Annotated in this window: 36 protein-coding genes, 1 pseudogene and 1 other annotated feature; of the genes and pseudogenes, 24 read left to right on the forward strand and 13 right to left on the reverse strand. The window is 43.8% G+C overall.

Annotated elements, in window-relative coordinates; all coding sequences use genetic code 11:
- Positions 1 to 278 precede the first annotated feature (278 nt).
- The 7 genes from B3R91_RS06795 to B3R91_RS06825 all read left to right on the forward strand — a co-directional run bounded on the left by B3R91_RS06795 (position 279) and on the right by B3R91_RS06825 (position 7,458).
- Positions 279 to 2,882 carry a membrane-bound PQQ-dependent dehydrogenase, glucose/quinate/shikimate family gene (locus tag B3R91_RS06795; RefSeq protein ID WP_192992256.1) on the forward strand — a complete coding sequence of 868 codons (2,604 nt, stop codon included), beginning with the start codon at positions 279 to 281 and terminating at the stop codon, positions 2,880 to 2,882.
- 257 nt (positions 2,883 to 3,139) lie between these two features.
- The gene (gene pqqA / locus B3R91_RS06800) at positions 3,140 to 3,214 is read left to right on the forward strand and encodes a pyrroloquinoline quinone precursor peptide PqqA (RefSeq protein WP_082894360.1); all 75 of its coding nucleotides are present in this window, start codon (positions 3,140 to 3,142) and stop codon (positions 3,212 to 3,214) included.
- A 71-nt stretch (positions 3,215 to 3,285) separates the two neighbouring features.
- Positions 3,286 to 4,197, forward strand: coding sequence for a pyrroloquinoline quinone biosynthesis protein PqqB (pqqB, locus tag B3R91_RS06805; RefSeq protein WP_068407044.1), 912 nt, complete (start codon positions 3,286 to 3,288; stop codon positions 4,195 to 4,197).
- A 21-nt stretch (positions 4,198 to 4,218) separates the two neighbouring features.
- On the forward strand, positions 4,219 to 4,977 hold the full coding sequence (gene pqqC / locus B3R91_RS06810; protein WP_102076859.1) for a pyrroloquinoline-quinone synthase PqqC: 759 nt from the start codon (positions 4,219 to 4,221) through the stop codon (positions 4,975 to 4,977).
- Positions 4,974 to 5,258: a pyrroloquinoline quinone biosynthesis peptide chaperone PqqD gene (gene pqqD / locus B3R91_RS06815; RefSeq protein ID WP_068407047.1), complete on the forward strand. Its 285-nt coding sequence runs from the start codon at positions 4,974 to 4,976 to the stop codon at positions 5,256 to 5,258. The genes pqqC and pqqD overlap by 4 nt, the downstream gene beginning before the upstream one ends.
- The gene (gene pqqE, locus B3R91_RS06820; protein WP_068407050.1) at positions 5,255 to 6,409 is read left to right on the forward strand and encodes a pyrroloquinoline quinone biosynthesis protein PqqE; all 1,155 of its coding nucleotides are present in this window, start codon (positions 5,255 to 5,257) and stop codon (positions 6,407 to 6,409) included. The genes pqqD and pqqE overlap by 4 nt, the downstream gene beginning before the upstream one ends.
- Positions 6,409 to 7,458: a dipeptidase gene (locus B3R91_RS06825; RefSeq protein WP_180952532.1), complete on the forward strand. Its 1,050-nt coding sequence runs from the start codon at positions 6,409 to 6,411 to the stop codon at positions 7,456 to 7,458. Before pqqE ends, B3R91_RS06825 begins: the two co-directional genes overlap by 1 nt.
- Before the next feature lie 321 nt (positions 7,459 to 7,779).
- On the opposite strand, the gene ppc is transcribed toward B3R91_RS06825, so the two are convergent.
- The 4 genes from ppc to B3R91_RS06845 form a co-directional block, all read right to left on the reverse strand.
- Positions 7,780 to 10,554, reverse strand: coding sequence for a phosphoenolpyruvate carboxylase (gene ppc / locus B3R91_RS06830; protein ID WP_286796942.1), 2,775 nt, complete (start codon positions 10,552 to 10,554; stop codon positions 7,780 to 7,782).
- 270 nt (positions 10,555 to 10,824) lie between these two features.
- Positions 10,825 to 11,967, reverse strand: a complete 1,143-nt coding sequence (gene lldD / locus B3R91_RS06835) for an FMN-dependent L-lactate dehydrogenase LldD (RefSeq protein WP_068408375.1) — start codon at positions 11,965 to 11,967, stop codon at positions 10,825 to 10,827.
- Positions 11,968 to 12,094: 127 nt separating this feature from the next.
- Positions 12,095 to 13,801, reverse strand: a complete 1,707-nt coding sequence (gene dld / locus B3R91_RS06840) for a D-lactate dehydrogenase (RefSeq protein ID WP_068408377.1) — start codon at positions 13,799 to 13,801, stop codon at positions 12,095 to 12,097.
- A gap of 65 nt (positions 13,802 to 13,866) precedes the next feature.
- A complete protein-coding gene (locus B3R91_RS06845) occupies positions 13,867 to 15,570 on the reverse strand; it encodes an L-lactate permease (protein ID WP_286796943.1) in 1,704 nt (567 codons plus the stop codon).
- A 294-nt stretch (positions 15,571 to 15,864) separates the two neighbouring features.
- Here B3R91_RS06845 and B3R91_RS06850 point away from each other — a divergent pair, with 294 nt between their 5' ends.
- The 3 genes and pseudogenes from B3R91_RS06850 to B3R91_RS06865 all read left to right on the forward strand — a co-directional run bounded on the left by B3R91_RS06850 (position 15,865) and on the right by B3R91_RS06865 (position 18,708).
- The gene (locus B3R91_RS06850; protein ID WP_286796944.1) at positions 15,865 to 16,770 is read left to right on the forward strand and encodes a LysR family transcriptional regulator; all 906 of its coding nucleotides are present in this window, start codon (positions 15,865 to 15,867) and stop codon (positions 16,768 to 16,770) included.
- A gap of 111 nt (positions 16,771 to 16,881) precedes the next feature.
- Positions 16,882 to 17,440: pseudogene (locus tag B3R91_RS06855) on the forward strand (transposase); the annotation flags it as partial.
- A gap of 48 nt (positions 17,441 to 17,488) precedes the next feature.
- Positions 17,489 to 18,708 (forward strand): IS3 family transposase gene (locus B3R91_RS06865; RefSeq protein ID WP_414707527.1). Its coding sequence is split into 2 segments (ribosomal slippage): positions 17,489 to 17,765 and positions 17,765 to 18,708, totalling 1,221 coding nucleotides; the frame shifts between segments, so codons are not numbered across the junction.
- Positions 17,764 to 17,880: a sequence feature (AL1L pseudoknot), on the forward strand. Its footprint overlaps the gene before it by 117 nt.
- A 435-nt stretch (positions 18,709 to 19,143) precedes the next feature.
- Here B3R91_RS06865 and B3R91_RS06870 read toward each other — a convergent pair.
- Entirely contained in the window at positions 19,144 to 20,868 is a 1,725-nt protein-coding gene (locus B3R91_RS06870; RefSeq protein WP_286796948.1) for an isovaleryl-CoA dehydrogenase, read from the reverse strand.
- A gap of 90 nt (positions 20,869 to 20,958) precedes the next feature.
- Between B3R91_RS06870 and B3R91_RS06875 the strand changes: the two genes are divergently transcribed.
- Positions 20,959 to 21,762 (forward strand): PaaX family transcriptional regulator C-terminal domain-containing protein, encoded by an 804-nt coding sequence (locus B3R91_RS06875; protein ID WP_286796949.1) that lies wholly within the window; start codon positions 20,959 to 20,961, stop codon positions 21,760 to 21,762.
- Between the two features lie 80 nt (positions 21,763 to 21,842).
- Here the strand turns inward: B3R91_RS06875 and B3R91_RS06880 are convergent, their stop codons facing one another.
- Positions 21,843 to 22,844 carry a hypothetical protein gene (locus B3R91_RS06880; protein ID WP_286796950.1) on the reverse strand — a complete coding sequence of 334 codons (1,002 nt, stop codon included), beginning with the start codon at positions 22,842 to 22,844 and terminating at the stop codon, positions 21,843 to 21,845.
- A gap of 254 nt (positions 22,845 to 23,098) precedes the next feature.
- Here B3R91_RS06880 and B3R91_RS06885 point away from each other — a divergent pair, with 254 nt between their 5' ends.
- From B3R91_RS06885 to acnD, 5 genes are all read left to right on the forward strand, one after another.
- Positions 23,099 to 24,076, forward strand: coding sequence for a LysR family transcriptional regulator (locus B3R91_RS06885; protein ID WP_286796951.1), 978 nt, complete (start codon positions 23,099 to 23,101; stop codon positions 24,074 to 24,076).
- 339 nt (positions 24,077 to 24,415) lie between these two features.
- Positions 24,416 to 25,714, forward strand: a complete 1,299-nt coding sequence (locus B3R91_RS06890) for an NRAMP family divalent metal transporter (protein WP_286796952.1) — start codon at positions 24,416 to 24,418, stop codon at positions 25,712 to 25,714.
- Between the two features lie 388 nt (positions 25,715 to 26,102).
- The gene (gene prpB, locus B3R91_RS06895; protein ID WP_201590738.1) at positions 26,103 to 26,993 is read left to right on the forward strand and encodes a methylisocitrate lyase; all 891 of its coding nucleotides are present in this window, start codon (positions 26,103 to 26,105) and stop codon (positions 26,991 to 26,993) included.
- Between the two features lie 109 nt (positions 26,994 to 27,102).
- Positions 27,103 to 28,230: a bifunctional 2-methylcitrate synthase/citrate synthase gene (prpC, locus tag B3R91_RS06900; protein ID WP_286796953.1), complete on the forward strand. Its 1,128-nt coding sequence runs from the start codon at positions 27,103 to 27,105 to the stop codon at positions 28,228 to 28,230.
- A gap of 255 nt (positions 28,231 to 28,485) precedes the next feature.
- A complete protein-coding gene (acnD, locus tag B3R91_RS06905; protein ID WP_286796963.1) occupies positions 28,486 to 31,119 on the forward strand; it encodes a Fe/S-dependent 2-methylisocitrate dehydratase AcnD in 2,634 nt (877 codons plus the stop codon).
- Between the two features lie 110 nt (positions 31,120 to 31,229).
- On the opposite strand, the gene B3R91_RS06910 is transcribed toward acnD, so the two are convergent.
- Positions 31,230 to 31,520 carry a type II toxin-antitoxin system RelE/ParE family toxin gene (locus B3R91_RS06910; protein ID WP_102076566.1) on the reverse strand — a complete coding sequence of 97 codons (291 nt, stop codon included), beginning with the start codon at positions 31,518 to 31,520 and terminating at the stop codon, positions 31,230 to 31,232.
- Positions 31,521 to 31,537: 17 nt separating this feature from the next.
- On the reverse strand, positions 31,538 to 31,759 hold the full coding sequence (locus B3R91_RS06915) for a TA system antitoxin ParD family protein (RefSeq protein WP_068404729.1): 222 nt from the start codon (positions 31,757 to 31,759) through the stop codon (positions 31,538 to 31,540).
- 106 nt (positions 31,760 to 31,865) lie between these two features.
- On the opposite strand from B3R91_RS06915, the gene prpF reads away from it, so the two are divergent.
- The 4 genes from prpF (at position 31,866) to B3R91_RS06935 (ending at position 37,445) form a co-directional block, all read left to right on the forward strand.
- On the forward strand, positions 31,866 to 33,119 hold the full coding sequence (prpF, locus tag B3R91_RS06920; protein ID WP_286796954.1) for a 2-methylaconitate cis-trans isomerase PrpF: 1,254 nt from the start codon (positions 31,866 to 31,868) through the stop codon (positions 33,117 to 33,119).
- Between the two features lie 153 nt (positions 33,120 to 33,272).
- The gene (locus tag B3R91_RS06925) at positions 33,273 to 35,120 is read left to right on the forward strand and encodes an ABC transporter ATP-binding protein (RefSeq protein WP_193031169.1); all 1,848 of its coding nucleotides are present in this window, start codon (positions 33,273 to 33,275) and stop codon (positions 35,118 to 35,120) included.
- Between the two features lie 77 nt (positions 35,121 to 35,197).
- Entirely contained in the window at positions 35,198 to 35,788 is a 591-nt protein-coding gene (locus tag B3R91_RS06930; protein ID WP_068404734.1) for a GNAT family N-acetyltransferase, read from the forward strand.
- Positions 35,789 to 35,927: 139 nt separating this feature from the next.
- The gene (locus B3R91_RS06935; RefSeq protein ID WP_286796955.1) at positions 35,928 to 37,445 is read left to right on the forward strand and encodes a bifunctional 2-methylcitrate dehydratase/aconitate hydratase; all 1,518 of its coding nucleotides are present in this window, start codon (positions 35,928 to 35,930) and stop codon (positions 37,443 to 37,445) included.
- Positions 37,446 to 37,513: 68 nt separating this feature from the next.
- Here B3R91_RS06935 and B3R91_RS06940 read toward each other — a convergent pair whose 3' ends face one another.
- The gene (locus B3R91_RS06940; RefSeq protein WP_286796956.1) at positions 37,514 to 38,269 is read right to left on the reverse strand and encodes an SDR family oxidoreductase; all 756 of its coding nucleotides are present in this window, start codon (positions 38,267 to 38,269) and stop codon (positions 37,514 to 37,516) included.
- A gap of 236 nt (positions 38,270 to 38,505) precedes the next feature.
- On the opposite strand from B3R91_RS06940, the gene B3R91_RS06945 reads away from it, so the two are divergent.
- Both B3R91_RS06945 and B3R91_RS06950 read left to right on the forward strand, forming a co-directional pair.
- On the forward strand, positions 38,506 to 39,903 hold the full coding sequence (locus tag B3R91_RS06945) for a DUF2868 domain-containing protein (protein WP_286796957.1): 1,398 nt from the start codon (positions 38,506 to 38,508) through the stop codon (positions 39,901 to 39,903).
- Between the two features lie 55 nt (positions 39,904 to 39,958).
- Positions 39,959 to 41,644, forward strand: coding sequence for a DUF3482 domain-containing protein (locus B3R91_RS06950; RefSeq protein ID WP_286796958.1), 1,686 nt, complete (start codon positions 39,959 to 39,961; stop codon positions 41,642 to 41,644).
- A 53-nt stretch (positions 41,645 to 41,697) separates the two neighbouring features.
- On the opposite strand, the gene B3R91_RS06955 is transcribed toward B3R91_RS06950, so the two are convergent.
- From B3R91_RS06955 to B3R91_RS06965, 3 genes are all read right to left on the reverse strand, one after another.
- Positions 41,698 to 42,741: an ArsA family ATPase gene (locus B3R91_RS06955; RefSeq protein WP_286796959.1), complete on the reverse strand. Its 1,044-nt coding sequence runs from the start codon at positions 42,739 to 42,741 to the stop codon at positions 41,698 to 41,700.
- A 68-nt stretch (positions 42,742 to 42,809) separates the two neighbouring features.
- On the reverse strand, positions 42,810 to 43,124 hold the full coding sequence (locus tag B3R91_RS06960) for a cory-CC-star protein (protein ID WP_068404746.1): 315 nt from the start codon (positions 43,122 to 43,124) through the stop codon (positions 42,810 to 42,812).
- 140 nt (positions 43,125 to 43,264) lie between these two features.
- Positions 43,265 to 44,944, reverse strand: a complete 1,680-nt coding sequence (locus B3R91_RS06965) for a carbon starvation CstA family protein (protein ID WP_068404748.1) — start codon at positions 44,942 to 44,944, stop codon at positions 43,265 to 43,267.
- A gap of 346 nt (positions 44,945 to 45,290) precedes the next feature.
- Here B3R91_RS06965 and B3R91_RS06970 point away from each other — a divergent pair, with 346 nt between their 5' ends.
- Together B3R91_RS06970 and B3R91_RS06975 are read left to right on the forward strand one after the other, a co-directional pair.
- Positions 45,291 to 45,959, forward strand: a complete 669-nt coding sequence (locus B3R91_RS06970) for a hypothetical protein (RefSeq protein ID WP_286796960.1) — start codon at positions 45,291 to 45,293, stop codon at positions 45,957 to 45,959.
- Positions 45,960 to 46,061: 102 nt separating this feature from the next.
- Entirely contained in the window at positions 46,062 to 46,625 is a 564-nt protein-coding gene (locus B3R91_RS06975) for a hypoxanthine-guanine phosphoribosyltransferase (protein WP_068404752.1), read from the forward strand.
- 99 nt (positions 46,626 to 46,724) lie between these two features.
- Here the strand turns inward: B3R91_RS06975 and recD are convergent, their stop codons facing one another.
- On the reverse strand, positions 46,725 to 48,932 hold the full coding sequence (recD, locus tag B3R91_RS06980; protein ID WP_286796961.1) for an exodeoxyribonuclease V subunit alpha: 2,208 nt from the start codon (positions 48,930 to 48,932) through the stop codon (positions 46,725 to 46,727).
- Between the last annotated feature and the right edge of the window lie 151 nt (positions 48,933 to 49,083).

Here is a 49,083-nt window from a genome sequence, read left to right on the forward strand (position 1 = left end):
GCGCTATTTTCCTTGTTTGACTACAATTTATCTAATTTTTATCACCATTTTTAAAATGAAGACACGCCCTAGTATCTAAAACACTTACCAAACAGTTTTTCCTATCTTACCTCACCTTTACTGATCTTGTGTATAAGTGATAAAATAAAGTCCAAAACGTTATTCGACGTTTGATTTATTTGTTAAGTACATAGGTATGTAATGATGGACGCCTAGTTTTAACTGGTCGTCCATCATTGCATGCCAATCTGCTTTTATATAAACAGGTGGTTCCGCTCATGGAAAAATTCATAGCTATTATTATGGCGGTTTTTGCCGCACCTTTGCTTATTGGAGGTACCTACTTACTCTCGTTAGGCGGTAGCGCTTACTATGTTATTGCTGGCATTACGATGCTTGTCACAGCATTCTTGCTATTTAAAAGACATTGGAGCGCCTATGGGCTCTATACTATTTTTATTATAGCGACCCTGGCTTGGGCGCTTTGGGAATCTGGGTTTTATTGGTGGGCACTGGCAACTCGCTTGGGCTTTCCGCTGATATTTGGTTTATTAATGTTATTGCCATGGGTATCTAACAAGATGCAGGGTAATAAAACTCGAGTATCAAAGAGCTCTGATAAAAATTTAGTTGCTAATGGTACATCGAGCTTACATTCCGAAAATCTTATTACAACTCCCTTCAAAGACGCCAAAAATAACTCAAAAAACCCTATTTATTATTGGGGATTGCTGGCTAGTGTGGTTGTGGGCGCACTGATCTCTTTTGGTAGTATGGCTAATAATGCCACCGATAAGTTAGGTGAACTCAATTTAACTGCCAAAGATGGTGCTGATCAAAATTCAACACCTACAAATCTTGGTGTTCCGTTATCAAATGGCGAGCAAACGCCAGAGGGTGAGTGGAGCGCGTATGGTGGTACTGACTATGGGCAGCGCTACTCGCCTCTGACTCAAATCACCACTGATAATGTCAAAGACTTAGAGCTTGCTTGGCAAATTCAAACAGGTGATGTCAAAGGTCCTAATGATATCGGTGAGACCACCTATCAGGCAACTCCTTTAAAGATTGGCAATGCCCTATATATGTGCACTCCACACAACTGGGTATTAGCTTTGGACGCAGACTCTGGTCAAACATTATGGAAGTTTGACCCCAAAGTAGGAAAAAATCTACAACGCCAACATCAAACGTGTCGAGGCGTGTCCTATTATGCAGGTCAAGCTGGTACTGATAGTATTTCTCCAGTTATTAATGATGAGACAAATAGTAATAATGCAGCTGTGACTAACACAACTGTCAAGACCGGCCATACACCAGTTCAGAAAGTAGCTGGTAATACCTTTGAAAACGCGTCTAAGCAATGCGATGCAAAAATATTTATTCCAACTTCCGATGCTAAGTTATATGCACTTGACCCAAATACTGGGCAACGTTGTCAAGATTTTGGTAAAGATGGTGCTTTAGATTTAATGCACAATATGCCATTTAAACAAGCGGGTTATTATTATTCAACGTCGCCTCCGATAGTGGTAGGCAATACGATTGTGGTGGCAGGTGCCGTTAATGATAACTACGACGTCAATTCACCTTCTGGTGTTATTCGTGCGTATGATGTCAATACTGGCGAGCTACTATGGAACTGGGATTCAGGAGATCCTGATAACACAGCGCCTTTCGATGTCAATGATCCAACTCAGATGTACAAAACCAGTTCACCAAACTCATGGGCGATCGCCAGCGCTGATGAAGAACTTGGTTTGGTCTATTTCCCTATGGGCAATCGTGTACCGGATCAATTAGGCAGCTATCGAACCGCAGATGAAGAAAAATATGCGACGTCTGTTGTCGCTTTAGACATTAAAACAGGTAAAGCGCGCTGGGTTCAACAATTTGTTCACCATGATCTTTGGGATATGGACACGCCAGCTCAGCCAAGCTTACTTGACTTAAAAACCAAAGAAGGTGTTCAGCCTGCACTGGTTGTTCCCACCAAACAAGGCGATGTGTATGTATTGAATCGCGCAACAGGCGAGCCAATCGTACCGATCAAAGAACGCGCCGCGCCGCAAGGTTACTTGGTTGCAGGTGAACATGCCGCTCCAACGCAACCTTACTCTGGTTTGAGTTTTGAGCCGCCGATGTTGAAAGAAAAAGACATGTGGGGCGCTAGCCTCATTGATCAGATGATGTGCCGTATTGAGTTTAACCAACTCAATTATGATGGTCGTTATACACCACCATCGACGAATGGCAGTTTGGTCTATCCTGGTAACTTCGGTACCTTTAACTGGGGCGGCCTCGCCGTTGATCCTGAAAATGGCGTAATGTTTGGTATGCCAACTTATTTGGCATTTACATCAAAACTCATTCCTAGAGACAATCTTGGTGAGGGAGAAACCAATACAGGAGAGCAAGGAGTTAATGAAAATAAAGGTGCAGATTACGCGGTAGAGCTGGGACCATTTTTATCACCGTTAGGCATTCCTTGTCAGCAACCACCATGGGGCACAGTAGCGGGTGCTGACCTAGCAACCGGTGAGATTGCCTATCAACGTAGAAACGGTACCGTGCAAGATTTGTCCCCTATTCCATTGAAGTTTGAGCTGGGTGTTCCTGGTATTGGCGGACCCATCATCACAAAAGGAGGCGTAGCATTTTTGTCAGCGGCTACTGAAAACAACTTCCGCGCCTATGATTTAAAAAATGGCGATGTATTGTGGAATGTTCGTATTCCAGCAGGTGGCCAAGCGACGCCTATGACTTATCTAAATTCTAAAGGTGAGCAGATGGTCGTATTGGTAGCTGGTGGACATGGTTCAGTTGGTACTACTATTGGGGATTATGTTATGGCTTATAAACTTGCTGACAAAGCCAAGTAACATCATACCTGTTTAATGAAGCGGTAATGATTTGATTCATTGCCGTTTTATTACTAAGGCATATATCCAATTTACCTTACAATGAACAGTGGTATATGCCAAGATAAGTATAGTTTGATTACTACTGTTAGACTGCGTAACTAAAATGTTTCCCGTCTTTTTACAGATTTGACAGCAGGGGCTAGATTAGAATACCATTAAAGATTCTTTTTACTAATCTTACTTATTAGCTAGTGAGATCTTTCCGGAGTAATCCTATGCAATGGACTAAACCAGCTTTTCAAGATATCCGTATCGGTTTCGAAGTCACTATGTATTTTGAAGCGCGTTAAAATTTACTAGACTTAAATACATTAAAAGCCCTAGATGATTAGGGCTTTTATTTTTTTGGAAATATTGATTTATGTATATTCACGTTTTAGGCTCAGCGGCTGGTGGTGGTTTTCCACAGTGGAATTGCAATTGCTATAATTGTCATGGTGTTCGTCAAGGCACAATTGAAGCAAAGACCCGCACCCAGTCTTCGATAGCCATATCAGAGAATGGCATAGATTGGATTTTATTCAACGCGTCACCTGATATTCGTCAGCAATTATTTGAATTTAAGGCGGCACAGCCAGCACGTAACCTGAGAGATACAGGCATCACGAATGTGGTTTTGATGGACAGTCAGCTTGACCATACGACTGGGCTATTGACCCTGCGAGAAGGGTGTCCGATTCCTGTTTGGTGTACTGAGATGGTCTACCAAGATCTCACGACAGGGTTTCCTATTTTCAATATGTTGAAACACTGGAATGGTGGCCTGCAATATCACCAAATTGATCCGAAACAGACCTTTAATATTGAAGGTTTTAGCAATTTAGAATTGACGCCTTTGGTGATTAGAAGCTCGGCACCACCCTACTCGCCACATCGTAATAACCCCCATGATGGCGATAATATTGCGCTGATTGTAAAAGACTTAAAAACGCAAAAACAACTCTTTTACGCGCCAGGTTTGGGCAAAATTGACGATGATATTATGCAGATTATGGAAGCCTCTGATTGTGTGATGATTGATGGCACTTTATGGACTGACAGTGAGATGCAAGAATGCGGTGTCGGTACAAAAACAGGCCAAGACATGGGGCATTTACACATTAGTGGTGAAGATGGATCACTGCACTATTTAGATCAGCTCAAAAACATTCGTAAGGTATTGATCCACATTAATAACACCAACCCAATATTGAATGAACAATCTGAACAGGCTGCAACATTGAAACAACACGGTGTTGAAGTGGCGTTTGATGGTATGCAGATTGAATTGTAAGGCGACAGCAAAATGAAGATAATGCAAGAAGAAAAAATAGCCCTAAGCGTAGAGGCCTTTGAACAAGCGATTATGGCTAAAGGTCAGTATTACCATATTTACCACCCTTTTCATATCATGATGCATGAAGGACAAGCGACTCAACAGCAGATTCAAGCGTGGGTCGCCAACAGATTCTATTATCAAATCAATATTCCCTTGAAAGATGCGGCAATCATGGCGAATTGCCCCGATCAGCGGGTGCGTCAAGAGTGGATTCAGCGCATGATTGATCAAGATGGCGTGTATCCTGATGGTGGCGGTCGTGAAGCATGGTTGAGTCTGGCAGAAGCGGTTGGTCTTAGCCGCGAACAAGTGATTTCTGAAGAATTGGTGTTGCCGGGTGTACGTTTTGCAGTCGATGCTTATGTAAATTTTGCGCGTCGTACCTCATGGCGAGAAGCAGCCAGCAGCTCACTGACAGAGCTTTTTGCCCCGCAGATTCATCAATCGCGCTTAGAGTCTTGGCCAAAACATTATCCTTGGATTAAAGAGCAAGGTTATACCTATTTTCGCTCGCGCTTAAGTCAGGCCCGCCGCGATGTTGAGCATGGCCTAACCATTACGCTCGACTCATTCAAAACAGTTGAACAACAAGAGCGTATGCTAGAGATTCTACAATTTAAACTGGATATTTTGTGGACCATTTTGGATTCTTTGAGCTTGGCCTATGTCCATAATCAAGCCCCTTACCAAAGCGTCACTGATGATAATGTCTGGCATAAAGGATTGTTCAAATGAGTTTACCTGAACTAGATCACTCTATCGTCCCAGTATGGCGTCATGGTTATCGCTTTCAGTTTGAGCCTGCACAGAACGCTTATGTGTTGCTGTACCCTGAAGGGATGATCAAATTAAATGAGAGTGCCAGCATCATCGGTCAACACATTGATGGTCAAGCGTCCATTGCTGATATTATTAAAAAGGTGAAGGCTATGTTTGGTGATATACCTGAAATCGAGCAAGACATTATCGAATATATGTTGGTGGCTCAACGTGAACATTGGATTGATTTAGTATGACTGCGCCAGTAGGACTGCCATTATGGCTATTGGCTGAGCTTACCTATCGCTGCCCATTACAATGCCCTTATTGCTCTAATCCTGTTGATTATGCTCAGTATAAGCAGGAACTGACAACGCAAGAATGGTTCGATGTTCTTGATCAGGCGCGGCAAATGGGCACGGTGCAGCTCGGCTTTTCTGGCGGTGAACCACTCGTTCGTCAAGATTTAGAACAATTGGTCGCTTATGCTCATAACAAAGGTTTTTACACCAATTTAATCACATCAGGCATGGGATTGAACGAATCTCGGATTGCTCGATTAAAAGAGGCTGGCCTTGACCACATTCAGATCAGTTTCCAAGCCAGTGATCCAACGGTTAACAATGCATTGGCTGGCTCAAAACATGCCTTTGAACAAAAGTATGAGATGTCACGTCTGGTCAAGCAGTACAACTATCCTATGGTGCTCAACTTTGTCATTCATCGGCAGAATATTGATCAGATTGATCAGATTATTGAGCTGTGCTTAGAGCTGGAAGCCGATACCGTTGAACTGGCCATTTGTCAGTTTTATGGTTGGGCATTTGAGAATATCGAAGGCTTACTACCAACCAAAGCGCAAGTGGTTCGAGCCGAGCGTATTACCAATGAGCACCGCAAGAAAATTGAAAAACGTGGCATCAAATGTAAACTCATTTTTGTCGTTCCTGATTATTACGAAGAACGTCCTAAACCCTGTATGGATGGTTGGGGTAAGATTTTCTTGACTGTGGCACCGGACGGCACAGCCCTACCTTGCCATGCCGCCAGACAATTACCAATACAGTTCCCTAACGTACGCAACACCCAACTTGCAGATATTTGGTATGAGTCTGCGAGCTTTAATCAGTTTCGCGGTGACGATTGGATGCCTGACATGTGCCAAAGCTGCCCAGATAAAGAGCGGGATTACAGCGGCTGTCGTTGCCAAGCGTTTATGCTGACTGGGGATGCCAAAAATGCCGATCCTGTGTGTGGCAAATCACCTTATCATTATCTGATCGAGGAAGCGCGTATAAACAGTGAAACGCCAGTTTCCTTTGAAGAGTTACGCTTTAGGAACCCTAAAAACTCAAAGCTATTGAGTCAAGAGCAATTAATTCCTACTCGTACGGTAATGGATGAATAATGAATGCTCAGCCTGTGATATTTGATGGACATAACGACCTATTGACCCGACTGTGGCTGAGTGCAGCCGCAGATCCTGTGCATGATTTCATTTATGGTACGCTACCAGGACATTTGGATTTACAACGTTGTCAGAAAGCGGGATGGATGGGCGGCTTATTTTCTATTTTCCTGCCGCCCTACGCTTATGTTAAAAAAAACCATCCTGACAAGTTATCAAATCTCTCAGGCTTAGATTTTGAGCCGCAAAAAATCGTGGATATTTGCTGTGCACAGTTGGCACTTGTGCAACAATTACAGGCGCGATCAGACGGTCAGATTCAGATTTGTAAGTCTTTAGCGCAAATTCAAGCCTGTCAGCAGAATCAGCAATTAGCCATCATCCTTCATTTGGAAGGTGCTGAGTTTTTAGCCATTAAACCTGAGTTATTGGATGTTTTTTATGATGCAGGTCTTAGAAGTATAGGGCCACTCTGGAATAGAAAAAGCCTCTTTGGTGATGGCTTAAATGCCTCCTTTCCTCATTCTCCCGATACAGGATCTGGTCTCACGGATCAAGGTAAAGACCTCATTCTAAAGTGTCGTGAAAAACATATGCTAATCGATGTGTCGCATATGAATGAGCGTGCTTTTTGGGATACGTTAGAGATTATTGATCAGCCCATTGTCGCGACACACTCTAATGCACACGCGTTATGTCAGCAAGCAAGGAATTTGACTGACCAGCAACTGGCTGCCATTAAACAAAGCGGTGGTATGGTTGGGGTGAACTTTGATGTTGCATTTCTTCGTGCTGACGGTCAACGCAACACGCAAACTTCAGTTGATGTGATTGTCGATCATCTTGATTATCTAGTTGACCATTTAGGCGAAGATCACGTCGGTTTTGGCTCTGATTTTGATGGTTGTCTATTGCCAGATGAGTTATCTGATATCAGTCAAATCTCTATGCTGATTGAGCACATGCAACAACGACATTTCTCCGATCCACTCATTGAAAAGATTACGTCAAAGAATTGGTTCACTGTGCTGGATAGGATATGGCAGTGATAATCGAGCTTTTTGAGAGGCAATATTTTTTTCTAACATCTTGTCTCAATTGCTGCCTAATTAATAGACTGTAGTGGCATAATCAAGCATCTGTTTCACCAAGTTACATACGGGTCGTCTCGATAGCTGGTAGCTGACTGACCCCTACCGTCAAATCCGTATAAAAAAATTCGGGAGATTTTAGTTAGGGAGCCTGACGATAGAAACCCACCCACATCTAAATTAGTTGACCCTTACACCTTTTCAACCTTCTTAATTTAATTAAAGGAAGTCAATGTATTTAGGTCATAAGTTAGATATCTGAACGTAATTCTCTATTAATTAACCCGTATTGCGTAGACCCGCTGCCAAAGCATTGATACTACGGATTAATGGATCTTCAACACTAAAGTCACCGTCATCATATATAGTGTCTTTTTGTCTGGCACGTTTCAACAACTCGATTTGTATGTAGTTAATCGGATCTAAATAAGCATTTCGCCACTGCAGTGACGCGGCAAGGTTTTGCTGATGTGCCAATAATGATGTCTGGTTAAGCAAAGAATTTAAACCTGAAAATGTCAGCTCGTGCTCATCGATTACCGCTTGCATAATCTTTTCACGTAATCCCTCATCTTCACATAACTGACTATAAGCCTGAGCAATGCTCATCTCAGACTTGGTAAACGCCATTTCAATATTACTAATAAATACGTTAAAAAATGGCCAGCAACTGTTCATCTCCCTCATTAAAGCTTCGTCTTGTTTAACACTATGAAGAGCACTACCTACGCCATACCAAGCTGGTAGGGTAAAGCGCGCTAAAGACCAACCAAATACCCAGGGAATCGCCCGCAAGGTTGTCTTACTAGGCAGACCTTTGTTACGGTGCGCTGGGCGTGAGCCGATATTTAATAAAGAGATTTCCTGCACTGGCGTCACTTGTGAGTAGAACTGATAAAACCCTTCGGTATGGTCAGTAAGCGTACGATAACTTTGTTCACCCGCATCGGCTAGACGCGCAAAGAGTGCTTCATAATTTGGTAGTTCAGGCGGTTGCACCACAAATCTTGTTGAGCACGCTTTGAGGGTACCAGTGATGCCCATGGTTAGCTCAAACACAGCGGTATCGGTGTTGGCATATTTGGCATAAAGGACTTCGCCCTGCTCGGTGACTTTAATTTCTCCATGCAGTGTCCCTGCGGGCTGAGCGGCAATTGCATTATGTGTTGAGCCGCCACCACGACTGACAGAGCCACCACGGCCATGAAACAAGCGGGTTTTGATACCATATTCCTCAGCGATACGGTTAATGGTTTGCTGCGCGCTATACAGCTGCCATGCAGAGGTGATAATACCGCCATCTTTTGATGAATCTGAATAACCCAGCATGATTTCTTGCGTGTTATCTAAGTGTTGCAGCAACCCTCGATAAAGCGGATTATCCAAGACGGCAGGTAAAATCTTATCGATATTTTTAAGGTCTTCGATGGTTTCAAACAAGGGTGCGACGGGTAAGTCAGCGGACAGTTGCCCTTCGTCATTCACTGTACATAAGCCTGCAAAGCGCATGAGTAGTAACACTTCTAATAATTGACTGGCGTTATTGGTCATTGATATGACGTAACTGCCGAAAGTATCTTGCCCGACCAGTTTACGTAAGGTTGCCACAGAGTTCATCAAAGCCAATTGTTCGCGTGTTTTATCACTCAAGTTATCGGTATAAATGAGCGGTGTACCGGGCTTTTCAAGTAAGCGCGTGAGCCATTCTTGGCGCTCAGTTTCAGTGAGCATTTGATAATCTGGCAGATTAGAGGCATTGGCAAAAATATCAGCTATCACCTCGCTATGATAAGAGGACTCTTGACGAATATCGAGCGCTGCCAAATGAAAACCACAGGTTTTGACCAAACGAATCATATCAAGTAATAAGCCTTCGCCATGTGCCGTATCGTGAGTATTGACACTTTTTCGGATGATGCGTAAATCTTCTAATAACTCTTGTGGGCTGGCGTAAGCATCTTGTGCGGCGTCAAGGTCTATACCTTTACTTTGAATGTAGCGATTGGTCACTTTTATTTTGGCAAGGATAATCGATAACAACCTGCGGTACGGCTCATTGTTGTAATCATTAAGATTGTAATCAAATACTTTTTGATCGAGAGTGGCGTACGCTTTTATACGAGCATACACATTAGGCTCAATGACAACAATCGTATCGCTGTGAATCAGTTCACGACGCAATTTTTTGATCAACACTTGATAGTGACGCAAGACGGTATTGGCATGCATCAATACGGCCATTTCTGTGGTGTCATGAGTGACAAAGGGATTGCCATCTCTGTCACCACCGATCCAAGAACCAAAGCTCATGAACGCCGGTAAGGGATAGTCTGTTAGCTCAGGATAGATATCAACAATGGCGTCTTTAATATTACGGTAAACTTTGGGAATGGCGCTGAATAAACTGGCATTGAAATAATGCAGGCCATTATTGATCTCGTCATAGACTAAAGGTTTACGCGTCCGTACTTCATCAGATGACCATAATAAATCAATGGTTTGCGCCGTTTGTTCTTTCGCTTGCTCATAGGCGAAACTGTTTTCAGGAAGATTATTCAAAGCATCGCTATGCTTGAATAAACTCTGCAATAGATTCATCGTCGTACGGCGACGCGCTTCAGTCGGATGGGCGGTGAATACTGGGATAAATTTTAGTTGCTCAATCAGCTCTTGCATTTGGGCGGGTTCAATATTGCGCTCACGACATTCAAGCAGCGTACGCCGAAACGAGCCTTCCCAGCTATGTTCCGATTGCATACGCAAGGCTTGACGTTGTTCTCGTAAGTAATTTTCTTCACTGAGATTGGCTAAGAAGAAATAGATAGAAAAGCTGCGGATGACATTTTTTAAGGTTTGGTTGTCTAACGAGGCAATAAAGTCGATGAGTTGTTGCTGGTTCGCTGCGTTAGGCGCCCGGCGTTGCTGGATAAAACCTTGGCGTAGGGTTTCAATCGTGTTGAGTGTTTGTTCGCCCGTTTGCCGAGAAATCGCCTCTCCTAGAAATGAGCCTAATAAGCTGATGCGTTCACGTAGTACGTCGTTATCAATAGTCATCCTTGATCTCCTGATCAAATTCATTCAAATATAGTCGTGCGGTCTTAAATGTAGGTTTTCTATGGTGTAAGCCATTTAACCTGTTTATGTGGATCTCGAAGCTCTCGCTTCTCATCAGCCAAGACGTTGTCAGCTTTATGTATTAATCATTTATTTTTTGGTGATACTGGGTCAGCCATTCCTGTAATGGTATATCTGTCTATCCCTAGTCAGCCAACAATATTATGAGTTTCATTATTACGATTGATGACTAAACTAACGGCTTCAAGTTTAATTCTCCAGCTTTACTAAACAGTCAGAATTAATATCAGCAATCGTTTTGGCACCAGTCAAGGTCATTGCGACGCGTATTTCTTTATCTAGCAGTTCTAACAAATTGCTTACCCCTGCACCGCCATCCGCTGCTAAAGCATAAATAAAAGCGCGCCCTAGCATGCAAATATCAGCGCCCAAAGCCAACATACGCACAATATCTAAGCCATTACGTATACCAGAGTCGGCTAAAATTTTAATCTCTCCTTTAACTGCATCGGCAATAGGAGGCAGAGCACGTGCACTGGATAAAACACCGTCCAGCTGTCGCCCACCATGATTCGATACGACTATGCCGTCGGCTCCAAAACGCACCGCATCTTTGGCATCTTCTGGGTCCAAAATACCTTTGATGACCATAGGCCCATCCCAGTACTCGCGAATCCAATCTAAATCTTTCCAAGAAATAGAGGGGTCAAAGTTATTACCTAGCCAGCCTATATAGTCTTCCAATCCTGTTGGCTTACCTAAATAAGTAGAGATATTGCCCAGATCGTGCGGACGGCCATTTAGCCCTACATCCCATGCCCATTGCGGATGCGTCATAGACTGTAAGTAACGGCGCATAGCAGCATTTTTACCGCTCATACCAGAGTGCATATCTCGGTAGCGTGCCCCTGGTACTGGCATATCTACCGTAAAAACCAAGGTCGAACACCCCGCCGCTTTGGCACGCTCCAAGGCATTTTTCATAAAACCTCGGTCCTTTAATACATAAAGCTGAAACCACATCGGACGGTTAATTTTAGGCGCTACTTCTTCAATCGGACAAACCGAAACTGTCGACATGGTAAACGGAATGCCTTTTTGATCGGCTGCCATAGCGGCCTGCACTTCTCCGCGGCGGGCATACATACCTGTCAGACCCACGGGTGACAACGCGACAGGCATAGACAGAGTTTCATTAAATAACTGCGTCTCGAGACTAAGCAGTGACATATCATTTAGTACACGTTGTCTAAGGGCAATTTTCGATAAATCTTCAACATTATGTTTTAAGGTATATTCCTCATAAGCACCGCCATCTATATAATGAAATAGAAATGGTGGCAGTCGGCGCTTGGCAGCAGCCCTGTAGTCGTTTGGAGATGAAATAATCATACGCTTGCCCTTATTCTGTTAAATATCTATGTAATATTTTTGAATCTCTAATTATTTATTGATTAGTGCTAAACGATGGATGCAATTGGCTTATTTTTGAAGCGGCAAGCTCAACCCACACTCACTATTACACACAGCACGAGCAGTTACGTTTGGTTTTCGACATTTTACCGATGCCGGGATTAAAGCTATTGGTTGGGTCTAGGCTTTTATAGAAATTCTGCAAATCAGGCTCTGCTTCGTATAGATGCCCTACATTATGCTCAGCAGGATATTTGGCTCCGCGTGCGCTCAATAGCTCTAACATCATCTTTTTAACAAGGTGTGCATCACTGCCCTTCTTCAAAATATAATCTTGATGAAACACATAGCAAAAGAAGTGTCCGTAATACAGCTTCATCTCTAAGTGTTTTTCAATTTCTTCAGGTAGGGTTTCAAGCCATTCTAATTCATTACGCGGTATGGCAATATCTAATGCCAATATCTCACCAACTTCTTTTTCATGTATGATTTCATAGCGTAATGCGGCACCGGCTGCCGCAAAACGATTTAAAAGCGCGCTTTCTGACTCTTCCTGGCTACATTCAAAATAGTTACCCGTGTCTGAAGCAGCAAAGAAGGTCTTCAGAAAATCCTGTGCCTCTGCTATCCCTTCATCACTCATTTTTAAGATTAGGTGATGCTCATATTGTTCACGATACTCAATCATGCGCTTCGGTAAATGCTTTGGAAATAGAGTAGCGATGAACTGCATGACTTTGTCAGTAAAATGCTTTGGCATCCATGACCACTTATGAAATTTAGCGTCAATAGCGCCTTTGATAGAAAACAATCTAGGTAAGGCATCTGTGCCGAGATGCTTAATACTTAGGAACGTGTCTTTACCGTATTTAGCGGAGACATCAAATATATCACGATGCATATACTCGCCCACTTCAGGGATATTGTCGAAGCTTGATAGTATCTGCCTTCTGAGCTGTGCAAGCTCACTCACACTGTTAGTGCCTATGTAAAAGGTTTTCTCTTTTGCTGCTATTGGATAAGTGTCAAGACGTACTGCAAACACCGCAAGCTTGCCAGCGCAGCCACTGGCTTCATACAGTCTGCGCTTGTCCGCATTAAAGCGACTGGGCGTGCTTGCATCAACGTCTTTTACTCTGGCGATGTACTCTTTGTCAGATGCGAGCTTGCCACTATCAGGTAATTCTCTTTTATCAAAATTACCATTTTGCAAATTAGTCAGTATTTCTTCTGGCGTATCACCTAGCTCTACGTCTAGATGATTAACCAATACCAGTTGTCCTTGTTCGTTTATTTGGGCAAACAACGCAAGCTCGGTATAGGCAGGCCCTCTTTTGACCAAAGCCCCACCAGAGTTATTAGATATACCGCCAATAATAGACGCGCCTAACGTCGAGGAACCGATGACGGAATGAGGCGCTCTATTGACAGCATTAAGCTGACTTTGTAGCTGATGCAATGTCGCACCAGGCAAGCTGATCACTTGCTCGTTGTCATTCACCAAATACAACTGGTTCATTGCAAGCGTATTAATCACCACAACTGGTCTATCGTAGTCATTACCGCTCGGTGTTGAGCCTTCAGTCAGACCTGTCTTAGCCGCTTGCATGATAATGATGCAGTCGCCTTCAACGCATACTTCTAGGCTACGCCAAATCTCCAGCAGTGTTTGCGGAAATAAAACGGCTAAGGCACTGCCACCACCAGAGCGCCACCCCATTCTATAGTGCTCATTTTTCTCTGGATCAGCCTGTACATTACTAGCACCCAGTAATTGTGTTAGCTTGTCTAGTACTTGATCAGGACTAAGCATGCCTTGAGAATCGCGATTTGACGAAGATATATGATGCTCCTTATCTTGTGATTGTGTGTCATTCATCATGCTAAGGGCCCTTGAAAACCAAAAATGTAAATGGCGGCCATGACGATGATGCCACAGAACAACACATAATATAGGGTAGGTAAAATAGTACGACGAAGCGTCGAGCCCTCCATACCAAGTAAACCCACCGTAGCTGATGCCGCCACTACATTGTGTATGGCAATCATATTACCGGCTGCCGCACCAACAGCCTGAGCCGCTATGATTAAAGAGGGTGAAATATTTAAGCTCATCGCCGCTTCATACTGAAATTGACTGAACATCATGTTAGATACGGTATTAGAACCCGCGATAAAGGCTCCTAACGCTCCAATGGTTGGACCAATCAATGGAAAAACATTGCCAAAAGTACCTGAAAACAACTCTGCACTGGCGACTGGCATACTCGCCACATCTGATAAGTTTATGCCGGAATTGATAAAAATTCTAACCATTGGAATCGTAAAGATAAGTACAAAACCTGCCCCTAGTACAGTTTTGCCTGATTCTTTAAAGGCACTGTTTAGTGCGCTGACGGACTTTCTAGTTTGAAAAGCGGCGGCAACCAAAGCACTAATTAGTAACAAGCCGCCTGGTAAGTATAAAGGACTAAAACTGGCACTGATATCTGTCTCACCTAAAATCGAGGTTAGGTCTACTGCCACACTGTTAAGTAAAGATTGAAAGCCTGTAAATACTCTTGAAAACACCAGTAAAAGGGCAACCAGTAAATAAGGGAACCACGCCATAAGGGTGGACATCTTCTTATCACTCAAGGTCAGCGTAATATCTTCTTTACTGACCACTAACTTACCAAGCCATTCACTCGGCCAGTTTTTTTGCGGTTCAAAATCCCATATGGTTTTTGGTACCAAAAACCCTCTTTTAGCAGCATTAACAACGATAGTAATACTGACCAAGCCACCGACCAGTGACGGAAACTCTGGCCCTAAAAAAACACCGGTTATCATATAAGGGATTGTAAATGCCAAGCCTGCAAAAATCGCAAACGGCCAAATAGCGAAGCCTTCTTTCCAGCTTTTATTCTCACCAAAAAAGCGGGTGAGCATCATCACCATAAACAGGGGCATAAACGTACCAATGACACCGTGAATAATGGCGACTTGACTGGTAATCAGTTGTAAAAATTCGCCCCACTGTACTCCTTCTTGTGCCAGTTGAGCGCTAATGGCAGCTTTATCTAACCCATCATTTACCCCTATCACAATAGGCGTACCGACCGCACCAAATGATACAGGTGTACTTTGTATCATCATTCCCATCAACACTGCACCCAGCGCCGGAAATCCTACTGCCACCAGCAAAGGCGCTGCAATAGCGGCAGCTGTACCAAAACCAGAGGCACCCTCAAGAAAGCAGCCAAAGCACCATGCAATAATAATGGCTTGCACACGCCTATCTGGCGATACATTGGTAAACCCAGCACGGATAACGGCGATTGCACCAGTATGTTTTAATGTATTCAACAAAAAAATAGCACCAAAGACTATCCACAATACCGAAACCGTAATGACCAAACCCTGAATAATAGATGATGACACTCGGTTAAGCGTCATATCCCATATAAAAATGGCAAGCGCAGCGGTAACCACTAAAATTATTGGCATTGTTTTTTTAGCTGACCATTGCAAACCTATCAGAAAAATACCACAGAGAACGATTGGCAGTAATGCCAAAAGCCCATATATTGTTTGATTCAAAATTACATCCTTTTGATTGTGTGATCTTCCTTGAACCAAGTCATCGAAGCCTTTATTTTGACGAATTCATGATGACTAAGTTGTATTAAATATTCACAAATAGGGACTGCTTATTTACTAAAGCTGTCTTGTAGACAAAGCCGAGCACGACTTGCGACAGTTTATGTCCCAATGTCAAAAACGCCCTGAAATAGTCTACGCCTTGTTAATTTATTGATATATTGCATCAATGGACAATGTTATTTTCCTTTTTTGATATAATCAGAAACACATTACTGCAATTGGAGAACAAGTGTGACCAAAGCTGACGATATGATTTTATTCGTTCAAGTTGTTGAAGAAGGGTCATTTTCTAGAGTCGCTGAAAAATTATCATTGACGAACTCAGTAGTGAGCAAGCGCATTGCAAGATTAGAAGAGAACTTAAATACTCAACTCATTTATAGAACCACTAGAAAGTTGAGCTTAACCGATGCCGGCAGGACGCTTTACAACAAAGCTAAAATTGCTAAACATGCCTTTCAGGAAGCTGAAGATGCAGTAACGGGTTACAGCGAGGATATGAAAGGCACCATACGAATAACCCTGCCTGTGGTCTCTGCAAATTTGATATTGAGCGAATCTATTGCTGAATTCTGTAAACAACATCCTGAAATATCGGTGGATTTACAAATTACCAATCGCTTGGTTGACTTGATAGAAGAAGGTTTTGATTTGGCAATAAGGACCGCTGAGCTTGAAGACTCATCGCTCATTGCAAGACGTCTTATAGATAGCCGATGGGTGATATGTGCGACGCCAGACTATTTAAAGCGATATGGTACGCCTCAAACCCCTGAAGAATTAGACAATCATGAGTGCATAATCTATAAGTTAGATAATACCTCTAACAACATATGGCCAGTATGTATAGACGGCACAGAGCAATTAATGCCTGTCCATGGTAGGTTTCATAGCAATCATCTTAGTGCGATTAAACAAGCCACGCTCAGCGATTTAGGCATTGCTTTTTTGCCCCAAGCGTTGGTCCATGAGGAGATACAACAACATACACTTACTCAGATTTTGCAACGGTTTACACGAAAGGAACTGGGCATGTATGCAGTATATCCTAAGGCCAGGCAACCAGATCAAAAGTTAAAACTGCTCGTTGCACATTTGCGAGACTCATTACATCGGAAACAGGCTTACTACTGCTAAGTAAAAAGCCTATTTTGATGTCTATAAAAAGATGAATGAAATAAAAAAGCTAATAGAGCCTTTCCTAAAAACTGTGTAACTGCTTATAATCCACTAACCGGAGAATAAGCAATGACTAAGCAAACTGACATCAAGAAACTGGCCGAGCAAATGGCTGGTAGCATGAAAAGCTTCGATGACATCAAAGACTTTCAAAAGCAACTCATGCAGTCCTTCATCGACACTGCCTTAGAAGCAGAAATGGAAGAGCATCTCGGCTACCCCAAGCATGAAAAGGCAGACAGGCCTAATAAGCGCAATGGGCACACTAAAAAGAGAGTCCGTAGCGACACAGGCGAGCTTGAGATCTCCACCCCCAGAGACCGCGGTGGCAGCTTTGAACCTACACTAGTGCGCAAGCATCAAACCCGTATTAGTGGCCTTGATGATAAAATCATATTTCACTACAGGCATAGCCTTACGTCTTGCGCTTCGGGCAAGTGTCTCCCAGACACTTGCTGATCCTCGCTCATACGCCAAAGGTCAAACCACTACTGAGATTGTCGAAACCATCAAGGACATCTACGACGTCGACATCTCAAGCAGCTTGGTTTCCAGAGTCACTGACAACATCTTGGATGACATCACCGCTTGGCAGAACCGGCCACTGAGCAGTGTTTATCCTATCGTGAACCGCCCCGGGATTGTCGGAGACTCAACATTCTGAGAGAATACGACAATGAAAAGACAAACCTACACTCCCGAGATTAAAGAACGCGCCATTCGTATGCTGATCGAAGCAGCAAACGACTATCCCTCCACATGGTCAGCTATCCAAGCCATTGCCCCTAAGATTGGCTGTACGCCTGAAACCCTACGATCATGGCATAAAAAACACATCGATCAAACTATTCCTGCAAATGTTCAGGCTCAAAGTCAAGAGCAGCGTATTAAGGATCTTGAGCGTGAAAACAGAGAGCTCAAGCAAGCCAACGAGATCATACGTAAGGCTGCGGCTTTTTTCGCCCAGGCGGAGCTCGGCCGCCCACACAAGTAATGGTCAACTTCATTGACGACTATAGAGGTAGTTATGGGGTCGAGCTGATCTGTAGAGTCCTACCGATTGCCCCGTCAACTTATTATCGTGCTCAAGACTTAAGCGACAACCCACACAAGCGTTCACTACGCAGACAGCATGACGACTATTATCTCAGCGAGATTAAACGTATTTGGCAGGACAGCAAATGCCGCTATGGTGTGCGTAAAGTCTGGCAGCAGATGAAAGCTGATGGGTTAAAGGTTGCTCGTTGTACCATAGAGCGCTTAATGAGACAGCATGACCTACAAGGCGTCTGGCGCGGTAAAGGTAAGATTACCACCAACAGCCGTGACGACCAGAAGCGTGCTGATGATTTAGTCAATCGTAACTTTAATGCACGTCAACCTAATCAGCTCTGGGTGGCGGACTTTACCTATATCAAGACAACCAGCGGCTGGGTCTATACCGCCTTTATCATTGATGTGTTTGCCCGCGTCATTGTGGGCTGGAAAGTATCTAATCGCATGAACACAGACATGGTGATGGCCGCTTTAAATCAATCGATAACAGATAGGAACAATCCTAAGGATGTCATTCATCATAGCGATAGAGGGGTTCAGTATTTATCTATTCGCTACACGGATAAAATGAAGGACTCTGGAGTTATCGCCTCTGTAGGTACAACAGGCGATTCATACGACAACGCATTGGCTGAAACGGTTAATGGGCTTTATAAGTCTGAAGTGATTCATTATTTAAAGCAGAACTGGACTGGTGTCAACGATGTTGAACTGGCAACCCTTGAGTGGGTAGATTGGTTCAATAAAACTCGACTGCATAGTACGATTGGTTATGTGTCACCTTTTGAGTTTGAAAAGCGGTATTATGATAATTTAACCCTGTCAGGCATCGCTGCCTGACTCAAGTAAATCACTCTCCGATATACTTGGGGCGGTTCATACTGATACCAGATACCATCTCCGCCTTTTCTAGCCATTGCTGCATTGTCAGCTTTACAGTAATCGCATACATTAATAAATGAGGATTATCGTACTCAGTCTAAGTTGAATATTAAGGTTCATGAACCATTTATTTTTATATTGACTATAGGTCATTGTTTTTACTAGATAATTATCTATTTTAACTCGCGAACCCAACTTTAGGTAGCCATAAGTTAAATAAGCATTGTAGGAGTCTTGCTAGCTATGGCTTTTTATTAAGGGGCTTTTTATTAAAGGATAAGAATTTAAAAAGCCGCTGATGCCACACAATGCTATTTGTTGTGCCGCATCATGGCTTTAACTATAAAATCTCTATACTCGAAACCATCTTATCTTTTCCAGTCTTTATTAACGTTAGCCAATCACACTCTCGTTATCAGTCGCTGTTGATACTAATGACTGCTCTAAACTTTGCTGCAAGTTTTGCAACGTTTCGGTTGCGCCAGCAGCGCGCTTTATCAGCAGATCTATTGGTGCATAAGGACTTAATGTGCCAAAGGCAAGCCCATGCTCGCCTGTAAGCCGTGAGCGACAAAATGCTTCTGCAATCTCTGGATGAGCGCTTGATAATAAAATTGACGCCTGCAGCATCAAGGCTAAGCGCTCAATCACGTAGCGACTGCGAAATTCTAAGGTTTCAATATCACCAAAGCGTCCTGCTAATAGGCTAAGCTCGGCATCAAAATGCAGGTTTTTGCCAGCCGATTTTTGTAGCTCGGCGAATAGCGCATCACGGGTTTCAGGTTCTTTGTTTAAGGCGCGCAGCACATCTAGACATTGCACATTGCCACTTCCCTCCCAAATGGAGTTTAAGGGCGCTTGGCGGTAGAGACGTGGCATGATATTTTCTTCAACGTAACCATTACCACCTAGGCACTCTTGCGCTTCATTAATAAGCACGGGCGTGCGTTTGCATATCCAGTATTTGCCAATCGCAGTAGCAATGCGTGCAAGGGCGGCCTCATGCGGGTCGCTTTCTATCATGCCTACCGCGCGCGCGATGCGCATCGTCAGCGCCAATGCCGCCTCCGACTCTAGCGCCAAGTCAGCAATCACATTGCGCATAATCGGCTGGTCAATCAGTAACTTACCAAAGGCTTCACGCTGACTGGTGTGATGAATGGCTTGTACAATCGCTTGACGCATTTGGGCGGCAGAACCAATCATGCAGTCCAAACGAGTCAGCGCCACCATTTCAATAATGGTGGCAATGCCGCGACCTTCGACGCCGACCAATTCACCAAAAGCGCCATGAAATTCGACTTCTGATGAAGCATTTGCCCAGTCGCCAAGCTTATCTTTAAGACGCTGAATACGAACGGCGTTTTTTGTACCATCAGGACGAAAACGTGGCACTAAGAAGCAACTTAGACCGTTTTCAGACTGCGCTAACACCAAATGCGCATCACACATTGGCGCTGAGAAAAACCACTTATGACCGATAATTTCATAAGTACAGTCTTCTTGGCGTGTTGCTCGCGTGGTATTGCGACGTAAATCGGAGCCACCTTGCTTTTCAGTCATGCCCATACCCATGGTACAACCGAGTTTTTGTTCCATCGGCAAGCTACGTGGATCGTATTGTTGCGATAATAGTTTGGGTAGCCATTTCTCTGCAATTTGCGGCGTATGGCGTAAGGCAGGAATGGCAGCATAGCTCATCGACATCGGGCAACCAAAACCTGCCTCGGGCTGCGAGCCTAGATACATTACAGCAGCGCGCGCTACATGGGCGCTTTCGCGGTTTTCATTGCGCCAGGCAAAGTTATTCATCCCGTACCTCACGCCAGCCGTCATAAGCTCATGATAGGCTGGATGAAACTCAACTTCATCTAAGCGGCGACCATAACTATCAAACGCCCTTAATTTAGGTGGGTTTTCATTGGCTAAAAATCCACTAGCCATCATATCACCGCCAGTACGAGCGCCAAACTCGATTAAATGATCTTTCGCCCACCCTGCTCCTTCGCGCGCGACCGCTTCCATCAGAGCTATATCTGTGAGCCAAGCGTTATAGTTCGCAAGCGTAAAAGGTTGATTATTGACTTCATGCGTATTAAATTGATTTGTCGCTGCCATAACTGCTATCTTCCTTGATTTTGGCTTATATATACTATTTTAAAACGCTTAGTATTACATCATACTGTTTATTTCGTCAAGGAATGTAATATGAATAACCCTAGTCCCCGTCTGCTCATTATGCGCTTGTTGACGGTAGCGGATAACCATACTCTTAATATTAGTGAAGCTATTTTGGCAGGCACGGTATTTGGTATCACAGAAAACAGCATTCGTGTCACTATGGCACGCTTAGTCCAATCAGAGCTCGCTGAGGCAATCGCACCTGCGACTTATCGATTAGGCCCTAAAGCACAAAAACTAGGCGATGATGTGGCTTCATGGCATACGTCCAATACAAAAACTATGAAATCAGACGGTTCGTGGATAGCAGTAGCAACAGGTGGTTTGCCGCGCAGCGATCGCAAAATACTCCGCGCTCGTGACCGCGCTTTATCCTTATTAGGATTTCGCCAGCTGGATAAAGGACTATATATACGCCCAAATAATCTACACAGCGGTATAAATGGCGTGCGCAAACGTCTATTAAATTTGGGATTAGACGAAGAAGCCATCATCTTTAAGGCTGGTGATTTTGATGCGTTAAGACAAGAAAAGGCTTTGGCGCTGTGGTCAGATATGCAATTGGTAACACACTATAAAGAGATGTCTGCTCAATTGAATGAATGGTTAGCGAATAAGGATAATTTGAGCGCGGATACGGCTTTGCGCGAGGTATTTATGCTTGGCGATGCCGCTATCCGCAGTGTGATATTTGACCCATTATTACCTGCGCCTTTAGTAGATGAGACGGCACGGCAACAGTGTTTTGATACGGTACGGCGCTTTAATGATGAAGGCCGCCGTCTATGGTTAGCGTTTTTTGCGGCAAATACGGTGAAGATTGTGCAATGATTTTTAGGATGAGCGTAAGAATTAACAGATAAACGGTATCAAAACACAAGCTCGTTGCTCAAAATCATTATTATCACAGCTTAATCGTTGGTCTCACGATACAAGGTACTTTGCGACTCTTCTCTAAAGTCCTCGTATGTAATGGCTGACTCAGATGCCGATTCATTTTCTGAATCATCGATAGCGGCGGCTGGTTTACGATTAGTGTCTTTGTTGTCGGTATTTACTACCTGAGGCTGAGTATCTACAGGCTGTTGATTACCAGCATCATTCGAAGTTTTTACGGTATTATTATCGCTGTTATTACTACTGTTTGGCGTGCCAGCGTTATCAGACGCTGCCACCTTAGATTTAGGTTCAGGTGCTGTGGTTGACGTTGATAAGATACCCGTAAAAATAAGCGCCAATACCACCGCAGCAATTAATAATGAGCCAACTATCATGCCAATAATGAGCGGTTTTTTGCTACTTGCCAGCTTTTTATTTTTTGAGAGGGTAAATGCGGTTGGACTTTGTACTACCAAACCGTCGTTATCTATGTTCTCATTAGTACTTTTAGAATCATGATCTTGAATGTTTTCATCGTTTTTAGAATGGTTTTTAGAAATGTGCTTGGCATCATCTAAAGAGTCTGTACTGGAAAAGGAGGCTTTTTCTTTTACCATAGCATCATGAGGTAAGTCAGCTTCATTGCTTGCTGTACCACTTACCTCTAGACGCTCATCTTCATCAAAGAAATTCAAATGAACGCCGGTACTTTTACTGCTCGTTCGCTGTAGGCTGCTCTCTGGTTGAAAATCCTCTTGCTGGCTGGCGAACAATTCTAGCTCTGCTGCGCTCAAAGGCTCGTATGAGGACAGTTTATCAGCGTTTTTTAGCGGTGCGAGCCTGCCGTTGCCGTTGCCGCTAATACTACTGGCTTGTTCGCCATCTTCATTGTCATTGCTGTCCACATTTTCGACACGCGTGATAAAGCGCTCATAGATATCGTTTTTACGCGAGCGTCTACGCGGCTTAGCATTAGCGATTTTAGCCAAATTTGCCTCTAGATCAGTGCTTTTCTTGCTTTTTTTGTCGCTCATGAAGAGATACCAGAACAGTGAATGCCACAAAAATTAGATGATTGCTAAAATTAAGGTATAAATGATTTTTTACGTTTTATCTATATAACTAATTTACATCAATTGTTTGCTAAATTGTAACACTATCGTTGCCACACAATATAGTGTGTCACTCCCTATCCTTCAAGTATAATTTTAGCTGGGTCGCTGCTATTTACATAAAATAGCTAACATATCTGATTAAATGAGCGTCATAAACAGGTGAGTATCATCATATGGATCTAAAACAGCTCAATGCCTTTATCGCTATCGCTGATCTTAAAAGCTTTAGCGCCGCTACTAGCAAGACGGGGTTGTCACAGCCGACGCTTAGCCGGTTGCTCAAGCAACTTGAAACAGACATGGGGGTAGAGTTAATCGACCGCTATCATAGACCACTGCACTTGACCGAAGCGGGCGCGTTTTTTTACGATAAAATCAGCACCATTCTGACAGAGATTGATACCGTCACCAGTATGACCCAGCGCTTATCGGCGCCAAGTGCGGCTTTAAATATTGGCTTTGTACCATCGGTGCTGTACGGGCTATTACCTGAGGTTATCGCCAAGCTAAAGCAGTCTCATCCTGATATTGAGGTCAATCTCAAGGACATCAGTTCCTATCAGCAAATTCACGCCTTAAAAAGCGGTGATATTGATATTGGCTTTGGGCGTTTTGCGCATCAAGATCCGTGGATTCAGCAAATACTATTGCGGCATGAGCGTTATCTGGTAGCACTGCCTAAAGCACATCCGCTCGCCGATAGCGATGAGCAGCGTCTGATTGACTTGGCAAATAACCGCTTGATTTTATACCATCAAACCCATCTGCCTATTTCGACGACCGCGATACCTATTAAGTCTTCTAAAGATCAGCCTTCTTTTGAGCCGGTGACTGAGCCTTTGCTGCATCTATTTGCCCAATATGGTATCTCGCCATTTATGACCACCACCGTCAGTGATTTACAAGTGGCGCTCGGTTTGGTTGCCGCGGGCGAAGGCATTACTTTAGTCCCTGCCAGCCTAAAAACGGTGCGTACCGAGCAGATCGTCTATCGTCGCCTATTGCATGAAAATGCCACCTCTCCTATCTACCTGCATACCCTTAAAGACTTTATCCATCCAAAAATCCCCGACTTACTTAGCGCGATTTATCAAGTCTATGAGCGCCGCGGTATCACTTATCGCAAGCAAAGTTTTACCTCGCAAGGGTAAAGAGTATTAAAGTACGTCGAAGCGCTTTAAATCGTGCGAAATGGCAGCTATCGGCAGCATATTGTGGTATAAAGAACCGGCAAAAAAATTGGCGCTAACCCTTGATATTCATAAACTATCATGCTAACCATCAAGAATAGGTATGCAAACTATTAGTAATAATAATTAAAATAATCCTTATCTTGCTCAGCAGCAGTATGCTAAAGTCGATACAAGATGAATCGTTTTATATTTATAGTTTAACTGCTATATATATCGTATAAACCATTTCTCTCATGATCACTGGCAAACTGACACAGGTAAGTGATGTTTTGCCGTTTTAACCATTTCGAGGTATTCATGACCACACAACCACTCAACACTCCAAGCGCCACCGACGATGGCGCAACTGGGCACGCTGTTCCCCAGCAAGAAGGATTTAGCTGGCGGATTTTTGGCCCCGGTATCTTAATGGCGACTGCTGCTATCGGTGGCTCGCATCTGATTTCATCGACGCAGGCGGGCGCGCTATATGGCTGGCAGCTGGCGATTATGATTATTTTAGCCAACGTCTTTAAGTATCCGTTTTTTCGCTTCGGCACCGATTATGTTTATGATACGGGCGAGAGTTTAATCGCAGGCTATGCCAAACGCTCAAGGGCCTATCTTTGGATTTACTTTATTCTCTCCATCCTATCAGCGGTGATTAGTACGGGTGCGGTGTCCCTAATTGCAGCGGTTATCTTAGGCTTTATGCTGCCCGCCTCACTGCAGCTCTCAACCATGAGCTTGTCGATGATTATCGTAGCAGTATCATGGTTCTTCTTGATTGCTGGTCACTATAAGCTGCTCGATGGCGTGACCAAGTGGATTATGATTGCCCTGACCACAGCAACGGTCGCCGCGGTGGTCATTGCCGCTGGCAAGCCAACTGTTATGGTGACAGATTTTGTCGCCGCATCTCCTTGGAATCTTGCGACCTTGGGCTTTATTGTCGCGTTGATGGGCTGGATGCCAGCGCCACTTGAGTTTGCAGCGATTACCTCGATGTGGACGTCAGCCAAAAGAAAAACCGACAACACCACTCACCGCCAAGGTTTGTTAGACTTTAACGTTGGTTACGCAGTGTCGGCTATTTTAGCCCTGTTTTTCTTAGCGTTAGGTGTGTTCGTACAATATGGCTCGGGTCAAGAGATTGAACTGGTCGGCGGCGCTTATATCAATCAGCTGATTAACATGTATACCGCCACCATTGGCGAATGGTCACGCCTACTGGTCGCCTTCGTCGCCTTTATGTGCATGTTTGGCACCACGATTACCTGCGCTGATGGTTACGGCCGCGCCAATGCCGAATGCTGGCGTTTGATTAAAGGTCAAAGTGAGATTAATAAAAAACAAATCGCTTTTTGGACCACTTATGCGATTGGTGGCGGATTGGTGATTATCACTTTCTTTACCGGACAATTAGGGGTAATGCTTAAGTTTGCGATGATATCGGCGTTTGTCTCGGCGCCTATTTTTGGTTGGCTTAATTATTCATTGGTTAAAAACCATAAAAAACTATCAATGGGTATGAACGCTTTATCCATTGCAGGACTGATATTCTTGGCAGGTTTTGCGCTCTTGTTCCTTGCTAACCTTGCAGGATTTATTGGTTAAACAATATTTACCATTAAGATTTTATGATAGAAGTAAAAAAAGCCCTTTTAGCCCTGCTATGAGGGCTTTTTATTGTTAAGTGATTATTTTTTTTAAGAGTTGACTGACAAAAAACCCAGCTATTTGTAACTAAATGTAAATTAATTAATATGGTAAAGATGACGACTTTAGTAATATGAATAACTATTATGATAAAGGTTTAAAAAATGGATATTACTATTCTACAATTGAATATATTTAATATAAGTAATCACTGTTTAAAGTAAATTTAATATAAGCTTGAGAAACACCGCTTTGCAGTCATGGATAATTGGGTATAATCAAGCACAACAATCTCATCCTTCTTCATCATATCGATAAGATTATCCCTCCACGTAAGGACTACGACATGACCTCATCAGCTGGCGCTCGCTTTCGCAGTGCAATGAAACAAAAAAACGATAATAACCAACCACTACAGATTGCCGGTGCGATTAATGCTTATACGGCGATGATGGCAACCCAAGTCGGTCATCAAGCGTTATACCTCTCTGGTGCTGGCGTGGCCAATGCCTCATTTGGTCTGCCTGATTTGGGTATGACCAGCCTTGATAACGTCTTAGAAGATGCGCGCCGTATTACCGATGCGGTGGATACGCCGTTATTGGTCGATATCGACACCGGTTTTGGTGGGGCATTTAATATCGCTCAAACGATTAAGAAAATGGAAAAAGCAGGCGTTGCAGCGGTACATATCGAAGACCAAGTTGCGCAAAAACGCTGTGGTCATCGTCCAAATAAAGAAATCGTGAGTATCTCTGAGATGGTTGATCGCCTAAAAGCGGCGCTTGATGCCAAAACGGATAAAGACTTTGTGGTCATGGCTCGTACAGACGCACTATCTGTTGAAGGTCTTGATGCAGCGGTTGAGCGCGCGGTTGCTTTCCAAGAAGCTGGTGCTGACATGATTTTTGCAGAAGCATTGACGGATATCGAGATGTACCGTAAGTTTACCGATGTACTCGATATTCCAGTCCTTGCCAATATGACTGAGTTTGGTCAAACCGACCTTTATACTACCGAACAGTTATATGCGGTTGGGGTTGATATGGTACTTTATCCATTGTCAGCGTTTCGTGCGATGAATAAAGCGGCATTAAACGTTTATCAGCATCTGCTTGATGATGGCACGCAAGAAAAAGTCGTCGATACCATGCAAACGCGTATGGAGCTTTATGACTTCTTAAACTATCATGAGTTTGAGCAAACGCTAGATAAGTTGTTTGCCAATAGTAAATAAGCATTAAGTCAACCATAAGCAAAATCATCTATCTTTGGTTTTGCTTATTCACTTTTAGTCATCTTTATTTTTTAACTCAAAAAGAGCTACCAACAAAAGGAATTTAAGCATGGCAGCACAGAAAGAACTTTCAGGCGCCGGTCTACGTGGTCAGGTCGCTGGCAAGACAGCACTATCGACGGTCGGTAAATCAGGCTCAGGTCTGACTTATCGTGGTTATGATGTGTCAGAATTGGCCGATAAATGCGTCTTTGAAGAAGTGGCTTATTTGCTACTTTATGGCAACTTGCCAACCCAAAGCGAGCTTGATGCTTATCAAGCCAAACTCAAAAAAATGCGTGGTTTACCGCAAGCATTAAAAGACGTCCTTGAGCGTATCCCAGCACAAGCGCATCCGATGGATGTACTGCGTACCGGTTGCTCGATGCTTGGTAACCTTGAGATGGAAACTGACTTCTCACAACAGAACGATAAAACCGACCGCATGCTGGCGGTATTCCCATCAATCATCAATTACTGGTACCGCTTTACCCACGACAATGTGCGTATCGAAACCGAAACCGATGACGATACGATTGGCGGTCATTTCTTACATCTGCTTAAAGGTGACAAACCAAACGAGCTACATACTAAGGTGATGAACGTCTCGCTTATTCTTTATGCTGAGCATGAGTTTAACGCCTCAACCTTTACCGCGCGCGTTTGTGCCTCAACCTTATCAGACATCCATTCTTGTATTACTGGCGCGATTGGCTCACTACGTGGTCACTTGCATGGCGGCGCCAATGAAGCAGCGATGGATATGATTGAAGGCTTTACATCAGCCGACGAAGCTGAAGAAGAGATGATGGCAATGCTGGCGCGTAAAGACAAAATCATGGGCTTTGGTCATGCTATCTATAGCGAATCAGACCCACGTAACGTCGTTATTAAAGGTTGGGCGGAAAAACTGGCCGCTGACGTTGGTGATGAGGTGCTATACCAAGTATCAGTACGCTGCGAAGAAGTGATGTGGCGCGAGAAGAAACTCTTCTGTAACGCCGATTTTTTCCATGCCTCTGCCTATCACTTTATGGGAATTCCAACCAAACTGTTCACGCCAATATTTGTCTGCTCGCGTCTAACCGGCTGGGCGGCTCACGTCTTTGAACAGCGTGCCAATAATCGTATCATTCGCCCAAGTGCGGAATATACTGGTGAAGAATTGCGTCCTGTACCAGAGATGAGTGCGCGTTAATTTGTCTTGAAATAATAATGTTTCTTAAAACAATATGTTTGTAGGGTGTGCTTCACCTTCAGTTTTAGTAAAACAGTTGAAGACACGCCCTACAAATCCCTACCTTCAATGTTTAAAAAATTAATGCTTAAAAGTTTTTTTAGCAAAGTCTGATTTTATTTTGACGCTTTTACTAAAAAAATTTACCCCTTTTTAGCCTCATTGCAACCAGCCAACAGCCAAAGGTGACTTATGGACAACGCCCTCGTACAACCGATGAATGAACAATTTAAAAAGCCATTACCTGGCACAGACTTGTATTACTTTGACGCCCGTGAAGCGATTGAAAATATCGAAGCTGGCGCCTATGACAAACTACCGTTCTGCTCAAAAGTATTGTGTGAAAACTTGGTACGCCGCTGCCCACCAGAAGACTTAACCGCAGCGCTTAAGCAGCATATTGAAGGCAAGCAAGACCTCGATTTTCCGTGGTACCCTGCCCGTGTCGTTTGCCATGATATTTTAGGTCAGACTGCGTTTGTCGACTTGGCAGGTCTACGTGATGCCATCGCTGAGCAAGGCGGTGACCCATCAAAAGTAAACCCTATCGTACCGACTCAGCTTATTGTCGACCATTCACTAGCCGTTGAGCATGCAGGCTTTGAAGAAAACGCTTTTGAGAAAAACCGCGCCATCGAAGAGCGCCGTAACGATGACCGTTTTCACTTTATCAACTGGTGTCAGTATGCCTTTGATAACGTCAACGTCGTACCGCCTGGTAACGGCATCATGCATCAAATCAACCTAGAAAAAATGTCGCCAGTGGTGCAAGTGGTACAAAACAAAGCCGGTGAACAAGTGGCGTTTGCCGATACCTTGGTCGGTACCGATAGCCACACGCCGATGGTTGATGCTTTAGGTGTGATTTCAATCGGTGTTGGCGGGCTTGAAGCCGAAAGCGTCATGCTAGGTAATCCATCTTATATGCGCCTGCCAGATTATGTTGGTGTTAAGTTAACGGGCAAATTGCAAAAAGGCATTACTGGTACGGACTTAGTATTGGCAATGACCGAGTTCTTGCGTGATGCAGGCGTAGTCTCTACTTATATCGAATTCTTCGGTGAAGGGGCACGCCAATTAAGCGTTGGTGATCGTGCGTCTATCTCAAACATGACCCCAGAATATGGCGCAACCGCCGCGATGTTCTATATCGATGAGCAAACCATCGATTATTTGCGTCTAACGGGCCGTAGTGAAGAACAAATCAAACTGGTTGAGCAGTATGCTAAGCAAACCGGTCTGTGGGCTGACGGTATGGAAAATGCCATTTATCCACGCGTTCTTGAGTTTGATTTATCAAAAGTCGTTCGTAACATGGCAGGTCCTTCGCGTCCGCATGCGCGCGTTTCAACCACAGACTTGGTTGCGAAAGGCATTGCTCACGGTGAAGGTGACAAATTACCTGAACCAAAAGATGGCTTAATGCCAGATGGCGCCGTGATTATCGCCGCGATTACCAGCTGTACCAATACGTCTAACCCGCGCAATATGGTTGCTGCTGGTCTGGTTGCGCGTAATGCTAATAAAAAAGGCTTATTGCGTAAGCCTTGGGTGAAATCATCTTTAGCACCCGGCTCAAAAACGGTCAAAATGTACCTAGAAGAAGCTGGCCTGATGCCAGAGCTACAAGAGATTGGCTTTGACGTGGTTGGCTTTGCTTGTACTACCTGTAACGGTATGAGTGGCGCGCTAGATCCTGATATCCAACAAGAAATCATCGACCGTGACCTATTTACCACCGCGGTACTATCTGGCAACCGTAACTTTGATGGTCGTATCCACCCGTATGCTAAGCAAGCGTTTTTAGCGTCACCGCCATTAGTGATTGCCTACGCTATCGCCGGTAACATTCGCTTTGATATCGAAAAAGACTCATTAGGTAAAGACACGGATGGCAATGACGTGTATTTAAAAGACATCTGGTTTGATGACGATGAAGTTGATGCTATCGTCGCGGCAGCCGTGAAGCCTGAGCAATTTAATGCCGTGTATATCCCAATGTTTGATGAAGCCAAAAAAGACACCGGCAAAGCGCTAAGCCCACTTTATGACTGGCGCGAGATGACCACTTATATCCGTCGTCCGCCGTATTGGGAAGGCAAAATGGCGGCAATGAATAAGCTAAAAGGTATGCGTCCACTGGCGGTACTTGGTGACAATATCACTACTGACCATTTATCACCGTCTAACGCGATTTTGGGCGATTCGGCCGCTGGCGAGTACCTTGATACCATGGGTCTGCCTGCGGAAGACTATAACTCTTATGCCACCCATCGCGGCGACCATTTAACCGCCCAGCGTGCGACCTTTGCCAACCCTAAATTGCTCAATGAGATGGTACGTGACGAGAAAGGTGAAGTCATCCAAGGCTCATTAGCCCGAGTCGAGCCAGAAGGTCAGGTCATGCGCATGTGGGAAGCGATTGAAACCTATATGAACCGCGAGCAACCGCTGATCATCATCGCCGGTGACGGCTATGGTCAAGGCTCAAGCCGCGACTGGGCTGCCAAAGGTGTACGTCTGGCAGGGGTTGAAGTCGTGGTTGCAGAAGATTTTGAGCGTATCCATCGTCAAAACTTGGTCGGAATGGGCGCGCTCCCTTTGCAGTTTAAAGAAGGGGTCAATCGCAATACCCTAAATATCGATGGTACTGAAATATTCGATATCGAAGGTGAAGTGTCCGCTCGTGGTGAGATGACGCTCGTGATTCACCGTAAAGACGGTAGCGTCGATAAAGCACCCGTTATCTGCCGTTTAGATACCGCTGATGAGGTGAAAATGTATAATGCTGGCGGTATGCTTCAAAGATTTGCCAAAGAGTTTATCGATGGTACGTTAGATATTGCGTAATCCGCATGAATTTTGAGTAATCAAAGAGCCGATGTTGTATAAATTATACGGCATCGGTTTTTTAATCTTTAGATATGAAAAATAATGAGCCTAGTGCTTTATAACGAGCATTAAAGTATTAATTTAACATTCCGATAAAAGTTTTCATGTGGGCCAAACATTAACAAGGTAAGGACAAGTTGACCATCATCGATTTGATAAGCCAATAATGTTAACTGCTTTAGCATTTTAAACTTATAAATTCGTACGGACGATAAGTCACCTACTTTTTGCACACCTATATCAGGATGGTCAATGATGGCACGTACAGCATCATCTAAATCAGCTTTCTGATTATTGTGCAATTTTTTAACGGCTTTTTTAAAACTATGCGATTGAATAATACTTAAAGACTGAGTCATTGTTTATCCAAAATAAACTATCCAAATTCGTAGGGTTCAACCATACCAGCATCAACTTCTGCTTGCGCAATCAAAAGCTGACGAACAAATTCGTAAGACAGATCAGGGTTGTCTTCCATAATTTGTCCAATGGTAGCCCAATGCTCTATTTGCTTTGGCGGGGTACGATGTTGTGCTTTAGATATCGCATAGGCTTTATCAACCAGCGCCTTGTTAAGACGTATGCTCGCAGTGGACATAACTTTCTCCATATTCAAATTCAAAATATTAATCCTTGTGGCATTTTACCACAAAAATAGCGTATTAACGACTCTCATCCTCATAAACAGATATAAGGAATAAGAAATGACCCAATCAACTTTAGAAAACACACCAAAATTCGCCCCACAAATCTCTGTCTCCGCTACTTATATGCGTGGTGGCACCTCAAAAGGCACTTTCTTTAAACTATCTGATTTACCAGAGCGCTGCCAAGTGGCCGGTAAGTCGCGTGATAACTTTTTATTACGAGTTATTGGCAGCCCCGACCCTTATGGTAAGCAAATTGACGGCTTGGGAAATGGTAGCTCTAGCACTTCAAAGACGGTGATTTTGTCTAAAGCTAAACAAGCAGATCACGATGTGAACTACCTGTTTGGACAAGTCAATATCTCCAAACCTATGATAGATTGGGCAGGTAATTGTGGTAATTTGACCGCGGCTGTTGGTGCTTGTGCGCTTAATATGGGCTTAGTTGATGCTGATAAAGTTACTAATAGTATTGATGACAGTAGTGAGAGTGGCATTTGCGAAGTCCGCATTTGGCAAGAGAATATCGGTAAAACCATTATCGCTCATGTGCCTGTTTACTTAGATGCACAAGGCAAGGTACAAGTCCAAGAAACCGGCGATTTTGAATTAGACGGTGTGACCTTCCCTGCCGCTGAGGTCAAAATTGAATTTATCGACCCGGTAGATTCATCAAGCGATATGTTCCCCACGGGCAACCTAATCGATGATTTTGATGTGTCTGGCTGTGGTTTAAATACCGATAGCGTCAAAGCTACCTTTATCAGTGCCGGTATTCCAACTATCTTTATGAAAAGCGAGGATTTGGGCTTTACCGGTACTGAGCTGCAAGGCGACATCAATAGTAGTAGCGAAACCTTAGCTAAGTTAGAGGCAATCCGCGCGCGTGGCGGTGTGGCGATGGGATTATTCAAAGATGAGTCTGACGCACAAACCAGTCAGCACATGCCAAAACTTGCTTGGGTAGCTGCCGCACAAAGTTACAGCGCATCCAGTGGCAAAGCCGTTGATGCAGCAGATATTGATTTGGTCGTACGCGCGATGAGTATGGGACAATTACATCATGCGATGATGGGTACGGCAGCGGTGGCGATTGCCGCAGCAGCAACGACGCAAGGTACATTGGTCAATGAGGCTGCTGGCGGTAGTGAATTAGGTGAAGTGCGCTTTGGGCATCCATCAGGAACGCTACTCGTCGGTGGTAAAACCGAACGCGTGAACGGACGCTGGCAAGCGAAAAAAGTCTCCATGAGCCGCTCTGCTCGCCGTATTATGGTTGGTGAAGTTTTTGTACCAGCGGATGCTTTTTAATAACGACAATTTTTAGGAAACGAACTTAAAAGAAACTTAAAAGTAACAAGGTTTAAGATGCTGCTTAAAGTCTTTATACTGGTGGTCGCTTATTATTATGAATAATAAGCAGTAAATAAATGCCAATATCAAATTAAATAGCGCCTTAACCCTATGAGTACTCCGCCACGCCGTGTTCCTTTAGACATCAAGCCGCCCACCAAAAAAAAGGAACGGGGGGCTTTGTTGTGGTCGATTCTAAAAAGGCTCGGAGAGTTTGCCAGACCCTATCGCGGGCTTTTCTTATTAACCTTAATATTGACAGTGCTTGGGTCATTTACCGCACAGGTGAACGCCTTTGTCTTGCAATATACCATTGATACCTTAACCAATATTGTCGATTTGCCCGACCCATGGGTAGAAGGCATAAAATTACTGACGCTCATTAGTGTGATTTTATTGGTGAAAGAGATACTAAACGTCATCATCACCTTTGGTCAGCGCTATTTTGGTGAGCGTATTCGTATTAACTTATCGCGTGATTTGTCACAAAAGGTGGTTGACCGTATTTTGTCTTACAAAATGGCGTTTTATACCAGCGACGAGAACGCCAGCGGTAAGCTGCAAACCCGCATTGATTTGGGGGTCAGTAGTCTCACGCAATTGGTACAAAACTTCTTTATTGACATGCTGCCGCTGTTTGCCAGTGCTATCGTGTCATTAATCATTATGTTTAATGCCAATTTTTGGGTCGGTATGGTCGGTCTGATTATCGTGCCGATTTACTTTTTTGTCAGTCAAAAACAAGCCAACCGTTTGCAAGGGTTTCGCAAACAAATGCGCCAATACCGCGAGACCAAAAGCGGCTTGGTGATTTCGATTATTGACTCTATCACAGTGATTAAATCCTTTGTGCGCGAGCCGATTGAGTCCGGTAAGCACTGGGACATCCAAAAGGATATGACCGCCAATCAGCTACGTATTCGCAGTATTGCGTTTATGTATAACGCTGGCAAAACCTTTATCGAGCAAATCGGCGTGGTGGCGATTATTGTTTTGACCTCATATTTTGTGCTCAACGGACAGATGACCATTGGCGCGATTATGTTCCATATCCTACTATTTCAAAACGTCGCCGCTCCCATTCGCGAATTGCACCGTATTTACGACCAAATTAATAATGCCCTCACCTATGCCGAAGGTTTTTTTGATATCTTGGATGACGATCAAGCAATTGAAAACGAAGGCAAAGTCAAATGTACCGATTTAAAAGGTCATATTGAGCTAAAAGATGTTAATTTCTCCTACCCCAATGGCAAGCAGGCGCTGCATGATGTGAGCTTTAATATTCATCCCAATCGTATCACCGCTTTGGTCGGATTAAGTGGCGCAGGTAAAAGCACGATTATTAATTTATTGGTCAAATTCTATGACCCAAGTAGCGGCACCATTTGTCTCGATGGACGCAATTTAGAGGACTACAGCACCCATGACTTGCGTGAGCAAATCGGCTTGGTGCTACAAAAGAACCATATTTTCTCAGGGACGATCGCCGACAACATTCGTTACGGGGCGATGGATGCCACTGATGAGGAGATTATCGACGCGGCTAAACAAGCCTCTATTCATGAGCAAGTCGTTGGTATGCCTGAAGGTTATGACAGTGAAGCCAAACTGCTCTCTGGCGGTCAGCAGCAGCGTATCGCGCTGGCACGGATGTTTTTAAAAAACCCACCGATTGTATTTTTGGATGAACCAACGGCCAGTCTTGATGCTATTGCCACCCAGCAGATTAAGCACAGTCTAGATTTAATTAAAAAAGACCGTACGGTGATTATTGTCTCGCACAATATCTCGCAAATTATTGATGCTGATGACTTGGTGGTGATTGAAAATGGCCGTGTGATGGAGACTGGCACGCATGAAGAGCTTTATGCCAATCACGGTAAATACTATGAGATATTCAATGCCATGTCCGATAGTTTGAATTTAGATAAAATCAGTCAAACCTTAAATAGTTAATGCAGGGCAAAATCGTTATAATGCTCAGTCTTTAATACGTTATAAAAGCCCTTTAAATCGTTAGAAGCTATTTGACTATGACCTGTGAATTCTCTATAAAAACCTTTGATGAGCTGACCACCGTTGATGTTTACCATATTTTAAAAGCCCGCTCACAAGTATTTGTGGTCGAGCAAAACTGTCCGTATCAAGATATGGACGAGGTCGATTTTGATTGTCTGCATCTGGTCGCCCATCAAAATGAAGCCTTGATTGGCTATTGCCGCATCATTCCGCCGCAATTTAATCAAAAAAGATCCTCGGTTAATCCATCAGATCCGATACCGGCGATTGGCAGGGTTTTAGTGTTAGCAGAGCATCGCGGCTATGGCGTTGCCCGTCAAATGATGCTTGAAGCCATCAAATACTGCCGCAAAAAGTATGGTAAAAAAACCATCATCATCTCCGCCCAGACTTATTTGCTAAACTTTTACGAATCACTTGGATTTATTGTTGAAGGTGAACGCTATCTTGAGGACGGTATCGAGCATGTCATCATGGTTTTACCTGTCATTAAAAAAGTGAAAGTGAAAAAACAAAGCTCAGGGATGGTGAGTAGTATTCTCAGTTTTTTGCTACTAATACTGGCGCTTTTATTTATTATCGGTTTGGTTTATCTCATGGTTTAAACCATTAAACCATTAAACAGTCTTACACGACTTCACTGTTGTTCGATATTGAGTATGTTATTTTTGATGCATCACTGATTGATAAATCATGTCGCTTATCAATCGCTCAAATATTGGACTCAAGGAAGAGGTAACGACTATGTCTACGACTCAAAACGCTACGGTAGAAAGCAATATCCGTCCAGAGTATGACGATGAAATTCAAAAAATCGCCGACTATGTGCTCAATTACTCTATCGATAACGACTCGCCCAATAGTGCCGATGCTTGGAATACTGCTCGCCACTGTCTGATGGACACCCTAGGCTGCGGACTGCTGGCACTGCGTTTCCCTGAATGTACCAAACACCTCGGACCCGATTGCGCCGATCAAATCACTCCTAACGGGGCGCGCGTCCCTGGTACGCCTCATAGACTCGACCCCATTAAAGCCGCTTTTGATATTGGCTGTATGGTGCGCTGGCTTGATTATAATGATACGTGGCTTGCGGCCGAATGGGGCCATCCTTCGGACAACTTAGGCGGAATTTTAGCAGTAGCGGACTATATCAGTCAGCAAAACGTCAGCCAAAATAAAGCACCACTCACCATGCGCGACGTTTTAGAAGCGATGATTATGGCGCATGAGATTCAAGGCGTGCTTGCTTTAGACAATTCATTTAACCGCGTGGGTCTAGACCATGTGTTCCTCGTCAAACTCGCCTCAACAGCAGTGGTTGCTAAACTCTATAAATTACCACGCGAACGCATCATGGCGGCCATCTCGCAAGCGATTGTCGATGGTCAAGCGCTGCGCACCTATCGTCATGCACCAAACGCTGGTAGCCGTAAGTCATGGGCGGCAGGTGATGCCACCAGTCGTGCGGTACGCTTGGTCGATATCACCCGCCGCGGCGAAATGGGCATTCCGGGCGCATTAACCGCGCCGCAATGGGGCTTTTATGATGTGTTGTTCAGCCATACCAATAAGGATTTAGCACTCAAACCTGAAAACGAGCGCCGTTTTACCTTTCAGCGCGAGTTTGGTAGCTATGTGATGGAAAATATCTTATTTAAGATAAGCTTCCCTGCCGAATTTCATGCCCAGACCGCTTGTGAAGCCGCGGTTATCTTGCATCCTATGGTTGATGATAGGATTGATGAGATTGAAAAAATCGTCCTGACCACGCATGATTCAGCCATTCGAATTATCTCCAAAGAAGGCGCACTTGCTAATCCTGCCGATCGTGATCATTGTTTGCAATATATGGTTGCCGTGCCTTTATTGACGGGTGACTTGATGGCAGAGAACTATGAAGATGATTACCACGAGCAGCACCATATCTTGATTGATGGGCTGCGCCGTAAGATGGTGGTCGTCGAAGATCCCAATTATTCAAAAGATTATCACGACCCAAGCAAACGCTCGATTGCTAATGCCATTCAAATATTCTTTAAAGATGGCAGCAGTACCGATAAAGTCGCTGTCGAATATCCTATTGGTCATAAGCGCCGCCGGGCTGAAGGCATCCCAGTACTCAAAGCAAAGTTTCGAGCAAGCTTGGCAACGCGCTTTATTGACAGTCGCTGTGCGGATATTTTTGCGCTATGTGATGATCAAAAGCGCTTAGAGCAAACCCCGGTTAATGCGTTTATGGATTTATTTGTCGCTAATTAATGTTAAAGCGTATCAATAATAATAATTCAGTGCGTTTTTGTTTTTATGAATTGTATTTTTACCAATTTTTACCAAGGAATGGACTCACCTGCCCAATCGACAAAACTGCCAGATTGGGCGGCAGTCATGCTATCAAGCACTTCTAGTAAACGCTGAGCACTATAAGCTGGCGAGAACAGTTTTTCGTCAGCCACATTGCCTTGAAAAGGCGATGATAACTGGGTATCAACGGTGCCTGGCTGCATGACGACCACGCAGACATCCTTTAGCGAGCGACTCCATTCAATGCTCAAATTTTTTATACCCATATTTAGTGCCGCTTTACTCATACGGTAGCTGTACCAACCGCCAAGCTGATTGTCGCTAATACTACCAACCCGAGCCGATATGGTCGCAAAAATCGCCGGCTTATCCGCATTGCGCTCGGCTTTAGCCAGTAGTGGCTTGATATGCTTGGCAATCAGCAGGCTGGCTAAGGCGTTAATCTGCATATTCTGTAAAAAGAAGTCCGTCTCCAATTGTCGTAGCGCTTTTTCTGGTTGATTATGCGGCGTATGCAATAGACCCACACAATTAATCACCCAACCAATATGAGTAGTTTGCTGCTTAATATCAGCAATGGCTTGCTCGATACTTTTCTCATCGCTGACATCCATCGGTAACCAATACAAATTATCGGCCGCAAAATTAGGCTGATTTGTATGATAAGTGGCAAATATTTTTCCACTGCTTTTATTATTAGCACTCATCTCTATCAGCTGTTTAACCATCGCTTTGCCGATACCACCGCTAGCGCCAATGATTAAATAGTTTTTTTGATTCACAAAGCACTCCTTATTATCATATATATGCATTCTTGCATTCATTTTGGCGTATTTACTTTACATTTACTATGCTAAAACGCTAAGAATAATAGAAGTTATCGCTATTCTATATAGGCTACAATAATCACTGACGGGTAAATACTCGACATCTATCAATTGAGATGTCTAAATACCGTTAACCTTTAATCTTAACCTTTTAAATTTAACCAACGCCTTTATACGGATGTCATCGCCCTATGCTATCGCCCCAAGACCAATTGACTGAGCTCGTACGAACGCTTGAGACGCAGCAGCATGTCTTTGCCACTGACCCGCTACTTATCACAGAAAAGCTGCAAGGCGAGGATGGGAAGCCCATTCAAAAGTTGCATCGCCGCGCCTCGCGTATCGATAGTAACGGTGCGCTGGCACGTGTGCTTGGTAAAATTGATGGGCGCATCAAAGGTATTATGCTGGTTATGAGTGTGCTATGGTGCATTTCGGGGTTTTTGGGGCTGTTTACCTTGCTGCAGACCAATGTGGTGAACTTCTTTTATGTGCTGGTTTGTCTGCTTGGGTTTCATACCATCATGCTCTTAGGCTGGCTAGTTATGACTTTGATTAATCAAGGTAAGCAGTCGTCAAATTGGTTTGCCAGTTTTGTGAGTCCAAGTTATCTGATACGCGGTAAGGACGATGTCACCAAAGCGGCGGTTGATTTGTACGAGCGTCAATTACAACATAGCGGTATGCGCTGGTATTTAGGACGCTTTAGCCATCAATTATGGCTCGCTACCTTGACTGGTATGCTGCTTGCGATCATATTTTTGTTGATTGTGCGCCAGTATAGCTTTAGTTGGGAGTCGACATTACTCTCTGATCAGGCGCTGATCACTTTGACTCAAATACTCGGCTGGTTACCAAGCAAAGTTGGATTTACCGTGCCGGACAGTGCTGCTATCGTGCAGAGTCGTTTGGTGACGGATGCCATGCCCTTATCGATGGCGCGGCAATGGGCAGGCTTATTGGTCGGTAGCTTGCTGATGTACGGCATTGTACCAAGGGCGATTGCTTGGACATTTTGCGCCTTGATGTTCCGCCGTAAAAAGATGCGTTTGGATATCAAGCAGCCATATTATCAAAAGATTCTGAACTTTTGGCAGCGTCATGTGGTCGATGAAGATGATTTTAAGGCAGCGCCCGCTCCTGTCGCGCCAAAAGCGACAGTCAGTACTGGTAAAAAACTGGTTGCTCTACTTGAATACCCATCACAGCAGGATCATTGGTGGCAATCAGGACTGAATGCCGACATAAGTAGCCATAGTAATAGTAACATTAACAATGTCGAGAATTTCGGTATTGTTGACGACCGTGATGATATGGAGCGCTTAACGACTTACTTAGACAGTCATCCGGTTCAAGTATTATTAGGTATTCATAGCAAGGCTTTACCTGACCGAGGTACACTGCGTAAACTTGATCGTATTGCCGAACATGCCACAGACGGCCTTATTGTACAGCTGCTCAGTGATGCCAGCAGTGTTAACACCCACGAGCAAGAGCAAAGCCCAGAAAACCCAAGCTCAGAAAATCAGGACGTTCGTTATCAGCAATGGCAAACCGCCCTTGCCGCTCGAAAAATTGGCTTGGTTTAGCTTGGCTACGTCCTGTTATATCAATACTCAATAATATTAATAATAAGATTCTATTATGAATAATGACAATAATAATCAAAAAAACCATAAAGATAATGCCAAACCTGTCGGCCTGTTCGCCGATAAAGCCTATGAGCCCGTACGCGACTCAGAAGCTGATTTGAGAAATGAAAATATGAATGCTGATACAGAGCTATCGTTGGATAAACCAGCGTCAGATGAGCAAGCGCTATCGGTTAATACTGCCTTTAATAACAATGCCTCTAAAAAAACCATTGCCAGTGGCGAAGCGCTCAAATTAGCAGTCGTTGGTCATACCAATACCGGTAAAACGTCACTATTGCGCACGTTACTACGCGATGTTTATTTTGGGGAAGTGAAAAACGAAGCAGCAACCACTCGGCATGTAGAGCAAGCAAAATTGACCGACAGCCAAACGGGCGAAGTATTGGTGGTTCTTTATGACACACCGGGTTTAGAAGATGCTTCAGGGTTAATGGATTGGCTAGAGGACAACACTGCCAGTCGCCGCGACGGTATTGAGCGCTTGCAGCAGTTTTTAGCAGCCGACATCGCCCAAGGCGGCGATGCGCTAACTAGCAATGGTAGCAATGAGGACTACAGCCAAGAAGCCAAAGTGATTCGGCAGCTGCTGGCAAGTGATATGGCCATCTATGTTGTCGATGCGCGTGAGCCGGTACTCGGTAAGTATAAAGATGAGCTGGCTATTTTATCGTGGGCTGCAATACCTGTTATGCCGGTATTTAACTTTACTGACAGTCAAGATGCCAATATCGACGCATGGCAGACGATGCTCGCAAGACGTAACTTGCACATCTCAACGCGTTTTGATTCCGTGGCTTTTGAGTTTAAGGATGAGATGCGCTTATGGCAAAATCTTGCCACCATGCTCACTCACTCTGAGATGCTTGAGCAACTCATGGCACGCCGTACAGAAAACTGGGCGCAGCTCTATGAGGAGGCCAATATCATCATTGCCGATTTTTTATTAAATGTTGCCTCCTTTGTGCGTGAAATTAGTGAAGATGATGATCCAATGCCCGTACTTGCGCAAATGCAAGAAGCGGTCAGGCAGAGTGAACGGGCAATGCAGAACAGCCTGCTTAACTTATATAAATTTTATGATAACGCCGTGGCAGCAACGCCACTTGAGTTACAAGCCTATCAGCAAGACCCTTTTGACCCTGAGTTGCTAAAAAGCTATGGTATTCGTACGACATCTGGTGCAGCAGCGGGCGCATTATTAGGATTGGGCATTGATGCGGCGGCACTCGGCACCACATTAGGTTTGGGCGCTGCCATTGGCGGTATCGCAGGCGGGCTATTATCGAATACCAGTAGCATCGCTGATAAAATCACTGGCGTAAAGCGCTTATATATCGACCCTGCCACCCTAACCTTACTCGCCACGCGAGCGATAGATTTGCTCACCGCACTGCGTCATCGTGGTCATGCAGCAACCGATGCCACCCAACTGATATATAGCGGCGCAAAAAACGATGCTGATATCTCAAATAACGACAACCTAAGTAACGATAATGAAGAAAGTGTCGTGACGCCGTGGCCGCCACATAAATTACCCAGTGAGCTTAAAAAAGCTCGCGGCAAACCGCAATGGTCATCACTTAGTAGCGGTAAATCTGAACAGGCTCAGCTACTACGTGCAGATATGGCGTGGTCGCTGGCAAGTAAATTACAGTTATATAAGCCTGAGCGTTAAGTGTTAACCGTCGCTTTCTTTTATTTTTCAAACATATGGCTTTCAAGCGATCTTTAAGATGGTGGGCGTAACAGCATACTTAATGCTTCAGTACCGCGTATGTCTGTTTGCTGCAAGTAGATTGGATACAGTGGATACTTGGAGAAACTGTTTTCAATATCCTGCAGCAAGTGCTGTTGCCGCTTGGCACGAAGAAGCCAAAATTCATCTGACTGCGTGGGTACTATCAGCTGATTGATAACTATCGCGGCTGGTGTGAGTTTACTTTCTTCCAACTGTTCGATAGCGCGTTTGGTTTCTGCCAGTGGTAGCACATCGGCAGTCATCACCAATACAATCGCTGTTTGGCTACGGTCATGAAGCAATATCCCTGCTTGTCGAAACAGCTGTTTACGTTTTTCTAGTACGGCTACCGCTTGCTCCCAGCGGTCGGGCTTTTTTTGGGCAAACGGATTTGGCACATCTTTTTTATTGATGTCTTTTTGACTGCTCTTTTGATTGTGGCTGTCTAAATGGTTTGCGACTGAGCGTAATTTTGCCTGTCGCCGCTGCTGTGCTAGCAGCCCATCTGTCCATGCGCCCATCATCTCTGGCAATACGAGTAAGCGCAACGTATGCCCAGTGGGCGCGGTATCAAATATGATATGTTCATACCTTTTATCAGAGTCAGCATATGCAGCCGTGATTAAATGCTGACACATAGATTCAAGCATGGCTGCTTCTTGTGCGCCAGGTGCAGACTTTGATAGCTTTAGATGCTCACGGATTTTGGGCATCATATCTGGGTTGGCATAAGATTTAATGGTGGATTCAACTTGAGCAAAATGCGCATCGACGATGACATCGGGGTTGAGCTCAATGGCATCAAGATGCGGCGTGATGGCAGTTTTTTCATTATTGAGCCGTACATTTAACACATCACCGAGGCTATGCGCTGGGTCGGTTGAGACAATCAAGGTCTTTTTTTGCTGGCTAGCATAATAGCTGGCAAGTGCCGCAGCCGTCGTGGTTTTACCGACACCGCCCTTGCCGCCAATAAAGATAATAGGCTGGGTCGATAGTTGATCTACTAATCCGTGTAGAGGGTGTAATGCCATATTTTTATCTCAATTTTAATTCATTCATTTTTTATCATTTTTTCTTATAAATCTAACTAGCAGTTGACTTAACAACAACCAACGTGGTCAAAGGGGCATTTATCCAACCCCATGCGCGTATGCCATTCATGGAAATTTTCCAAAAATAACGGCTGCAACTCCAAGGTATAAAAGCTAGCAGGATTATCAATGCCTAAGCTCTCTGCAAACATCAGCAGCATAAAGAAGTCTTCTTCATCACGTGCCGCGCGTGCCATCGTCTGGCGATAAGGCGCATGATAAAACTCATTGAGTCCTGCCGCAAAACGTTGCCACCATGGTGTTTCGTTTTTTACTTGGTTTGACGGGCTTTCTATTTGTTTTGGTATCGGGTTATCTTCCATGATTTATTCACCTCTGCTTATTTCTTATTACCTATCATGCCTCTCTCTATTCTCTATGATGCCTACCTCATACAAAAAACGCCAGCAATTGCTACTAGCGTTTTTTTGATAAAAGTAAAAATGATAAGGTTTAATCTCAATTACGAATCCGTTTTACCTTTATGCAATGTCCATTCTTTACGCAGCACAGATAGACTCTCGAACGTTACTAGAATCGTTGCGATCAAAATAATAATGTCCATAATAATCAGCAGCCAATTGCCCTCGGTAAAAAAGGTTTTTAGCTGAATCAATAAGGCAAAAATGGTCATAACTAGCAAAAATGACAAAGGTGCTAAGGTGTACCAAACCGCTCTGCCTTTACGTAATAAAATAACCGTGACAATCATAAGGGTTAATGCTGCCATGAGCTGATTGGTGGTACCAAATAGTGGCCAAATAATCATGCCACCTGCACCATCAATACCACCGGCGCCAAATGCTAATAATAGACAGCTACCGACGGCAAGGAAAGTAGCCACGACACTTTTACTTAGCACTGGAATGTTATAAAACTCACCAAACTCTTGGAATATATAACGTTGTAAGCGGACACCCGTATCCATCGTGGTGCCAGCGAATAATGCTGCCATAACAGTGAGCATTGTTTGAGAAAGCACCATATCGATACCAACACCTGCATTTAAGATGGTCGCACCACCATCAATAAAAGCACCGATAGAGCCGTCGCCAAATTTTTGATAAACCGCTTGCCAATCACCGAGTGTCGCAAAACCTGCGGTGGCCGCAAGAATGGCGCCCAGTGCGAGCATACCTTCACCCATAGCGCCAAAATAACCAACAAAACGTACATCGCCTTCTTTATCAATCTGTTTAGAAGTCGTTCCGGTCGCCACCAAACCATGGAATCCTGAGATAGCGCCGCAAGCAATAGTGACGAATAACAATGGCATTAATGACGGCGTGCCGATGGGTAAATCATGATTAATCGCTGGCGCGACAATGTTTGGTGTCGCAATAAATACGGCTGCATACAATAAAATCAAACCAACAAATAATTGTAACCCATTAATATAATCGCGCGGTTGCAGCAGCATCCATACTGGTAATAATGAGGCAATCGCCGCATAGGCGAATAAGATAATAATCCATACGGCGTTATCCGGTAGCCCCATAAAAGTCTCTGGTAACACGACTGGGAACATAGGGCCAAGATAAATAAGTCCATATAGAGCGACAACGCCAATAATGGATACCCAAACCAGATTCATCTTATAGCGATAGATACATTGACCGATGATGAAGGCCACGACCAATGCGCCCCAGACAGGTAACACAGAAGATGGGGTCTTAATCATCATATTGGCAATAGCGACGCCAAATACTGCGTTTACCATTAATAATAATAAGAAAATAACTACCATCATTAAGCTACGTACACGTGTGCCCATGACGGTACCAGCAATCGAGCCAATAGACTGACCCTTATTGCGCATACTGGCCCAAATGGCTGACATATCATGGACTCCTGCCATAAAAATGGTCCCTAAAACCACCCAAATAATGGCCGGCACCCAGCCCCAAATAACCGCAATTGCAGGACCGATAATCGGCGCCGCCCCTGCAACCGAGGTAAAATGATGCCCCCACAATACATATTTATTGGTGGGGATATAATCTACCCCATCTTTCATCGTATGGGCTGGCGTGGGACGACTGTCATCCAAGGCCAAAATCTTAGTGGCGATAAATTTTGAGTAAAACAGATAACCGCAAAGCATTGCGGCCACACCAACCAACAGTACAATAGCACTATTCATCTTATCTCTCCCTAGACAAATATTAGATAGCCTTACAAGTTCAAGCTTTTTAAATCAAAATCTTAAAAATATGCTAGATTAGTGAGCAGTGAAAGACTCGGCTCACTGTTCTTCAAGAAACAGTTGCTAAGAAAACAGCTATCAATGAGATAACAGCATATCTTCTTGTGATTACTGGCTAATAAAGCATAGTATTTTAAGGTCAAAACGCTTGACCAATTAGCCATGAAGTATGGTGAGTCTTTACTTCTTGTGTGACTTAGCATTCTATGCCTTAAATAGTAACTCATTTGGCAGTAATTGTAACGTTGGTGAAACATTAAAAACGATAAATACAGGAGTTAGAATGGCCCATTATTTTGGATTTATACCGTCAGATGAATTAAAAGCGCTGATTATTGAGGCAGAGCAAATCGTTGAATCAAACGTAGAAACAGATTACTACCCCTATCGTGATGCCTTAACCCACCAAACGGCGCGTGACCTCACCGATAAATTATTGGTTGGACTGGTAGATATTATTCCAAATCCTGAGCGCCAAGCCGCCATGCGTAAAGTGGTCGGTACGGTCGAAAAAGCAACTGACACGCTGCTTAATATTTTATTGGGTAAAGAGAATAACGAAGAAGTGTTGCCGAGTTTTAATTTTTTACGTGATAAAGCGACCTTTATCGATAACGAAGGTGAAAAGCGTATCGGTTTTAAATTGTCAGATGCTGACGCCAAAATCATTGATGCTGGTTTTGCAGCGGTTACTCCTGAACACGTAGATATGAAAACGTTTAAAACGGCACTTGAAACGATGAATGAAGAAACGTTAACGCATTTCATTAGTCGCTATGCGGAAACGTTGAAGCTTGGCATGATTAAGCGCAAATCTGTGCCAGTTGCCAAAGCAGCTATCGATAAAGGAATGACCATGGCACTAAATAAATTATTGCCTGATCTACCTGATGCATCATTGAATCGTTTGGCCAATTATTATCGCCCATTTATCGTAAAAAAGCCTAAATAGCGGTTGTATTAGCAACTATTATGTTTTTATTAAAACGGTAGTGTTGGGCAAATTTGCTAAAATTTGCTAAAATAGGCGGCACTTTTATCAAAGGCGCAACTCATGACCCAAATTAACAACCAAGAAATTGAAAAAACCCTGCGCAACTCAGAGTGCCTGATCAGCAGTATCGAAGTAGCCGCTGCTTATGAGCGCTTGGCCGCCCAGCTCAATCTACATTATGCCGGTTTAAATCCAATCGTGATGGTCGTTATGAACGGCGGACTTATCCCAGCCGGTCAACTATTGACTCATCTAACCTTTTACCATCGCATGCATTATATCCATGCATCACGCTATCGTGATAATGCGGGTACCAATGAGCTTGATTGGAAATTTAAGCCTGACGTAAGTATCGAAGGCGAACACGTTTTATTAATCGATGATATTTTTGACGAAGGTATTACTTTAAAAGCCATTGTTGAAGAATTAGGTAAAGAAAAACCCTTATCGATTGAATGTTGCGTATTACTCAATAAAGAGCATGATCGCAAAGTTGCAGACTTTGATGTTGATTTTGTTGGTATCAACGTTGCAGATCGTTATGTCTATGGCTGTGGCATGGATTTCCATGGTTACTTGCGTCATCTGCCTGGTATCTACGCTATTAAAGAAGACAAAATCTAGTCATTCTTTGGTTGAGTGTTTTGAATGTATCGCATAATAAAAAAGCATCCGACTGGATGCTTTTTTATTGCTTATTGCTTTGATTGTAGTCAGTGGCAATTAAAATTGCAATGCCAAACCCGTATGGCGCTCAGTGGGTGTTTGGACGGCCTTTTCCAAAGCGGATTTCGTACTATATATGGTTACCTGTTTTTTGGCACGGGTCACAGCGGTATAAATAAGTTCTTTACTCAGCAATCTTGCATGACTATTATCAAAAGTAATGGCCACATGATCAAACTCAGACCCTTGCGATTTGTGAATAGTCATCGCATAGGCTGTGGCGATCACCTCTTCATTGAGAAGATTGACGGCTATCCCCTGCTTCTTGTTTTCAAAAAACACTTCGAGTCGACTACGCTCATTACCAGTTTGCAAACAAAACCCAATATCGCCATTAAATAATCCTAGCTCATAATTGTTTTGAAGGACCATAACGGGACGACCATGAAACCATGTGTTTTGACCCAGTGGTAGCTTAAGCTCAGTAAGGTGCCATTGAGTAAAGTATTTATTAATATAATGGTCGCCCCACTCGCCATTATGGCCAGCAGTTAACACCCTGAACTGATTAAAGGTTTCCATTAATGAAGCAATGGTATCTTTAACTGATTCTGGCACGGATTTTTCTATCGGATTTATCATCAGCGTTTTTATTTTGTTTATGTAAGTGTGGTAGTTTGATGTGAGGTTTGAGGTATTTTTATTTTTACTTAGGCTATTTTTTATTTTATTATGTAGAGAAGCTTCTGTTTGTAAGGGGTTAATGTTATTCACATATTGAAAACTCAGTACCTTATCATGCTTTAACAGCTGCCAAATAGTATGAGTATCTGTCTTTGCCTTATTGATTTGATAAGCAAGCTTACCAATACCCGAATCTGATGTAAATCGACGACTCTCTGTTAGCTCTGCATGGATAGGCTCTAACCGCGGAATGCGGCACAAGTCAGCCAGTACCGCCCCTGCATCTACAGCTGCCAATTGGTTCGCATCTCCTAATAGTATCAGCCTTGCGCCAGGCTTTACCGCACTCACAAGATAGTTCGCCAGCTCCACCCCTAGCATCGACGCCTCATCGACGATAATAATATCCTCGCCCAGTGGATTATTAGCATCATAACGCGGTCTGCCAGTACGTCCGATACCTAGCAAGCGATGAATGGTTTTGGCTTCTTGTAATTGTAGTTCGACATTCGCGGTGCCTAACGCGGCTTGCAAAGACTCTTGCATACGCTGTGCCGCTTTACCAGTTGGTGCTGCTAATGCCAAGCTGGCACTGTCAGTGCTAAATCTAATGCTTTTAGACGCATCTGCCCTACTCTCTGTTGCCTGTTGCAGTGCAATCACTAGCTGAGCAACGGTGTAGGTCTTCCCCGTACCTGGTCCACCAGTAATAATGCTAAAGGCGTTGTTATTGGCGACATTAATTGCCTTTATCTGATTTTCGTGTAGGTTTTCGGGTATTGCTATCTCTAGCGGTGTTACCTGATGGTCTAAAATAGTGTTGATGCGCGCGGCTAAGTTAAATTCTGCTTGCCAAGCTCTGTGTAACCAAAAAGTGATTGCTGCGTTTTGTTTATCAGCCTTTTTGTTATTTACAAGCTGATAAACGATAGGTTGATTATTTTTGCTTAGGCTATTTATATTTTCATTCTGGTTTGTATTAGCATTAACGTCAGCGAACAAAGTGTGCTCATCGATTAACTTAGAAAAAAACGTTAAGTTACTATTTTTCAATAATTGGTAGAGTGCCGCTACTGTATCAAGCCTTTTAACCAAGATCTCTTTTTCATGATTACTGAGTGCCAGCTGCGCCCATAGCTGGTCTTGCTTAGCAAACAAGTTCTCTAGCAGTACGAATATTGATACCTCAGCCGTAATATCCACCTCTGACTGAACCTCTATTTGAGTGTCATTCAAGGCAATAAGCGGCATCGCTAGCATCTCTAACAGCTGCTGTTGCCAAGCATATAGTGTCACCACTTCGTCATTGATATGACCGCTGAGCGGTACTTCGTGCTCAGTTTCCTGAATGGTGAGTACAGTATGCCCCTCTTCTAAATGCGCGGCTAACATAGTAAATAAGGCTGCAAATAAACCGCTGTCTGGTGTTCTGTCTATTTTTTCACTACCAGTATTAAGCTTGGCATCGGTCACGTTATACGCTAAATGCGTTTGCTGACGGCGCAGCAAAATATAATCACTGATGTTGCTGGCCCAGCTTTCTTGTAAGCTAATAGCAGCGCTGCTCTTATTATTATTCATAAATTATTACTCATGGTCTGTTTTTCTCTATACTTATAGGATTAATCGCTACAGTAATTTGTTGCATCAAATTCGTAATTGCATTCATTTTGTGTACCGTTCCAAAAATCTTACTCAAACCTAGCCAACATTGACTATTAGATAGGTTTGA

It is taken from the genome of Psychrobacter sp. UBA6291 (genome assembly GCF_002439405.1).
In the GTDB taxonomy this organism is placed as follows: domain Bacteria; phylum Pseudomonadota; class Gammaproteobacteria; order Pseudomonadales; family Moraxellaceae; genus Psychrobacter; species Psychrobacter faecalis.

Excerpts from the sequence above, each read along its gene's own strand:
- B3R91_RS06950 (WP_286796958.1), top strand. The coding sequence starts at position 39,959 with ATGAATAATGACAATAATAATCAAAAAAACCATAAAGATAATGCCAAA.
- B3R91_RS06970 (WP_286796960.1), top strand. The coding sequence starts at position 45,291 with ATGGCCCATTATTTTGGATTTATACCGTCAGATGAATTAAAAGCGCTG.
- prpB (WP_201590738.1), top strand. The coding sequence starts at position 26,103 with ATGACCTCATCAGCTGGCGCTCGCTTTCGCAGTGCAATGAAACAAAAA.
- B3R91_RS06885 (WP_286796951.1), top strand. The coding sequence starts at position 23,099 with ATGGATCTAAAACAGCTCAATGCCTTTATCGCTATCGCTGATCTTAAA.
- pqqB (WP_068407044.1), top strand. The coding sequence starts at position 3,286 with ATGTATATTCACGTTTTAGGCTCAGCGGCTGGTGGTGGTTTTCCACAG.
- B3R91_RS06915 (WP_068404729.1), bottom strand. The coding sequence starts at position 31,759 with ATGTCCACTGCGAGCATACGTCTTAACAAGGCGCTGGTTGATAAAGCC.
- B3R91_RS06960 (WP_068404746.1), bottom strand. The coding sequence starts at position 43,124 with ATGGAAGATAACCCGATACCAAAACAAATAGAAAGCCCGTCAAACCAA.
- B3R91_RS06795 (WP_192992256.1), top strand. The coding sequence starts at position 279 with ATGGAAAAATTCATAGCTATTATTATGGCGGTTTTTGCCGCACCTTTG.
- prpC (WP_286796953.1), top strand. The coding sequence starts at position 27,103 with ATGGCAGCACAGAAAGAACTTTCAGGCGCCGGTCTACGTGGTCAGGTC.
- pqqC (WP_102076859.1), top strand. The coding sequence starts at position 4,219 with ATGCAAGAAGAAAAAATAGCCCTAAGCGTAGAGGCCTTTGAACAAGCG.
- B3R91_RS06880 (WP_286796950.1), bottom strand. The coding sequence starts at position 22,844 with ATGAGCGACAAAAAAAGCAAGAAAAGCACTGATCTAGAGGCAAATTTG.
- B3R91_RS06955 (WP_286796959.1), bottom strand. The coding sequence starts at position 42,741 with ATGGCATTACACCCTCTACACGGATTAGTAGATCAACTATCGACCCAG.
- lldD (WP_068408375.1), bottom strand. The coding sequence starts at position 11,967 with ATGATTATTTCATCTCCAAACGACTACAGGGCTGCTGCCAAGCGCCGA.
- B3R91_RS06935 (WP_286796955.1), top strand. The coding sequence starts at position 35,928 with ATGTCTACGACTCAAAACGCTACGGTAGAAAGCAATATCCGTCCAGAG.
- B3R91_RS06910 (WP_102076566.1), bottom strand. The coding sequence starts at position 31,520 with ATGACTCAGTCTTTAAGTATTATTCAATCGCATAGTTTTAAAAAAGCC.
- B3R91_RS06925 (WP_193031169.1), top strand. The coding sequence starts at position 33,273 with ATGAGTACTCCGCCACGCCGTGTTCCTTTAGACATCAAGCCGCCCACC.
- B3R91_RS06890 (WP_286796952.1), top strand. The coding sequence starts at position 24,416 with ATGACCACACAACCACTCAACACTCCAAGCGCCACCGACGATGGCGCA.
- ppc (WP_286796942.1), bottom strand. The coding sequence starts at position 10,554 with ATGACTATTGATAACGACGTACTACGTGAACGCATCAGCTTATTAGGC.
- B3R91_RS06875 (WP_286796949.1), top strand. The coding sequence starts at position 20,959 with ATGAATAACCCTAGTCCCCGTCTGCTCATTATGCGCTTGTTGACGGTA.
- B3R91_RS06870 (WP_286796948.1), bottom strand. The coding sequence starts at position 20,868 with ATGGCAGCGACAAATCAATTTAATACGCATGAAGTCAATAATCAACCT.
- pqqD (WP_068407047.1), top strand. The coding sequence starts at position 4,974 with ATGAGTTTACCTGAACTAGATCACTCTATCGTCCCAGTATGGCGTCAT.
- pqqE (WP_068407050.1), top strand. The coding sequence starts at position 5,255 with ATGACTGCGCCAGTAGGACTGCCATTATGGCTATTGGCTGAGCTTACC.
- dld (WP_068408377.1), bottom strand. The coding sequence starts at position 13,801 with ATGCTTAGTCCTGATCAAGTACTAGACAAGCTAACACAATTACTGGGT.
- prpF (WP_286796954.1), top strand. The coding sequence starts at position 31,866 with ATGACCCAATCAACTTTAGAAAACACACCAAAATTCGCCCCACAAATC.
- B3R91_RS06975 (WP_068404752.1), top strand. The coding sequence starts at position 46,062 with ATGACCCAAATTAACAACCAAGAAATTGAAAAAACCCTGCGCAACTCA.
- B3R91_RS06965 (WP_068404748.1), bottom strand. The coding sequence starts at position 44,944 with ATGAATAGTGCTATTGTACTGTTGGTTGGTGTGGCCGCAATGCTTTGC.
- B3R91_RS06930 (WP_068404734.1), top strand. The coding sequence starts at position 35,198 with ATGACCTGTGAATTCTCTATAAAAACCTTTGATGAGCTGACCACCGTT.
- B3R91_RS06825 (WP_180952532.1), top strand. The coding sequence starts at position 6,409 with ATGAATGCTCAGCCTGTGATATTTGATGGACATAACGACCTATTGACC.
- B3R91_RS06945 (WP_286796957.1), top strand. The coding sequence starts at position 38,506 with ATGCTATCGCCCCAAGACCAATTGACTGAGCTCGTACGAACGCTTGAG.
- recD (WP_286796961.1), bottom strand. The coding sequence starts at position 48,932 with ATGAATAATAATAAGAGCAGCGCTGCTATTAGCTTACAAGAAAGCTGG.
- acnD (WP_286796963.1), top strand. The coding sequence starts at position 28,486 with ATGAATGAACAATTTAAAAAGCCATTACCTGGCACAGACTTGTATTAC.